We start from the raw sequence: 57671 nt of genomic DNA on the forward strand, positions 1-57671 counted from the left end.
CATTTAATGACTCTTAATAATCAGTATGTAATAGTTTAATTATAACCATTATTCAATATTTATTAGACATTATTTAAATATGGTTATTCTGATGAATCAATAATATATAAAGTAAATTTGCTTTTTCATTTTTCTTAGACTACTGACCTCTATCAATGCAATAATCATTAAAAGCATAAAACCAATCATAAATAATGCTGTAACTGCTATGTTACCCAACAATAATGACAGTATTAAGCATATAAATGAAAGTATTAAAGAAAAAGTTCTCATAATCATATCTATCCTTGTTATACAAAAAAGAGGAAGGTTAAACTACTCTATAAACCACTTATCACTATAAACAGCTGTTGATGATATTTTTTCCTTTTTTTTCTGACTCGACACTGAATCAACAATAAATCCTAAAACAATGGAAAAGTAACCAAGTAGTGAGAAAGAAATCAATAAAATATCCTCTATTTCAACGGCTAGATATATACTAAAAAACGATATCAATAAGCCTATATACTTCGTCATCCTCTTTCTCCTCTCATTCAATACATTCTTCAATGTGAAATTTGCCTAAAATCTTGCAACTGATCATTTTTCCAAGGTTATCAAAACACTCACAATCAGACAGTACATCAGTCATTTTCACCGTAACAGCACGATACGAACGACTTTCCAATTTCTGTCTATTTTCATTTTGACATCCAAAAAGAAAGATGATGGAAATACTGCATATCACTTTCAATAACATCACTCTGTCCCGTGCTGTTGATTTGATTTAAATGATACGAATTGAATATGGAAGGATTGGGGATGAAATGTGCAAATAATGAGGAGAAACACAATAGCGTTATTGTGAGAAGAAAAAGATAGAAAAAGTCCTATTCAATAATGGCTAAATTAAGCGGCTATTGAATAGGACTCTCGTCCTGAATGCTTGCCTTTGCGTTGAAAGCTTCCTTTGCCCTTCTTCGATTTCACAATGCGAGTATGAAACAATTTACTTGTCACTGCGGCTTTTAACGCATTGTCGTTAATTATACCGCGGCCTAAATCGGTATCATGGTAACCGTTGCTTGGAGAAGCCTCTACCAGCTGTAATTTACGCTTTTTACTCATCGTGTATCCTCTATGATCTTGTTTATGGTTGACAACCTCGTTGTCAAACACAGCATTTTAACGCGTTCATGCTACTGTTGACTAGGGTTAGCTTGTTTGCTGTTGATAATGTGCCTTATAAAGCTTCAAGAAATGCAGGACAATTTCACGCGCTACATCAGTCTCACAGTTTGTAAGAAAGACAATCCCCGTCTGCGTTTCTGTATTAAATAACATTTCAGTTCGAATTCCCTTCACCCAACCACCATGATGAACAAAGCCTTTAATCTTCTTATAATCAAACGTACGCCACCCTAACCCATAATATACATTACTAAGCTGTTTACGATATCGGTATTGATTTGCGCGAATATGAGGCTTATGCATTACACCTAATGAAGATGGCCGAATGACTGTTGGATTATGGCCAAATTGCGCCAGCATCCATTTAGCAAGATCTTGCGCACTGGCATTCACACCTGCAGCGGCTGGTACTCGATAATAATAAGGTGCAGGCTTAACCGCCGCAAAACCCGCTTTCACTTTTACATGAGGTACAACACGGTTTTTCGTCGCTTTAAAAGCATCCAGCCCATATGAGGCATGATCCATTTCTAACGGGATGAATACGTTTTCTTTCACAAAAGTGGCGTAATCCATGCCAGAGGCAAGTGCCAACATTTCAGCGCTGAGATTATAAACAATATTTTGATAGCCGTAGCAATTGCCAGGGTCACAAACAAATTTAACGCGATCAAGCATCTGTAAAATGCGCGTATATTTCACATTATCTTCTAATAAGTCTGAATATGCTTGAGGTACCAACCCAGTAGTATGAGACAACAAATGGCGCAAAGTCACTTCACTGCCGAGTTCAGCATCGCTGAACTCTATGTTATCGAGATAAGGAATAACATGGGTATCCCATTCTAATATGCCTTTATTCACCAATATAGACACTGCAGCCGAGGCAAATGTTTTAGAAATAGACGCCAAAGGAAACACCGTGGCTGAATTGACTTTTTTTGCTCCTCCCGTCTTCGTAACGCCATACCCTCTTAATAAACGTACATTACCATCGATAATGACAGCTAAAGATGCTCCCGGTATGCCCTTTTTCACAGCATTTTTAACGTAAGTATCAAGGTTAAGTGCTATATCATCATTATCAGCCGCGGCACTCTGATTTGTAATCGTTATTAAAGCAGCGAACCACAGCACCTTACATAACTTGCTCACGATAAACACCTCACCATTCACCCACACTAAGCGTAGTTGCTGGTAATGCTTTCCCTTTTTCTCTCAATTGAGAATTTACGCGATTAATAGCAGGCTAATGACACTTCATTTCAGGATAATTTTGTATTATTTAGTCACCGTTCAAGAAAAAAATTACATTTTGAGCTATGATTATTTTGTTTTTAAATCATAAAAAATAGTGTATTTTTTATTTAGGAAGAAAAATTCGCTATTTAACTCAGCGTACAAGCGTTAGCTAAAAATATATGTACACATGTACGCTGAATGGCTTAGAAAATAAAAACAAACGTGTACACGTGTACGCTGAAAATAAGTTTATCTCTTAATGTAATGATAGAACAGTGTGTTTAATGAGCATTTTTAGCGCTTTTACACTAATCACCAATATTGAATAACATACTGATATTTAAAGGTATGATGTACCGTAGCTCGACTAAAAGCGAGATCTGGGACACATTTTCTCTTTTCTTATTTTAATTAATCATTACAATACATCGCCTTGTTCCAGTTATGAACAGTATTTATTAAGGTTTAGCCATGAAAGTTGTCGATTTTTTAATGCAAAAACGTGATGGTCTGTCATTGCATTCGTTTGAGCTAAAAGATTTACTCTCTCCATCTCTTCGTGAACATTGGCTTGATTTTGTTAATAAAGCGAATAAGTCGCAATTAGGCCTTTTGATTGCTGAAAAAAAATCGGCGTCTAATGATGATGTCGCTGAAATATCACCTGTTGATCATCCCTCTCCTAAAGCCGAGTCAGCACCAAAAGAAATGACAATTGTCATGAAACCTGAGGCTGAAGCTCTTTACCATGAACTAACAGCAACGCTTGGTGAAGTGATTCATACAGGCCAATGGTTAGCCGTTGATCAAGACCGTATTAATAGCTTTGCTGCTGTTACTGGTGATCACCAATGGATTCACACGGATCCTGAACGCGCTGCTGCTGAATCACCGTTTAAGACCACCATCGCTCACGGCTTTTTGACCTTATCACTGCTCTCGGTATTAACTGACAGCGTTGACCCAGAAAAGCAAAAATTTCCAACGGCTAAAATGATGGTCAATATGGGCCTGAATCAAGTCCGTTTTCCTTACCCTGTAAAAGCAGGAAACCGCGTACGTGCAACGACTAAAATTGAGTCTGTTACTCCAATCAAGCGCGGGTTAGAAATTGTGCAAGTTTTAACGGTTGAAATCGAAGGTGTACGCCGCCCTGGCTGTGTAGCAGAATCTGTGATCCGCTTGCACTTCTAGATATACCGTAGTTCACACCCTCATTTTAGAACCAAAGGCCATGCCTTTGGTTTTTTATTTGCATGCTAAAAAAATCCGCAAATACGTTACTCCCTATCCAATCGCCTTCTCGCAAATAAAAAGTGCTATCAATACTTTACACGAGCATATTTTTACTATTAAATCCCACACAATAAAACAATATTCGAAACAAATGTAAAACAATAAATCATTCACCAGACTAATGCCTGAATGATTTTTAAAAATTACAAAGGGAAGTCAATGATTCGACTTGTTATAGCCATTACAGTCCTCGCCATAGTTTCGTTAACCGCATATTTGAAAATGCTCAATATTCAATCAGATGCAAGACGTGCAACATTACAGACAGTGGTAAGCAATATGCACACTATGTCATCAATAGTCTATACAAAATCACTGGTTAATAGCTCAGAGACGCGTTGTTACAGTATTAGCGAAGATGCAACTGTCGAGAACAGTTTCATTTTCATTGATGATATTTATACCTGCAATGGGTATCCAACCGCTCATATTGATAACGTAAAAAGGGCTTTTGATATTGATGATGACCTTTTCATCACCAATAGAGGGGATGACAGTAACGGCCGTACCGCCTCTATCTCATTTAATCAATCTGAATCACTCAACAATCAGTGTTTCGTCAGTTATACCGATGCTGTTAATACAGGCATGTACATTGTTAAATTTAAAGACAGTGGCTGCTAAAAACTTGCGCGCCTTGTTATGAGGCGCACATATTAGTCATCTTACAATTATGGCCATTAAGCAATGGCCTCTAACTTGGTAATAAATGATTCAGCATCTTGTTGGAAAAGTGGCAAGTGTTGAGCGATCTTTTCATCAGGCCAATCCCACCAAGCTAATGCACTAAGGCGATCCCCTATCGACTCATCATCAAATCGAAGTCTCAATACACGCGCAGGATTACCAACAACTATCGACCAAGGCGCGACATCTTTAGTCACGACACTACCCGCTCCAACGATAGAACCATTACCGACAGTTACACCCGGTAAGATAATAGCACCATGACCAATCCATACATCATGCCCAATTAATACTTTGTCTTCAGCCCGCCACGCGAAGTCATCGAGATCGGTAGGGTTTTCTCCAAGTTTGTATTTTCCTGGGCGGTAAGTGAAGTGGTGCAATGTTGGACGCCACCAAGGGTGATTACTTGGGTTCACCCTTACGCTGGCAGCAATGGAAGTAAATTTACCAATCTCTGTAAACATCAAATTTGAATCATTTTGGATATAACTATAATCCCCTACTTCGACATTATTCAGAACACAGCGATCACTTATCTCGACCCAACGGCCAAGCTGGGTATTATGCATTTGACAGCTATCAGCCACCTTTGGCTCAGCGCTGAGTGTCGGTGATAACGGCTGAGATGTTGGCGTATCCATAATTGAATTCCTGTCCATCGGAAACTAAGAAGAAGGTGTGGTTAAAATATTGAGGGTTATCCATTGCCCAGCTTTCAAAGCTATGACCAATATGGATCAACCCCATTCTTGCCACATTGCATGAAGATTGAATCTGCTTAGCAAGAATAACGTCATTATGGTTTTGTGGCTGTTCGCCAACATCTCGGCTAACAGGAGGAAAACTACAATCAATCAGCACCAAATCAACTGGGTTTTCCAATAGCCATTGCTTAACCTTTTCAGGCAGATCGACAGTGTCGGTCAAATACGCTATTCGCTTCCCCTGCCATTCAAAGCAATACCCCATACAAGGTTTTGAATGGATCATCGGCAATGGTGTAATACAAATACCTTGCCAGTTGAAAGGCTCGAAGGCCACTTTCGGTAATTGAAAATCTAAAATTCCCGGATGTTTAAACAGATCATCACAGCCCGTAGGGTCATCAGGCCCATCAACAGGTATTGATACATTCACTCCCCATCGTAAATCAAACAGCGCATGAACATGATCCATATGATAATGAGTCAGTAGGATCCTATCGATTTCGCCTGCGGGAAAACGAGTGAGCAAATTATCGGCATTGGCATCTATCAATAATTGTTTGTTATTTACGCTCAATACTGCCGACGTTTTTCCACGGCGATACTGAGGTTCAACTTTAGCTCTATTACAGGCTTTACAACTGCAACCATAAACAGGTAACTGACGAGCGTTTCCTGTCCCTATCGCCGTTAATTTCATTTTTCCACTTCCTACACTTTCGTAATGGGTAACGTCAGACTTCCCTGATAGAAAGGCATTTAGCAAATTGCTTCATGGTACTTTCCAACGTGTCGCTATTATCAATAACAACCCCTTCTTCAGGGCATTGTCGGCGATATTGCTCAGCCCTTGCCATCCGCTTTACAATTTCACTGTCACTTTCTCGTCCTCGTTTATAAAGCCGTTGCTCTAGCACCGCAGGCTTTACATCAATCATGACAGGAATAAGTTTATCGCCATACAAAGTAATTGCTGTATCAAGGTAGGCGCGCGAACCATTGACAATCACATCGACACCTTGCGACAGCCATATATCAATTTCTTTTCCCACACCGTAGCTGTAACCATTTGCCTGCCAATCCATAGCAAAAAAGCCTTGCGATTTACGTTGAAGAAACTCGGCAGCAGAAAGCTCAACATGGTTCTCGCCACCCGCTTCTGCAGCGCGTGTAATATAGCGATGAGCAACCATCATTTTACCTGGCCACAATTCACGTGCTGCTTGTAATACGCTATCTTTCCCTGCACCGGATGCACCAATTACATAAAATAGCCTTGCGCTTTTATTTCGCACTCTCACCCTCCCTATTTTGTCATCACAAGTGATACTGAATCTAAAACACCTGACGGCCTTCACGCCAAACACGGGTCACATAAGTATGATCATGCAAGTGATGCGCCAACACTAAATCTGCGCGTTTTCCTTCGGCAATCACACCGCGATCATTAAGCTGCAGCGCTTGAGCTGGATTCAATGTTGCTAATTTGGTGGCTGCAGCTAAATCAAGGCTATTACGATCATCTTCCGCTAATTTGAAAATAGCATCGAGTAAGCTACTCGGGTAATAGTCTGACGATAAAATGTCTAACACACCCTGTGCGGCAAGTTCATGAGCAGCCACGTTTCCAGAATGAGATCCACCTCGAACCACGTTTGGTGCGCCCATCAAAACTTGCAAACCGAGTTCATGAGATGCTTGCGCAGCTGCTACCGTTGTTGGAAATTCCGCGATAACCATACCAAGGTCATGCGACTCTTTTACATGTTCAAATGTTGCATCATCGTGGCTTGCCATTGGAATACTACGCTCACGACACTGGCGAGTAATTTCAGCACGGTTAATGGCTGACCAACGCTCAGAACGCGCTCTTTGCTCAGCCTCGAACTGATGCATTTTCTCGTCACTGAACTTATACTTTCCTTGATAATATTCACGGTATTTCTGAACATTGACGAACTGACGCTGCCCTGGCGCATGATCCATCAAGGATACTAAATGAACGGCAGGCACATCCCTATAACGTTCAAACATATCGACTGTGGTTTCATGTGGGACTTCACAGCGTAGATGTAAAAAATGTTCTGCGCGATTAACACCACGTTTTTCACTTTCGACAACCGTATTAATTAAATGATCGAGGTTATCTTGTCGTTTTCCGCCTTCTCGGTAGTCACCCAAAGCAACGGCATCCAACACTGTGGTAATACCCGAACCAATCAACTGCGCATCGTGAGCACTCATAGCAGAAAAAGGTGGCCAATCCACTTTAGGACGAGGCGTGAAATACTTTTCTAAATTATCAGTATGAAGCTCAATTAACCCCGGCATCAACCAACCCGCTTCACCATTATAAGCTTGGGGTAATTGACTTGGTGTATCTGACATTGCTTTGATAACACCGTTTTCCAACTCAACAGAGCCATTGACGACTTGATCTTCAAGTACTAGGTGTACATTGGTAATAATCATTGTTTTCCCTTTCTCAGACTATTAAGCAACCTGACTCGTCGCCGTTTCTTGCTGTGTTACTGCAACTGATGGTGCAGTCGTTGTCGATTCCATATCATAAAGACGATCTGCCACTTGGCTTCTGACCTCTTCATCATGGAAGATACCCACAATCGCGGCACCACGGGCTTTGGCTTCTTCAATTAAACTCACAACGACAGCACTATTTGTTGCGTCGAGTGAGGCTGTTGGCTCATCAAGTAGCAATACGGGATAATCAACAATGAAGCCTCTAGCAATATTCACACGTTGCTGTTCACCACCAGAGAAAGTTGCTGGAGCAAGATGCCATAAGTGCTCAGGTACATTCAGACGTGATAATAACGTTGCTGCCTTTTGTTCTGCCTCTTGACGACAGCCACCGATTTCTAGCATCGGTTGCATCACAACCTCTAGCGCACTGATACGAGGAATAACCCGCAAGAACTGGCTAACCCAGCCAACAGTATCGCGGCGAACATTCAAAATAGCGCGAGGTGTTGCTGTAGCAAGGTCGACCCATTCACCATGATGACTGATCGTTATCGACCCTTCATCAATGACATAGTTGGCATACAACGCTCTTAGCAACGTCGATTTACCTGATCCGGAATGACCGTGAAGTACGACACACTCTCCTTGATTAACCGTTAATTCTGCGCCTGTTAAAACAGGAAGCTCAATACCGTTTTGGTTATGCAGAATAAAGGTCTTAGTGACATTTTTTACATTTATCATTGGCTTATTCATGTCTAATACTTCCCTTAATTCTGTAATACCGACGAAACCAGTAGCTGGGTATATGGATGTTGTGGGTCATCAAGCACTTGGTCTGTTAACCCTGTTTCAACGACTTTACTTTGCTTCATTACCATCAAACGGTGAGCAAGCAAGCGGGCAACGGCTAAATCATGCGTTACGATCACCACAGCTAATTCTAAGTCGGTAACTAACCGGCGTAATAAATCCAGTAATTTGGCTTGTACCGACACATCAAGCCCGCCAGTAGGTTCATCCATAAAGATTAATTTGGGATGGGTAACCAAGTTACGAGCAATTTGTAAACGCTGCTGCATGCCTCCCGAAAACGTTGTTGGCATATCATCAATACGTTCAGCTGGAATTTCTACATCACCTAACCATTGCTCCGCCTTCTGACGAATTTCTCCGTAATGGCTTTCACCAACCGCCATCAAACGCTCACCAATGTTCCCCCCAGCCGATACTCGACCTCTAAGGCCATCCATTGGATGCTGATGCACCACGCCCCACTCTGTACGTAATAGATGGCGTCGTTGACTTTCTGCCATGGCATACAAATCTTCAATTTGGCTGATTTGTGAAACGGCATTTCCTCGTAAATACAAAACCTCACCATCATCCGGCGCTAAACGCCCTGAGATGGCCTGCAATAATGTACTTTTACCTGAACCAGACTCACCAACAATCCCAAGTACTTCACCGGGATACAAGTCAAATGACACCGATGAGAAACCTTTCCCCGGCGCATAGAGCTTAGTGAGGTCTTTGACTGAAAGAAGCGGCTGTTCCTGATTATTCACTGTTTTTATTCCATCATTCATTACGTCTTACCCTATTGCGCCTGCGCTGATTGTTGCTGTGTTTGTTGTTCATTATTTTGACGACAATAATCAGTATCAGAGCACACAAAAACACGATTACCTTCATCATCAATAACCACTTCATCAAGGAAGGTGTCTGTTGCACTACAAATACTGCACGGCTCATCCCATTGCTGAATTTCAAATGGGTAATCATCAAAGTCCAAGCTTTGCACTTTGGTGTAAGGCGGAATGGCGTAAATACGTTTTTCACGTCCAGCACCAAACAACTGCAGTGCGGCCATTTGATCCATTTTCGGGTTATCGAACTTCGGGATCGGGGACGGATCCATAATGTAACGGTCATTAACTTTTACGGGGTAAGCATAAGCTGTTGCGATATGACCAAAGCGCGCGATGTCTTCATACAATTTGACGTGCATGATCCCGTACTCTTGAAGCGCATGCATTTTTCGCGTTTCTGTTTCTCGTGGCTCAATAAATCGTAACGGCTCCGGAATTGGCACTTGATAAACTAAGATTTGATCTTTTTGTAATGTAATTTCTGGAATACGGTGGCGGGTTTGAATAATCGATGCTTCTGTTGTGGTTTCTGTCGTCTTCACATCTGCTACCGTCTTAAAAAACGACCGAATTGATACCGCGTTTGTGGTGTCATCAGCCCCTTGGTCAATCACTTTTAAAGTATCGTCTTGCCCTACTATCGCTGCAGTTAATTGAACACCGCCAGTTCCCCAGCCGTAAGGCATTGGCATCTCACGCCCACCAAACGGTACTTGATAGCCTGGTATTGACACTGCTTTCAAGAGTGCACGGCGGATCATGCGCTTCGTTTGCTCATCAAGATAACCATAGTTATATCCATGATTGGTTGAGTTTTGCGTTTTTTGAGACGTTGTATTACTTACCTGAGACATTTATTTCCCCTCACTATCTGACTTCTGTGCCATCATCTCGTCGTGCTCTTTATGCATTTTTCGCAATAGTTCCAGCTCTGCTTGGAAATCAACGTAATGCGGCAACTTCAGATGGGAAACAAAACCTGCGGCTTCAACGTTATCGGCATGGGCAAGGACAAATTCTTCATCTTGCGCAGGGCCATCAACAGGTTCACCATACTCTGCACCTTGTAGCGCCCTATCAACCAGTGCCATTGACATGGCTTTGCGCTCGGTAAAACCAAAAGTCAGGCCATAGCCTCTTGTCAGCTTTGCTTTTTCTTGCTTACTGCCGATAAATCCATTAATCATCTGGCACTCAGTCAGTTCGATATCACCAATATCGATATCAAAGCCTAACTCTTCCGGACACAGTGACAGCGTCACCTTTCCTGAGCGCATTTCACCCGCAAATGGGTGATTTCGGCCATAACCACGCTGAGTTGAATAGCCAAGTGCGAGTAAGTAACCTTCATCACCACGGGCTAACTGCTGTAAGCGAGCCGAGCGATCACACGGGTAGTTAACTGGCTCCATCGTAATATCTTCTGGTAACTGACCGTCGTCGTTTTCTGTCACCATCAAATCAAGCTTTTCTAAAATACCCAGCACTTGTGGACAGGGCTCTTGTTCGGTTTGAATACGCTCTGGAGCAGGATATTCACCTTCAGCGAGCAAGCTGAAATCAAGTAAGCGATGCGTGTAATCATATGTCGGCCCCAATAACTGCCCGCCAGGCAGATCTTTATATGTGGCAGAGATCCGTCGCTCTATTTTCATCGCAGAGGTATCAACAGGCATCAACACAGCCAAACGTGGCAATGTTGTGCGATAAGCTCGTAGCAAGAAGATGGCTTCAACTAAATCCCCAGCGGCTTGTTTAATTGCCAACGCTGCCAACTCTTTATCGTAGATCCCGCCTTCGGTCATCACCCTATCAACTGAACCTGTCAGCTGCTCACTAATCTGGCTAACCTGCAACTCAGGTACTTCTGGATTACCACGACGTTTATGTGCCTGAAGTTGGTGTGCGGCACTGATTGCTTTTTCACCGCCTTTTACTGCTACATACATGATGAAACCTCCACCGATGTTGAACGTGGAATAGCAACGACTTGTTGCCCTGACACAAAGATAAAATCTAAGCCTAGTGGGAACTGTTTGCCCTGCTCACAAAGACGGTCTACTAATGAGGTCGGTAAATCACCAAGTTTGACTGTTGTTTGGGTTTGAATACCTGGTCCACTTAATACAAAGCTTGCACCTGCTTCAACACTGTCAGTTTCAATAATCACAGTCGTACTACGATCTGGATATTCTTCATCACCTTCGTTAAAAGACAGTGAATCAAGGTTCAATGTAGCCAGATCTTGTTTGGCAATAACGGCAAAATTGGCTTTATTCGGCGCAGCATTGGTGACTGCACCACTATGAAAATGGATATTCTCAGTTGCCGAAGCGTCTTGACTCAGCGATGTTGATAGCCAAAGCGGCGTACTATTATCCGCCATAGCAAGCAGTACTTGGCTTGTCGCAGACATCATCGAACCAAAGCCGTGACAACGGTCAAGTGTTACCACTACACCAGGTTCTGACATTGCAGTTAGCAATCGACGAAAGCAAGCTTGGCTGTCGTGAACGGCATCTGTAAAAGCCGAGGTAATATTACTCATGTATTTCTCCGTTAATCCTTTTCGGCTTTTAGTCTTCGCCACGCACCATGGTGAAAAAGTCAACCTTACTACTTGCAACTTGTTGTTGAACCAGTATTTCTTGTTCTTTTTTGTCTGCAGCCAATGGTGTGATCACCTGATTAATAATGACTTCTCGGTACTGATTGGTTTGCAGCAAAGMATCGATAACAGCGGCAAGTTCAGCATGTTGTTTATTCCGTCCTTGCAGGTAGCTATAACCCAATTCACCACTGGTTATTTGCACAACTGCTCTTGTTATCGTGACATCACCAATATTGAACTGACGACCTGTTCCTCCCATTTTGGCCCTCACTTGCGCAAGACCAATTTCAGCTGGGCGAATAGTCTGATATTCAAGCGGAAGTGCCTGTATTGCATTCAATGCTTTCCAATGTTGTTCCAGTGTTTCAAAGCTTGCTTTCGCTAGCACTGACATCCAGTGTTTTCTCTGGTCAGTCGTATCCATTTAGTGCTCCATGACTAATTCAATGACATCAGAACGGGTATTTGAGCTGGAATATTCAGCAATGACCTCAGTTCCTTTAATGACATTCGTGGTTCGTATTTTCAGTAATGGTATGTTGGAATTAATTTGTAGTAGTCGACAATATTCCGTACTTGGCATTTGCGCTCTAAGCCGCGTACTTTTTCTGATTAAATCCACACCCAATTCTTTTTTTAAAAACTGATGCAGTGACCCTGATTTAAAATGCTTTAATATTGGCCACCACGTATATTCAGGTAAATAATGGTCAATGACGGTACGTGGCACACCATCTATTTTCCGGAACGTGCGAATATGAATAATCTTCTTCTCTTGTTCGCAATTTAATTTTTTTGCTAACGACTCACTAGCTAGCATAGTGCGAGATTTCAATACCTCACATCGAGGCAGTGAGCCTTGTTCTAACAGGTTTCCAGTAAAGTGGGCGCCAGCATGAAGGTGATAATCCGCTGGCTGACTAACTACCATATTCCCCTTACCTTGATGTCGCATTACTAAACCAGCAAATACCAATTCATCAATCGCACGCCTTACGGTGTGGCGATTAACCGAAAAGAGTTCTGCCAATTTAGACTCTGATGGTAAATAATCACCGTGAGAGTATTTATTGCGAACGTCATCCTCCAGTTTTTTGGCAATTTCTAAATACACTCGCATGAATCATCCCTGTTTTATTTCCCATTCACTTATCTAGACATGTAAACGTAAAATTTTTATTTATTCATTAATCTTCTATGAAGGTTAAATGAATTTCTTACGAATAATTTGGGAAACAAAATCAATAATGCTGACAGTAACAATCACAATAAACATAATGGCTGCCGTTTGTTGCATCTGGAAGCCAGATATAGATTGCCAAAGCAATACGCCAATGCCACCAGCACCGACCATACCAACAACCGTTGCTGAGCGAATGTTTGATTCTAACCGATAGAGCGAATATGAAATCCACAGTGGCAATACTTGCGGAATAACGCCGTATAAGATTACTTCAAAAGAATTAGCGCCTGTTGCTTTAATCCCTTCTATCGGGCCTGGCTCAACCGCTTCTACTGCTTCGGCAAACAGCTTTGCCAATACACCAGTAGTGTGTATAAACAATGCCATTACACCAGCAAATGGCCCTAACCCCACCACTACAACGAACAACATGGCAAACACCATTTCATTAATGGCACGTAGTGCATCCATTAAACGGCGAACGGGAAATGTCACCCATGTAGGCATTAAGTTTTCAGCACTCAATATACCAAACGGTATCGCCAGCAAAATTGACAGTAGTGTGCCCCAAATACCAATCTGAATCGTCACTAGCATTTCTGATAGGTATAACTCGAGATCAGTAAAGTCCGGCGGAAAGAAGTCATTGAGCAATTGAACCATATTTTCAGGGTGCTCAAGAAACATCATCGGTGCCATTTCAGCACCACGCCAAGCCCACATCAATACACTTAGCACTATAACTGCTATCACTGCATTTTTAATTGATAGCTTAGATTGTGGCATCATTAGTTGAGTTTGCATTTATTTGTCCTTTTCCGCAGTAAGAGCCATGTTTGTTATAAACGGCTCTCCCTGCTTAAATTCCTAATTAACCTTCAAGTGCTTGGATTTCTTTTTCAAGTTCCGCTAGTTCAGCTTCATATTTAGCAATACGTTTCGCTTTTTCGCTGTCACTTAAACGCGGGTTATCTTGGGTTTCAACCAATGATTTATAAGCTTCCATTTGGCGGATTGGCAGCAGTTGGTTATTATCTGCAGCGGAGAAGCCTGACCAAGAAAGTAGCTTAAGGTTTTCTAACTGGTCTTTATTATCTTTACCGTAAGACAAGAAAAACTGGCGAGTTTTCTCTTTTAAGTCCGGAGATATATCTTTCCGCCATGTCATTACATCAGAAGGTATCAACGCTGACTGCCAAACCACCTTCAGCTTATTAAACAAATCAGGTGTGCTGCTTTCTAAACGCATCAAATTCATCGTGTGATTCGTCGCAACATCCACGCGCTTGTTCGCTACAGCAACTGCATTTGCTGCATGGCCCGCCGCTATGGTGCGTTTGAAGTCATGCGCTGAAATATGATTCTGAGCTAACGCATAGTAATTGGGAACGAGGAAGCCTGACGTTGAGTTTGGCTCACCATTACCAAACGTTAGATCCTTACGATTATCAATAACATCTTGCAGTGTATTGATCTTATCGTTCTCGCTATTGACGAGTAGAACACTGTAATAACCTTCAAGGCCATCTATATCGATATAGCGAGCAAATATTTCTGCATTAGCCCGATCAACAGCTTCCATTGCCGATTTATTACCAAAGTAAGCGAAATCAACCTTTTTGAAGCGCATCCCTTGGATGATCCCTGCATAATCTGGGGCAAAATATGCTTTAACTGGAATACCAAGTTCTTTGCTTAAATCATTCAACATTGGCTCCCAGCGCTGCTTTAAACTTTGTTGAGCATCCGTTGTAATAATGCCAAAGTTAATCTCTTCAAGTGCTTCTGCAAATGTCGTCATCGGAGCCATAATGCTTGCTGTAATCACCAACGAGCGGCCTAAGTTTTTAATCGTGCGTAGCATGATTATTCCTCTATTATTCCGTTAGATTAATATGAAGGTGCCAATTCGGTAACGGGTAGCAAAGTGTCTGTTTCTGGCTTTTTCGCTGCATAGAGCGCATTCAATTTTTGTTCACTCAAATCAGTCGAGGCACCTTGATAAAACACCTCACCATCGCGTAGTGCGATGATCTGTTCGCAATACTTCAAGGCATGTTCGACTTGGTGCAAGGTAACAATTACCGGAATGCCTTCTTTTTTATTGATGTCTTCAAGCAGCTCCATCACGATACGTGACGACTCAGGATCTAATGAAGCAATTGGCTCATCCGCGAATATGATCTTAGCTTCCTGCATCAGCGCCCTAGCGATAGCCACACGTTGCTGCTGACCACCTGATAAAGTAGAAACTCGCTGGTAGGCGAACTGCTCCATACCAACCCGCTTCAAGGCTTGAAGTGCCCGCTTTTTTTGTTCGGTCGTATAAGTACCTGTTAATGTACGCCACTTTGGGGTAGTACTTAGCGCTCCAACGAGGACATTGGTCATCACACTCAAGCGATTAACTAAGTTAAATTGCTGAAATATGTAACCTGATTGGGCGCGGCATTGCCTGATCTGCTTACTGGCTTTTCCCTGACCTTGAACAGTCTCACCTAATACTTTTATCTCTGAAGCCGTCGTTTTATCCGCGATAATAAGACCACTTAAATGACGTAATAATGTCGATTTTCCAGAGCCAGAAGGCCCTAAAAGTGCAGTCATCGAGCGATCATTTATCGTAAGATTAATATCTTTCAGCGCTTGCTTAGACCCGAAAGTCTTACTCACATTACGTATTGTTATGATGGTATCCATGTCCGTCATCTCATGTCTGATTCGAGATACACAGTGCAGGTTTTATATGACTGTTTTATTGATAAGACATGTCAGAATCATGACTAACATTACAGCTAATCAACTTGTTGAGTGGTCTACCTTATTGTTTATAAAGTAGATAAGTCGTGATATGAAATGTAATGAGGGAACTTGTCTAGATAAGAGGTTAAAAAAAGGTTCATTGTTTAAGCCCTCTCTAATTATTCCAAATTATTAAAGAGGGACTTCTTGTATTCAGTTATAAATAACTAACCACACTTAGTTATAGGTAGGGAGAATATTTTAGCCATTCATTGACTTCATTAACCTTAATGAATTCAACGTTACTAATATTGTTCCACCCGCATCAGACAATACTGCCCCCATTAACCCTGTGATGCCGAAAAGCGTCGTGGCAAGGAAAAAGGTATTGATACCCAGTGCAATGACAATATTTTGCCTAGTGATAGACGCAGTATTTTTTGATAACTGAATCATCATTGGCAGCTTTGTCAGCTGTTCATGCGTAATCGCAGCATCTGCCGTTTCCAGAGCAATATCGCTACCACGGCCCATCGCGATTCCCAATTCAGCTGTTTTCAACGCAGGTGCATCATTAATACCATCACCGATCATTGCAACCGCACCCTGGGTTTCATCTTGCAGCTGAATAATCGATGTCACCTTATCTTCAGGCAAAAGCTCAGCTTTATAATCAATCCCTAATTCATTCGCAATTGATGCAGCGGCTCGACGATTATCTCCCGTAAGCATGACGCTCGAGATCCCCATTCTCTTTAATTCATCGATTGCTTGCTTCGCATCGTCCCTTAGCGTATCAGCGATCCCGATCAACCCTAGGACATTCTGATCTTCTAATACAACAACGACCGTATTCCCTTTTGATTCGAGCTCTTGCACCGTACTTTCACAATCGCTATTTGAAAGTACACCCTCAGCAACATAACGCGGGGCCAAGATTTGTATCTTTCTACCCTCAACATCACCAATAACACCTCGCCCATTAATGACCTGAATGTTATTCGCTTCTACACGCTCTACCCCATTATCCTGTGAATACTCGATAATGGCTTTTGCCAAGGGGTGGCTAGAGCCCTGCTCTACAGATGTAGCAAGCTTCAACAGGGTCGGCAGTGTTTCACCATAGGGTAAAACCGCTGTCACTTTCGGCTTACCTTCAGTTAAAGTGCCGGTTTTATCAAAAGCGAGCTTAGTGATATCTTTTAATTGCTCAAGCGATGCTCCACCTTTAATTAACGCACCAAACCTTGATGCTGAAGTCAGTGCCGATGTGACTGCCGCAGGTATTGAAACAACCAAAGCACAAGGGCATGCAATCAGTAGTAATGCCAACGCTTTATATACCCAAGGCATCCACTCTGCACCGAATAACATTGGTGGAATAACCATTACAAGAGCAGCAAGTGCCATTACCAAAGGTGTGTACCAAGCACTAAAGGCATCAACCATCCGTGCGATTGGTGCTCTACGTTCTTCAGCTTCTTCGATAAGGGTGATTATTCGGTCAATCGCATTATTACCCGCTTCTGACTCAACGGTTAACCTTACTGGCTGATCTTCAACTAAACTACCAGCAAGGATTTTTTCTCCTTTGTTTCTGGTAATGGGAATAGACTCACCCGTTAACGCACTTTCATCAAAAATGCCTAACTGACTCTCAAGTATGCCATCAACAGGAAGTCGGCTCCCCGGTAGCACTTCAATGGTATCGCCCGGATTCAGGAAATCTGCTTGTACTTCTAATCGTTCGCCATTCTCGACCTTTAATGCCGTATCTGGTGTCAGGTTCATTAAGCTTTTAATGCCGGCTTTTGCTTTTTGACTCGCGAACCCTTCCAACATTTCGCCAATGGAAAATAATAGAAGCACTAATCCAGCTTCAACGGTTTCACCTAAGATCAAAGCACCAATAGCTGCAACAGTCATTAGCGTTTCTATGCCGAACCATGTGCCATTTTTCATTTGCATAAAAGATTTATAGGCAAAAGGAACAACACCGACCACGGTTGCAATATAGAACCCTATTTCACCAAAGCCCGAGTCAATGGCCGTTAGTATGGTGGCGATCGTCATTAATGAAGCTAAGAGAGAAAAAGTGGTATAGTTTTTCCAAAACGGCAGTTCTTCATCCGAGTCATTCGTTTTTAATCGAAACCCAAGTTGATTCACCGTTTGCTCTATCAGGTCGGGATCGGCATCTTCATCTAAAATAGCAATGAGCCGCTCGGTAGCAAAAGTAACTCGGACTTGCCTAACGGGTTTCATTGATTGCAGTGCTTTTTCTATTTTGGCAGCACACGCCGCACAATCCATTCCTGTAACACTATAGCGATAGCTCTTATTGCCTTTAATAGAAACTGCATTCGATCTGGTTACGGCTGCAGAACTACAGCACGACTTGCTTGCACATTCACTCATTTGCTCACTCCTTTAAAAAACTAAAGCAAGCATAACCCTTGAGTTAACTCCAAGGTCAAGAGTGTATTATTAAAAAATTAAAATTCACCAAATCGCTGGCAAAAAAAAGGCTGGGATATCCCAGCCAAAGTCACACACTATTTATTCATATGTTGCCGTATAGGATTATGTTTCCATGTTAACACGGGGTCTATCTGACTAATTTCAAACGACAGAGCACAAATGACCGCCCCAGTTTGATTAATAGGCTCTAACCACGCTTCTAACAGCTGGCATATATCGTCGCCAGCATGCTTTAACTGCTCTTGCGTACGACCAGAACCTACCCGGAAATTAACATGGATATACGCATATAACGGGTTACCATTTGTCACTCTAAAATGATTAACCGCAGTAGCTCGACTACGGCAGCCCGTTATAGGAAAGAACTCTGATTGCTCGATAAACCCATGCAACGAATGGAACAGTTCATCAAAACTCACATGCTTTTCAAGGTTTGGTGAATAATCAATAATAAAATGTGGCATCCTTTTCCTTCCTAATTTCTTTTCCCTAGCAAATCACTTCGGGCATTAAACCCTATGCCTTCTGATGCATTATGAATACAACAATTGTGGCAAGAACAGTGATATTTCAGCAATTACCATAACAAGTAATAAACGCACAATATCAGCACACCAAAACGGTGTTACACCACGAAATATTTCACTGGTTCTAATATTCTTTAATACTGCTTTCAATACAAAGACGTTCATACCGACAGGCGGAGTAATTAGACTAATTTCAGTGACAATCACGACAACAATACCAAACCACACTAGATCAAAGCCTAGGCTTGCTACCAAAGGAAAGAATACTGGTACCGTCAACATCAGCATCGACAAGGACTCAAATACCATTCCCAAAACAATGTACACCGCAATGATCATTAGAATAACCATCGTCGGCGAAACATCGTACGCCGAAACAAGATTCAATAGGTCGTCAGGCAAACCTGCACGATTGATAAAGTTTGAAAATATAAGTGCCCCAATTAACACGCCAAATAACATGCCGGTTGTTCTAGACGAATCACTCAACACGTCAAATAGCACACGCCAGTTTAAAGATTTACGTAAAATCGCGATAACAAATGCACCACCAGCGCCAATTCCAGCCGCTTCAGTTGGTGTAAAGATGCCACCATAAACGCCGCCCATCACTAAAATAAACAGACCAACAATGCCACGTACTTTCTTAATTTCTTGCCAGCGCTCAGACCAGCTCATTAACTCACCGCGAGGACCTGCACTTGGGTTACGCCAGACTACGTATTGCACAGCAGCCAAATAAAGCAACACACCTAACAAGCCCGGAATGAGCCCCGCTGCAAATAATTCTCGAATGCTCGTTTCTGTTAATAGGCCATATAAAACCAAAATAACACTTGGCGGGATCAGTATTCCCAGCGTACCACCAGCCGCAATTGATGCGGCAGCAAGGGAATCAGAATAACCAAATTTACGCATGGGCGGCATCGCGACTTTGGCCATCGTAGCCGATGTTGCTAAGCTTGAGCCACATATGGCAGAGAAGCCGCCACAAGCCAGAATGGTTGCCATAGACAAACCACCGCGCCGATGACCCAGCAATGCATATGATGCAGTATATAGTTCTTGCGATAACCCTGAACGTGTAATCAAATTACCCATTAAAATAAACAGCGGGATGACAGACAAGTTGTAATCTTGCGCAGTATCGATAACCCGTCTCGATGCCATGGTTAATACACTTTTCCAACGAAACTCATTGAACGTCGAAAAATCAAGTCCTTGCAGGTAGGCAAAACCAAAGAACCCTACTACCCCCATCGCTAATGCTATTGGCATTCGCATAACAAGGATAAAAACCAGCATAATGGCAAAACCAATGAGTGCAACTTCCATGTTTTATCCCTCCACCGTTTGTGTTTGTTCTTTTTGATTAGATGTCCACAAGCGGATAATGCCCCAAGTCAATACACCGGCTGCAGTTACCCAGCTCATAATCGCAATGTACTGAACAATGATTCCAACTGAGAAACCTAAATATTCTGTGGTTTCATTTCGTTTAATTGAGCGAGCAGCAAGTTCCCAGATACGTACCGCTAAGAAATAAAATGAAGCGCTGATAATAATGGCTGAAAATGTGCCTAGTAGGCGAATAACCACAGGCTTCATGAAGCGGTCAAGAATATCGACAACAACATGACCGCCACTCCAGGTTATTTTCGGCATCTGTGAAAACACCACTAATGCGATACCAATCTCTGTAATTTCACTTGCTCCCTGAATGGGGCTATCGAAAAAGTAACGACCGATAACATCAAAACAGGTTACTAGCATGAGCATCATTAACGCTGTACCCGCTAGGCACTCAAGCAGAAACGAAACAATGCGGAGTGGCCCCGGCTCATCATAATTTTGATTTAACCATTCAGAGAACGTCATAATTACAACTCGCTCTGGTAAGATTCTGCAATTTGACGGTATTCGGTCAATGCCGCTTTTGCATCAAAGCCTTTATCATCAGCACGTTCGACCCACTCATCACTTACACCAGCAATACGAGATGAAATATCTTTTGCCATGATGCTATCAGCTGTCAGTTTGACATAATCAACATTTCGTTCTTCTGCCGCAGCCAAGCCGACACTATCGGCCTTACTCCACACCCTACCAATCATGGCTGACAATTTTTCACCAGAGACTGATGCAATGGCATCGCGGTCTTTTTTACTGATTTCATACATGAAGTCTTCATTCATAAATACCGAGAAACTACCGCGAAATAAACCACCGGGGTAATCGATAACTTGTGTTGTGACTTCATTCAAACGTAGGGCTTTCTGATCAAGTAACGCAATGAATACGCCATCAACTACGCCTTGCTGCAACATTTCATAAATTTTAGGTGCCGGTGCATTTACATTGGTAACGTTCAATTCTTCACCCACAGCGGCTGCGATACCACCTGGCGCCCGAATTTTTAGCCCTTTCAAATCGTCAATGGTGTTAACCGACTCGCGCAAATGCAACACGCTTGGGCCATTGGTAAAGAGTGCTAGCAGCTCTAGCCCATCATGCTCTTCAGCTTCTGCAAGGTATTTTTCATTCACTCGCCAGTAAGCAACCGAGCTTGCTTCAGCATCTGCATTAATGGCTGGCTGCTCTGCTAATTCTGTACTTACAAAGCGCCCAGGCACATACCCATGTAATGACCAGCCAGCATCAACCACACCGTCTTCCACTAAGTCGAAGTAGCTTTTAGGGTGGCCCAAATCATATTCCAGCTTAACGACAACTCGACCCTCGGTTGCTTCTTCAACCCACTTAGCCCATGTTGGCAGGGCTTCTGCGTTCATTGGGTGTGTTGGAGGTAACCATGTTGCAACACGTAGCGTTGTTGCGGCAGATGCAGAAAGAGAGACACAAATTGCTGACAACGTCATGAAAAATGCTAATAAAATCCGTTTCATATTGACCTCTTGTTATTAATTAAATGTAAGGTACAGATACTTCTTGTTATGTTATTCCCAACAGCTCAGCGACTACGCATTCTGCTCAGCTGTCGGTCCAGTCTTTGGTTTTAATAGATGCTGAATTTATTTGGTAATAGTTTTAATCAGTGGTGATTAATCGGTTACGGTTCTATACGCCCCACTTTGGAATATGGTGCTCACCGAGTGATACGCAGATATTCTTAGGTTCAGTAAATACTTCAAAACTGTACAAGCCGCCTTCACGGCCTGTCCCCGACCCTTTCACACCACCAAACGGTGTACGTAAATCGCGTACATTTTGACTATTTACAAACACCATGCCGGCTTCAATTTGACGTGAGATACGATGTACACGAGCACTATTATTTGTCCAAAGGTACGAAGCCAAACCATATTCGTTGTCATTGGCCATGTTAATAACATCAGCTTCATCATTGAATGGAATAATCACAGCAACAGGACCAAAAATTTCTTCACGGGCGATACGCATATCGTTTGTGACGTCTCGGAAAACTGTCGGGGCAACAAAGTGACCATTTTTCAGGTGTTCGGGTAGGTAATCTGGTTTTTCTGGGCCACCAGCCAGCAATGTTGCACCTTCTTCAATACCCGTACGGATATAGCCTGTAACTTTGTCAAAGTGTTGCTGTGAAATTAGCGAGCCTACCTTGGTATCCATATCCATCGGGTCACCACAACGGATATTTTTAGCGCGATGTGCAAACTCTTCACAGAACTTGTCATAAATAGATGATTGAACAAAAATACGAGAGCCCGCAGTACAACGTTCACCATTGATAGAAAAAATACCAAACAAGGCGGCATCCATGGCGCGTTCCCATTCACAATCATCGAAGATCATAACTGGCGACTTACCACCTAGCTCCATTGAAAACTTCTTCAAGCCTGCTTTTTCAATAATGCGCTTGCCGGTTGATGTACCGCCAGTAAATGAAATCGCATTAACTTCTTCATTAGTAATAAGCGCTTCACCCGTTACAGCACCATAGCCGTGAACAACGTTAAACACGCCTTTAGGCACACCTGCTTGCTCCATGATGCGGGCAAGAAAATCAGTCGTCAGTGGCGATAGTTCAGACTGTTTCATTACTGCTGTATTGCCCAATGCTAAACAAGGTGCCGTTTTCCATGTCCCTGTCATAAACGGGACGTTCCAAGGTGAAATTAGTGCGCAAACGCCTGTTGGCTGATATAGCGTGTAGTTAAGCATTTGGTCATCAACTGGATAGGTATGGCCATTCATTTGCTTTGATGTTTCACTGAAAAAGTAAAAATTATCAGCAGCACGAGGGACAAGTGCTTTACGCGTTTGGAATAATGGTAAACCGGTATCTTTCGTTTCTAGTGCAGAGAGCTCTTCTACATTTTCAGCGATCAAGTCACCAATACGGTCAATGATTTTAGCTCGCTCTTTGGTTGGCATATTTGCCCAAGCTGGAAAAGCTGCACGTGCCGCCTCGCAGGCTTGAGCAACTTGCTCTGGCGTTGCCTGCGCAACGTCTGCTAGCACTTCACCTGTTGCAGGGTTAACCGTGGTAAAAGTCGTTGGGCTAGAAACCCATTCGCCATTAATGTAATTTTTAATCATGTTCCATCACCTTCTATGAATATTACAACCGCTAATTCCGTTTACTTTTTCAACTGGTAAAACATCTTTTCGTTTACCACGGTATTCTCTAGCTTGCCGACTTTTTCAATTTCAATTTCTACCAAATCACCCTCATTCAGTTCAGCCAGTGCACAGGGCGTCCCCATAGCAATCATGTCGCCAGCTCTTAGTGTCATGAAACTACTGATCCACGTAATGGCATCCGCAACGCTATGTTTATAATCTGCAGTGCTACCTATTGAAATGACCTCATCATTAATACGTGTTGTAACAACAAGTTCATCGGGATTTCCCACTTCATCTGCCGACACGATCCACGGGCCAATTGGTCCAGTACCATCAAAACTTTTGGCTTTAACCGGTGGACGGTAATACTTATTGACGTAATCTTGGGCTGTTACGCCATTAAGTATTGTGTAGCCTTCAACATGGCCTAGCGCATCAGCTTTAGTCACACGATAGGCTGGCTTACCGATAACGACGACCAATTCAGCTTGTGGCGTCAGCCACTTAATTTGGTCTGGACGTTGAATAACATCTTTATGACCAATCAATGTATTGGGTAACTTGTAATACAGCACAGGATTTTCTGGCAGTTCCATCTCAACCTCATCGGCATGACGCGCTGTATTAACGGCCAAACCTACAAGGCTTCCCTGTGCGGGCGGAAGCCAAGACACTCGCTGAACATCAATCGCCGCACCTGCCTCATCAACCCAATTGATGCCATCTTTACTTAATATTGTTTTTCTTTGACCTTGATATTCAACATGTGCTTTTTTCATCATATTCCCTCAATGCTGCCTTTCCATTCTAGGATATTCGTCATCATCCAGAGTGGATAGTTAATGTATTAATTAATATGTTAACTATTGTTACCCACAATTTTACATATCGTCAACCTTTGAATTTGATTTTTTCACCATCCACTGTGAATACAAGGACTAAAATTAAATTAAATTGTTAATCAAAAGATAAATTTAGAGATAATTCTGATAAAAACATAGCTACACAAACGCTTGACAACTAGACCTTCAAACAACATAGTTAATGTATTAACTAATTAGCTCAGGGATAGAGAGGACTCAATGTTAACCGAAGAAGTCATTCAGCAAGCGGCAAATCAATTGCATAATGCCGAGCAACATAGAGAGCAAATCAAGCAACTTTCTTTAAGCCATCCGACAATCACCATTGATGATGCCTATAGGATTCAAAAGTGCTGGGTCGAAAAAAAGATTGCTGAAGGAAGAAACGTGATTGGGCATAAAATAGGCCTAACATCAAAAGCCATGCAGTACTCTTCACAAATCGACGAACCGGATTACGGCACGCTACTTGACGATATGTTGTTTGAAGATGGCGCGAAAATTCCAACAGATCGCTTCATTGTGCCAAGGGTTGAAGTTGAACTGGCTTTCATTTTGAAAAAACCACTGAAAGGACCAAACGTAACCATTTTCGATGTATTAAATGCCACCGATTACATTACCCCTGCGATTGAAATTATCGATGCCCGGAGTCAATCCATCGATCCTGAAAGCGGTCGACCGCGTAAAGTGTTCGACACTATTTCTGACAATGCAGCCAATGCAGGCTTAATTCTTGGCGGCCGTGTCATTAAACCAACAGAGGTCGATTTACGCTGGGTATCAGCCCTTCTCTATCGCAATGGCGTTATAGAGGAATCGGGGGTTGCTGCCGCTGTGTTAAACAACCCAGCAAATGGTATTGCATGGTTAGCCAATAAACTTGCCCCCTTCGACGTAACGTTAGAGCCAGGACAAATCATTCTTGCAGGCTCTTTCACCCGCCCAGTACCGGCTCGTGCTGGAGATACATTTTCTGTTGACTATGGCCCGATGGGTTCAATTACTTGTCAATTTGTTTAATTTCAATATCTCTGGGAAAAGAACATGCAATTACCACCAAATACATTTAAACAAGCATTAGCAAAGCAAGAACCTCAAATAGGTATGTGGCTAGGTCTTGCTAATAGTTATAGTGCAGAGCTACTCGCAGGTGCAGGCTATGACTGGCTTTTAATTGATGGCGAACATGCCCCAAATGACATCAACAGTATGCTAGGCCAGCTTCAAGCCATTGCACCTTACCCATCAGAAGCTGTTATTCGTCCGGTATGGAAAGATATCGTGCTGGTAAAACAAATTCTTGATATTGGCGCACGTACCATATTGATCCCGATGATAGAAACCTCGGAAGAAGCCAAACTAATGGTTTCAGCCACTCGCTATCCACCGAATGGCATTCGTGGTGTGGGTAGCGCGCTAGCTCGTGCCTCGCGCTGGAATAGAGATAGTAATTATCTGCATACTGCTGACGACGAAATCTGTGTTTTACTGCAAATTGAAACCAAAGAAGGACTGGATAATCTTGATGAAATTTTAGCTGTTGACGGTGTTGATGGTATTTTTATTGGTCCGGCAGATTTATCAGCAGCACTCGGTCACCTTGGCAATCCAGGACACCCTGAAGTACAAGCTATTATCGAAAACTCCATCATAAAGATATCTGAAGCAGGTAAAGCAGCCGGGATCCTAAGTGCGAGCCAGCCCCTTGCACACCGCTACCTCGAACTTGGTGCTAGCTTTGTCGCTGTAGGTGTTGATACAACTCTACTCGCCCGTGGAGCAGAACAATTAGTTAAGCAGTTTAAACCACAAACAAGCGATAATAGCGCCAAAGAATTAGAACAACCTTCTGTATATTAAACATAAAGGATCAATTTATTTAATATTCGCTGCCAATTTTAAATATACGCACCCTTTACTTTTAATACGACTAAAACGTATGCGGCAACAGTAATGCCGCTTTCGTTACACATTTTGGTCAGGAAAAACTATGTCATGTTTATTTACTGATAAATCAATAACCAAGCACCTTAAGGTGGCCTTAAAACTATTTACGTTATTACTGATCGCTATTAGGTAAGAATAATCATTTAAATCTATTGAACTCATATCAAATCAGGTATTCTCTGTGGTTAAATTACAAAAAAGAGTGGAGCTAATTCTACCGATGAGAAAGTTTGAAGACTCTCTTCCGCTACAGCTGCTTAGAGCGCGTGATAATGTAATGAACTTTTTTCGCCCGATGCTTCAAGAGCATGACATTACCGAGCACCAATGGCGGATTCTTCGATTACTTAACGAACACCGCTACTTAGAGCCAAAGCAAATCAGCGAACAGTGCTGTATTCTCGCACCAAGCCTAACGGGTATTCTCTCTCGTTTAGAATCTAGCGGTCATATTGCAAGGCAGAAATCGGAACAAGACCAACGTCGAACACTTATTTGCCTTACGCCAAAATCAAGAAAGTTTGTCAATGAGCTTACCCCAAAAGTTGATGCTCGTTATCAAGAGTTGTGCGAACACTACTCGCCTGAACTGATTGATAAGCTGTCGGAGTTACTTCACGAGATCAACATGAACAGTAAGTAGCCCTAAACTACCCTGCAACTACCTGTTATTGCCCGCCTTGCTGTCAGTGCGGGTAATAACTACAAATAAACACATTCACTATGCACACTGAATAAAGCCAATCCCTCGCCAAGCCACGTTTCAAAAAAAACTGAAATACCTAAGCAACAATTCCAATTTATAAACAAAATGCCTCGCAAATATAACATTAGAACAAATAAAAAATTGCGTCAAAAAACAAGTTGCAACAAAGCAATATTCAGCAAATTAATTCAAATAATGACAGAAATAACTAACATACAAGAGTTACATCCAGAAAATCACAAGATATCAGGATAAACCGCCATAACGAGTACCAATCATGACTTTTGCTTAGGTTGTATATTAAGTCTGACTTGAATTGATCGCGAATCTGCTAAATCGCTCTCATTTAATACATTAAATAAATGAACATTGACAAGGCAACGATCGGTAGTAGTTCAAGAATACCAGTATGTTTATCAATGGAATAAAACCATGTTAAAGACAACATTCATAACGACATCGATTGGTCTTTGTTTGGCGACTAGCAGCCTAGCGATGAATATCCAACCTGATCCTGAAAATCCAGGGGGGTATCTTGTTGCTCGTGCTGATATTACCGCAGCAGAGAGCGCTAAAACCACTGATCCTATGTATGGTATTTGGGCCAACGCATTAAGTACTGCGCCAAACACCATTGTAGATGCAATTCGGCCAGGCCTTGCATCTAACCCTTTAAACGTTGCTCGTGCAGAACGTGTATTCCCAGAAACTGAGTGGAACTATCTCACTCAAATGGCAGCACCAGAATACACCTACACCCGCTTTTTACAGGCTATTGGTAAGTTCCCTGCATTCTGTGGTGAATACAATGACGGCCGTGATGCAGATGCGATTTGTAAACGCTCTATCGTTACAGCCTTTGCGCACTTTGCGCAAGAAACCGGTGGCCACATTGCGGTTGATAATACGTGGGATAACCCGCTAGGGCTTGAGGAATGGCAACAAGCACTTGTCCATGTTCGTGAGATGGGATGGTCTGAAGGTCAACCTGGGTACACAACGGGATGTGGCCAAAATGACTGGCAAAACCAACGCTGGCCATGCTCTCCAGGGCAAGGTTATTTTGGCCGAGGCGCCAAACAGCTGTCCTATCACTTTAATTACGGCGCGTTTTCAGAAGTTATGTTTGATGGTGACGCCACTGTTTTATTGAATAATCCTGGCCTTGTAGCAGATTCATGGCTAAACCTAGCATCTGCGGTGTGGTTCTTTCTTACCCCACAAGCACCAAAACCAGCAATGTTGCACGTTATAGACCGCACATGGGTACCGTCACAGCTTGAAAAGGACGCCGGTATTGGGTATGGCTTCGGAACAACAATTAATATCATTAATGGTGGTATTGAATGTGGCGCGCAGAATGCCGATAAGGGCCAACCTGTTAACCGAATTCGTTACTGGCAAGGCCTCTCTAACTTTTATCAAATTCCTATTGAATCTGATGAAAAAGATACTTGTTGGCAACAATTACCTTATGGCAGTTTAAATCTGTCTGGTGCGACAGATGTCTTATTCACTAACTGGGATGGTGATTGGAGCTACCATGCAGACCGTCCAGGTGGCGTATCATTTGAATGTAAACTAGTCGGCTATCAAACCGCGTATTCTGCACTTGTCCCCGGTGATTACGAAAAGTGTGTGACTAACCTCTATGGATCTCATGCCAATTGGCCTACGGTTCGCGCAGTAGATAACCTTGACCCAACCGATCCCGTCCCACCACCAGGTGGCGGAGCCTACCCTGCATGGGAGGCTGGAGCTGTTTATGTTGCGGGAGATAAAGTCACTCACCTGAACGTTGATTACGTCGCAAGTTGGTGGACACAAGGTAATGATCCTTCAAAAGGTGGCCCTTGGGCAACGATTGCAGGTGACCCTATTCAGCCGGATCCCCCTGTCACCGAACCTCCCGTTGAACCTGAACCACCAGTCACTGAGCCTCCTGTCACTGAACCGCCAGTCGGTAATGTGACCCAGTGGGTCGCAGGCCAAACACAAGTTGCAAATGGCGATAAAGTCACCAATGGTGGTAAGTGTTTCATTGCCCAAAATAGTCCTGGCGTATGGGAAACCCCAACGTCATCAAATTGGTTCTGGAACGAAGTTACTTGCCAATAAGAAGTTAGCCCCAGTCTGTGACTGGGGCTGTTTTTATACGTATAAACCAACATTTCAACATCGATTTCAAGCGCCTCCCTAGCAAACCTTTCATAGTACCCATCCAGACTCCAACACTAACCAGCCAATATTTTACAACAAAAAACCAACAAATAAGCATCAAACCCATTGACGTTAGTTAATATATTAACTAAATTAAAACTACTTAATACATTAACTACATAAAGACTATAAAGAGTACCCATTATGAAACATGGACGCGTAGAAATTGATGGTGTGATAGAACAAGTGACATGCGGTGATGATTATTCTGTTACCACCAAGGATGGCCGTATTTACCAAGAAAACGAGGTGCGTTGGCTTGCCCCTGAACATGGCGTATTAGCCGGTCTTGCCCTTAATTATGCCGATCATGCAGCCGAGCTAGACTTCGATAAACCAGAAAGCCCGATTATCTTCATTAAATCGCCAACAAGCGTTAATGCACATAATGAAAAAGCATATCGTCCAGATAATGTTAACTATATGCATTATGAGTCTGAGCTTGTTATTGTTATCGGTAAAACAGCCAGTAAAGTCAGCGTTGAGGATGCAATGGACTATGTCGGCGGCTATACCGTTTGTAATGAATTAACCGTTCGTGACTACCTAGAAAATTTCTCTCGTCCACCTGTAAAAGTGAAAAGTGTTAACAGCTTTGGCCCGCTTGGTCCTTGGGTTGTTGACCGCGATGATATTAAAGACCCACATAACCTCGCGGTAAAAACATGGGTAAATGGCGAACTCCGCCAAGAAGGGAACACTAAAGATTTAATCTTCAATGTGCCAGAGCTGGTTGCTTATATGAGTGACTTTATGACACTGCAACCAGGCGATATGATCGCAACAGGCACACCAAAAGGACTTTCAGATGTTAAAGCTGGCGACGAGATTATTGTTGAAGTAGAACAAGTCGGCAAACTGCGTACTTGGCTTGTCTCTGAGTCTGAATATTTTGCTGAAAAAGAAGCTTGCTAATCAACTATAACAACTAAGGAAGGTAAATTATTATGGGAACTCTTGCCCTAGCAGCCAAAGTAACACATGTCCCTTCAATGCTGATCTCAGAGCGTCCAGGACCTCATCACGGTTGCCGAGATGCCGCCATTGCTGGTCATCACGAAATCAGCCAAATGGCGGAAGCACTTGGCGTCGACACCTTGATTGTATTTGATACTCACTGGTTGGTGAACGCAGGCTACCATATTAATGCAAATAGCCACCACCAGGGGATATATACCAGTCATGAATTCCCCCACTTTATTCAAAATCTTGAGTATGAATATGAAGGGAATAGTGAATTAGCCCACGCCATTGCAGAAATAGGTCAAAGTAAAGGCTTAAACTCTATGTCACATGAAGTGGAGTCGTTAACGTTAGAATACGGCACATTAGTACCCATGCGATATATGAACAGTGAAAGGAAATTCAAGGTGGTTTCTATCGCCGCTTGGTGCAGTGTCCATAACCTAGAAGACTCTATGCTGCTTGGCGAAGCCGTGAAAGAGGCAATTGATAACTATGATGGCAAAGTAGCCGTTATTGCATCTGGCTCTTTATCACATCAGATTTGGAATAACCGTCAAGTGGCTGATGGCATGTTCACTATCTCCAGTGAGTTCAACCGCCAAGCAGATCTTGCCTTTCTGAAGTTACTTGAAGAAGGTGATATTAAAACCGCTCTCGATATGATGCCAGAGTACGCTAAATATTGTAGTGGCGAAGGCGGCATGCATGATACCGCAATGCTACTTGGCGTATTAGGCGGGCGAAACTATCAAGGTAAAGCGCAGGTACTTACACCGTATTTCCCGAGTTCCGGTACTGGCCAGTGCAACCTACTATTTAGCCTCTAGCACTTCTTCTTCGCTTAGATCACCTAAACCGAACTCACCACAATAATGAGCTGGCTGCCCTTTTCTCAGGGTAGCCTTCTTCTTCGTCAGTATGAAAACATACAGCTTCAAATTCAAAGGTATCAAATATGGAAATCAGATCACCTGAATTAAAACAATCTGGCCTTTTTATAAATGGAAAATGGCTTGAATCAGAAAAACAATATCGCGTACTCAACCCAGCTAGCCGCCAAACTATCGCATTTGTCCATAGTGCAGGGTTTAACCAAACAGTTGATGCTATTGAATCAGCCGAAATAGCCTTTAAAACATGGAAGAAACATACAGCCAAAGAACGCGCTACCATTGTTCAGCGTTGGGGCGAGCTTATGCTTACGCACAAAGAAGCTCTAGCTGAACTGCTGACTCAAGAGCAAGGTAAACCCATCGCCGAAGCCCGCATCGAGGTCGAATACGCCGCCAGTTTTCTTGAATGGTTTGCCGAAGAAGCAAAGCGGGCCTATGGCGATATTATCCCCAGCTTTAAACCCAATGCCCGAGTTATGGTAACCAAAGAGCCCATTGGTGTCGTCGGTGCCATTACCCCTTGGAACTTCCCATTGGCCATGATCACTCGTAAAGCGGGACCTGCCATAGCTGCAGGTTGTACCGTGGTACTAAAGCCATCAGAAGAAACCCCACTCTCTGCTAATGCCCTTGCCGTGTTAGCGGAAAAAGCCGGTATTCCAGCAGGTGTACTCAATATCGTATCAGGTGATGCGCCAGAAATTGGCCGCGCGTTAATGGAATCAAACTCAGTAAGAAAGATATCATTTACAGGCTCGACTGCAGTTGGCAAACTCCTAGCACGCCAAGCCAGCAATACGTTAAAAAAATTGAGTTTAGAGTTGGGCGGCAACGCACCTTTTATTGTATTTGAAGACGCTGACATCGACCAAGCCGTTAAAGGTGCCATAAACAGTAAGTTCCGCAATACAGGGCAAACCTGTATTTCCGTTAACCGCTTTTATATCCATAACGATGTCTACGATGAATTCACCCGTAAACTGGCCAACGCAGTCAGCCAGTTGAGTGTCGGCAATGGACTTGATGAAAGTAGTAAACTTGGTCCGCTGATTAATGAACAGTCGCTGGCAAAGTCACACCAACACGTTACTGACGCCATAAGCAAAGGTGCAACAGTGCTAACGGGGGGGAAGCCCCACCCGCTTGGCCTTAATTTTTATGAGCCTACAGTATTAAGTGATGCCACTGAAAGTATGCTGATTGCTGTTGAGGAAACCTTTGGCCCTGTTGCTGCTTGCTTTAGATTCAGCAACGAAGAAGACGTTTTAATCCGCGCGAACGAGACCAATACTGGGTTAGCCGGTTATTTCTATTCACGTGATTACAGCCGAATATGGCGTGTATCTGAAGCGCTAGAAGTCGGTATGGTGGGCATTAACGACGGCAGCATTTCCACCGAATCTATTCCATTTGGTGGAGTGAAAGAATCAGGCCTTGGCCGTGAAGGCTCGAAATACGGAATTGAGGATTATTTAGAGATTAAATATTCGTTGTTTGGGGGGATCGACTACTCGCCCCCACTTTAATATTACGATAACGGCTATTTAAGCAGCCTGGTGAAGTTCGATCAGGCTGTTTTCAATTCAAACATCACAATACTGTCGATAAACGGTTATCTATCGGGTTACCATTATGTTTTTCAACATGCAAATTCATCCAGAAAATTCAACTTAACGTCTGTTGATAATAACATCACCATATAGTTCAATGACATTTTTACGCGTTGGATCACCTAAATATTCATATTGAATTCGATAACTAAATTCAGTCACTAACTCACATTCAAAAGGATACGAATGTTCAAATTCAGCACCAACCGTGAATTCATTATTAATATAGACTCCGCCCAACTCAAAAAATAATGCATAGTAAACATATTGAGAATTATCACACTCAATTGAGTTTATCCAGAACCTATCATTAAAGCTTTGCCACTCACCCCACATTTGACTTTCATCATCAAACCGTCGAACTCTACCATCTTCCAGTGAGACCGGTAATTTATTCATGAATGAAATATAGTTGCTCGTACTTGCATTAGGAGGACTAACCGAGATACTGCTCAACTTTACAGGCTCATTACCAATTTGAGGAACTAAATCACCAGCTTCAAGCAGATTCCCACTATAAGGCTGTCGTGAATAAAAAAAGCCATACGAGTCGCCTGGAATATAAATAGGATCACGAACTTCAACAGGGTTTATCTGTTGTAAATCTTGAAAAGAACTCGTCAACGACACTTCCCCAGCCGCCACACCTGTGACACTACTGCTACTAACTGACAACACCGATTCATCAGACGATTGGAGCTCCGTATTGTCTGTTACTAACACTTCATCGCCATTTTCATATTGGGCAATAGTATTAACAAGGAACGCTTGGCCAACATAAACCACTTCAGGCAATTGAGACTCAATACTAGCAATCAGGTTTTCAATATACTCCAACACGATTACTTTGCTCTGACTGCCGTAATTGACAATCAAATCTGCGGTACCACCTATCAAGCTTGAAATAAGAAACACAGCATTGCCTGATTCATCGGTCTGCAGAAATTGGTTATTGAAACGCAGGTTGTCATCCATTGAATAAGCAAATACCGATTGTCCTTCAAGTGAACTGTCATCGACCACATCCGAGACTGTTGCAGTTACCTCGTGCTCTTGAATGCCAGCAAAGATATTTTGTGGCTTTAGGGTCACATCTAAACGTCCTTCCGGTACGCAGGTAAGGTTTCCTACTGCGGCTCCCATTGCAGGCTCATCTTCACCCGTCGACAAATTCACTCGATTATACCCTCCACCGGAAGCATCAGATGTCCAATAAGCGTAATTCGTCGGCCAATTTTCTTTTTCTTTCACCTCTCCTTCCAGCTCTTGATACACCGTTTTAAGCTGTTCGGTATTAGGTAGGTTCATGCCAGTGAGAGAACATACTGTTTGTGCAGTTTGCTGATCAAACAAAGCAATATAGACTTCCTCAGTCTCGGTTTCCTCTTCCTCATTGCTTGCTTTCATTAGCTCAGGTTCGGCTATTTGGTGAAAGATATTGTAGGCATCGGCACTGTCTTTATCCCACGGCGCACTATAAAACGCACCATTTGCCAATGTAATATCATCCCATGGACGAGGTGGTCCAGTAACACCAATGCTAATAACACCTACCGCCCAGCCACCTCGGTGATCGGTTATATAATAAGTGACATAAAACACACCAATACTGTCAGCACGAAAAGTAAAACGGGTATTGTATATATCGCTTGGATCACTTATTTTTACTGTTGCATCAAGGGTATAGACATCGGTGAGTTGAAGGTTATCTTCATCATCAGGGTCATCAATATATGGCGAAACATCAATGACAATCTCTTCGCCCATCGGTACCCCTTCAGGGCCTTTAATGCTCTCGGCGGTAGGCATGTTATTGCCCATTGCTGAAACGGCAACATCAATGTACCCCGCTTTTACATCGCTACCATCAGCACTGATGAGAGAATAAATTAACCGTGTCACCCCTTGGTCTTCTGCTTCATACTGAAATGTTGCACTACTAGTAGCAATATTAATGACAGTGCCTGTCCCCATCACTAACACATCAACATCTAGCAAATAGCCTTCAGGGTAGGTATACCCCGGCGCTTGCTCTTCAGTCAGGTTTTTTAAATCAACCGCTAAGGTATCACCCTCTGTCGCCATTAACGCAACGGGTACTAAGTTTGCCGACTGGCTACTTGAACTCACGACAACATAGCTATCAGCATTTGCAGACTTACTATGGGCAGCGTTGGCAGCATGGTTGGTTACAGTATATTCGTAATAGCAGCTTTCAGGTGTTGATGTGCTTACTGTAAAACTCAACCCCTGCTTATCGAGTTCTGAAACCCCACATTCGCCTGATACTGCACGTACAGACTCGAGTGTGACAGGTAACCCCTGCGGATCAGCGACATCACCTTTGAGTGATACTGTATTAGTCTCACCATCTACCTGAAGCTGGGTAAAATTATTCTCAACCCATGGGGCGCTTACAGTATCAACTGACTGATTACCTGTACCATTTTCTGCACTGCTATCACCGCCACAACCGCTGAGTAACAAAACAAGCTGAAGTGACAGGGTTATGAATAAATTCGTATTTTTCATCTATAGCGACCATCTTTTATTATCACGATTTACCAACCACTGCTAACGTTCATTGATGCCAATAAACGTCGCGTCTATCCGTATTTCAACTCGGCGGTTTTTCGCCCGGCCTTCAAAAGTAGAATTGTCAGCAATTGGATGACGGGTCCCCATACCCAGAGCGACTATCTGATTCGGCTCGATCCCATGCTGAATTAGATACTCTTTAACGACATCAGCACGTTGCTGAGTTAGCCGATCATTCAGTCTTTGCGAACCCGTACTATCTGCATGACCCGTTATAATCACTGAAACCTTATTGGCAGTTGAGAACTTTTCCACCAGCTCATCAAGTGTACCGATTGATTTAAGCGCACTTGTTCCACTACCAAATGACACGGTCTTAGTTATTACTTCCGTCCGGGTTTCTGGCTCTGGCGGGACAACAGGTTCAACTGTCGGGGTCAACACTACTTCGTCCTCTGGTGGGTTAAGCAACCAAGAAAAACCCAGATAGTATTCATTGCGATTATCAAAATCATCGTCGAAATGAAAGCGATAACCAGCCTGAAGACTTACTGACTCAGTCACTTCAAAGTCCAAGCCATAATCGGTATACATATCGGCCTCAAGAGCACCGATACCTAAGCTCATGCTCAATTCATCAGTAATGGTAAATGGCTTTGCTACGCCATAATCCAACTTTGTATCTAAATCACCATCAGGGTTATCAGCTTCATCAAAAGGCAGGTAACCACCTAAATGCCAATCTAGTGACCAAAGATTTGTTGATATCGCCAAACCAAAAGCCGGATTATTTGTGGCATATATGCGGTTTTCTAAAAACCAAGGCTGTGCCTCCTGCTCTGCAGCCATTAAAGGGAATACCCTGAACAATAAAGCCATCAGCACAGCGGCCAAAATTCCTTTCCGTTTCATTTACAGAGCCTCCTCAAAATACACTGTGAATTGGCCTCGATATTGACCTGTTTCTATTTCACTAGGCCCAACATCATCATAATGAGCACGAAGATCGAACTGGAACTCATCCAATCCGTTATTACCAACGACGGTTTCGCCATCAGCAAGCTGTAACACACCGTTAGTGACAATAGGGCTCTCATCACAAGCAGTACAAGAAATGCTGTACGGCAGCTTTTGTTGCGGATCTGATTCCAGACTCATCTGATAAGGCACATCATCAAAACTTAACTGCACCCCTTGGGTAAAATAACCTTTAGCCGTAACACGGAAAGACGTACTCCCCGAAACTGTATTATCTATCGTGTTATAGATAGGGAGCATATCCCCATTGCCTTCTACCGTCAGACTTTCTAACCTCGCGGCTTCATAACGAATTCTCACGATAACGGGCACGAGTAATGACTGACGGTATGTCCAAGTACCCGTCGGCGATTTAAAGTAATAGGCAGGTCGCACATTCACTGTTCCAGTGTATTGACCGCTACCGACCCCTTTACTGCGAAATGCTTGAGCTATTTGCTGGCTATCCGCTTCCAAAACTGGTCGGGCAAACTGAAATGGGGTGTACATTACTGACGAGGAAGATGTTTGGTAGCTTTCACTCGCAATACAACTATGACCGATAGCCCTTGCTGTTGTCGCTGTTTGTTCAACCGGAGGCGTACATAAGCCTGGCCCTGAAAACGTGGGGTTACCCCGATGTGGAAATTTATCAGCTGCCTGCCCTAAACCATAATCGAGGCCCACTACTTTAATTGGCACCGTCACTAATTCACCAATGCTGTTTTGTAAATCCACTTCAGTTGCAGGCTGAGTCATGAACGTGCCAGGTATCCATTCACTGGTTGGCTGCAATCCATTCACTGGTTGCCAATTACTCAAGGTCAAATAACTGCCACTGACTTGACCGTTTTGCCAGCGTAATGTTTCACCTTCAAGGGTGCCATTTAGCGTTGCCGCCTGAACCGAAGCCGATAACACTAAGCTTTCAACCAGCAACCCACTCACCTTAAAGAGTAAATTCATCCTCATACCTCTGATTATGATTCGCGACGGTCACCTGGACATTGCTACCTTGCAGCCCTTCGGGTAATTTGAATTCGAGGTAGCGCCCTGAAAGCACGTGATATACTGCTCGGCATGATTTTCGTGCACTGAATTCATTACAATTATCAAATTCAACTTTTAGATAGGTGTTGCCTGTATTGCTCACTTTCACAGTTTGAGAGGCTTCTTCATAATCCCATTCATAACTTACGTTCTGTTCTGCTGCAGGTATTACGTAATATGGCGCCATCCCAAACGCAATGGCGACTTCTTGTCCTTCAATTTTTTCAGGCGCACTAACCGGTGAAAAACGAATTTGATAAACCAAGTCTTCGCTACGATTACAATTACTTGAGCATAAATATTTCACGGCAACATCTCTCACTTCGCCCGGTAACAGGCGGAGCTTTGATGGATTAACGGCCAAATCCCAAATCATGAAATTATCACGGGTCAGTGGGATTTTATTTATTCCACCTTCTTCTATTTGTATTTGCAGTACTTCCCCTTTCACATATATCGTTTCTCGGTTGGTATTTGATAAAGTGAAAACGCCATGACCATTTTCATTACTGGTTTGAAATAACGTATCTAGTTGGAAGGTAGGAGCAGCATTTACTGACCAAGCGCTAAATATTAACGTGATAAACAATGTCCATAGACTTAGCGTATTGATAGCATTTTGATTCATGACTTTATTTTCTCTCAAATAATTAACGGGATACAAATGTCGGGGTATTGAGTGTTTCCTCAAGGGCATACTGACCCAATGCCGAAATAGTTTGGCGATGAACATTCGCTAGTCGTTCTGTCGTTTCAATAAATAAAAAAATACGCTTTCCGACCTGATGGCGAATAAATGTTAGCGGCTCCCCTTGTAGGGATTTCTCATAAGTTTCAATAACACTGGTATCATTAAATTCACCGACATAGTAGAAATACCCACCGCCTTCCCCTCGAGATAAGCGAAGACCACCTTCTTCCTCATCAAAGACAGGCATACAAAAATTCTGGCCTAAGTTTTGGGTGGAAAAAGTATCGGGCGATGGAATAAGGCAGCGTTGAGCACTGGTTCGAAGCTCAAACGGTAATCCAGCACTCACTCGAAACTTAAATACGCCTTCCGTTAACACTTCAACACCAACACACCCTTCACCACGGCATTCAACCATATCAACAGGGTTACCTTCGATATCATTGAAAATCGAGATGTACGATTTAATTTCTCGCATATCGACATTAAGGCGGACCATAGTGCCTGGATAACTACTTGCAGCGGTACCAGATTCACCTCGGTTATGGTAATCACTCGCCGCTTCATCAAGTGTTACTTGGTATTCCTGATAACGTGCTAAAGGATATATCACTTCATCGCTATCCAAGAGCAAACGTCCAGCGCTATCACCATTACCTTTTAGGTTAGCGACGGTCAGAAAGTCACTCTGCCCTTTATCAATACTTGCAGCACTTCCTGCACCTACGTTTTCAACCAATAAATAAGATTCAGCGCGCTTTCGGGTTTGGTAGATACCGTCTAACGTGACGACCGAACTGGCGTTTATATTGGCAGATACATTAAAGCTGTCATCATCACCATAAGTAAAAGCGCTACCCGATAAGTAGTCGTTGCCATAATAGCCAGAAGCTGAGGCATCAACACTCAGATCATCATCTCCCCCATCAAAGCCATCATAAATACTCCCAACTTCAAGGCTGACCGATGCATCAGGTGAAATGGTGTAAGAATTTCCCGCAGCAATGCGGTGACTTTGGCTGTTTTCATCAAGGTTTAGACTATAAGAGGCATAAGCACTTCGGCTTAACGGCAAAGAAACCGACAGTGCAAATGCAAATTCATCACTTTCCATGCCCAAAGTATCTTCATCATCTGAATAGGTGACGCTGACATCAACGGTTGAGTTCTGCCATGCACTGAAGGTATAGCCTGCAGTTAACGATTCATATCGGCTGAGGATCTCATCGTCATTATCAAGCATGATGCTATCTAGCCCCTCACTTTCGAAATAGGAATAACTGATGTATGCCCTGCCAGCTCCAACAGGATGGGCATACCCCGCAGTCAACTGACTGTTCGATCCGTACCCAAATAAATAATTAGAAAACGTCATTTCTTGTGGCGTATCGGTACGGTCAGTGAAACGACTGGCATTAAACCTTACTCCCAAAAATGTAAGTGTTGATTGCAGGTAGTAACTTTCATCACTAAAGTGGCCATAGAGGCCTTCCCAAGCAAAATCAGCAATTGGCTGATAGGTAAAAGCCAGCTTGGCGAAATAGTCCTGCGCTGTATTAAATACGCCGAATCCCAGTTTCAGATCTTGTGTTAATTGAGTAGCTGCGCGGGCTTCAGTAAACGCTTCATACTGATAGTCTTCTATTTGGTTTGCCACAAATTCGTTACTCACGACTTCTTGGTCATATAGTTTGCCGACCGCAAAGAAATAATCCCACTCACCGCTAGCCATTTGTGAACTCGTAGTGTTATATATTTTATGTACTTGTTCATATAGCACCCGCTCGCCAGCCCTAACTTCAAATGTCAGAGTAGATATCCCATTAGGTAAATCATCATAAGAAACAAAGTTTTGACCTGCTGACACATTTTGCTCAAATACAGGTGTGCCGTCTTCACGACGAACAAAAAGTCGTCCTGCTTGAGTAATAGAAAAATAGATCCGAGGCCGTTGTGTTGAATTTTTAAATTTCAGCTCTCGCGTAGTGCCAGCGGAAGCCTCTAATACACTGAGATCTTCTTCAGTATCCAGAAAAGCCGTGCCATTCCATACTCTGGGTACATTCTCTGATGTAAAACCAAACTTAATTCGATGTTCACCGGTTAAGTAATTCGCGGCTAATTCATCAAGGTAAACATAAGCACCTTCGCTATTATCTTCATCGGTTGTGGCATTTAGATCTGCACGAATATAACCACCGTAGAGCCCTAGAAAAGCTTCATTTTGGTAATACAACTGCGGGCTACCTTCTGAGCCACCATCAGCACTTAGCCTATGGTGCATAACTAACGCATTTTCTCCCGTTTTATCGTCGATATAACGCTCTTGGCTTTGTACCGTGGCCATACCAGAATCAGGTACGATTACTCGTAATGTCTTTTGTTCTCTAACCACGACATACTGCACTGTATTCCACCCACTTTCCGCGATCTGACAAGTGGCACGTCGTCCCTTACAATGTACCGAATCATTCACCCCACGAACCAAATCTGACACAATTTGTTGCGATAGTTTGGCGTTTACATACTGACGCTCAAAAAACTCAGCCAGTGCCACTTTATCCTCTACGATTACTGTTACTGAACCTAGCCCCATCATCGCAGGTAAGGTTACCGATGCTTCATCATTTATAATAATGCGAGCATTGACCCTCTCCAGTTCAAACAGGTCATCGAATCCTTCTGGCACCTGAGCAAATAATAAAGACGGCATAACACATACCACTAGCCACCTTTTCATAACGCCAACTCAGCCTCAATTTTAATCGAACCATTACAGTCAAACGCCTCCTCCGTAATTTGGTGACTACGAAGCGTTAGCGAATTACGCCCCATACGCCGGCCGCCCTCGTCAATTTCACCTAATACTTGTAGCGATGACGAATCTCCCTCATCAATTTTTGTCCCGTCGATCAACACGTCCATCACATTAGACAACACGGTATCCGTGCCATTATTACCAACACGGCGACACTCAGACTGATTTTGGGTTAGCGTCAATTTATATGTAAAAGTGGCACTTTCTTCTGCTGGAATTTCGGTCTTAACTAGCAACTCGCTATGAGCGTCATAAAAACGATTTTGTGACTTATCGAATAACAATAAGAATGACGATGGAGTCGCAGTTAATGATAGTGAATAAGGATATAGCAATGCTTTATTGATATAAGTTGATACTGGTAATATTTCAGTAAATTGAGCAGCCAATAATACTTGAGAAGCGAACCCGCAAGCTATCGTGAATATCAATACTTTTAATTGCATCGCCATTACTCTGCATACAGCATATAAAATCTAAAGAGTGGGCAACAAAGTTACACTGTTACCTTGTTGCCAATTTATCTATTGTGAATTACGAAGCTGGTGGAATTGGTAACCCTGCGTCACCTTCTGCGAACAAGGTCGCGCGGACAGATATCGCATCATTCGGTGTTACGGTACCTGTAGGCGGCTGAGTATAAGAAACTGATACCAACATGTCTGGGCTGCCCGCTGCAGTATTCACCTGATCATCTAAAGTGACATCCTGCCCATTAAGTTGAAATTGCAGGTTGTCTGCGTCATAACCACCACTGCCATCAACACCATTGTGTGACACGGCTGCGTTGCGAACCCACCAATTAATCGCATCGGGGTACTGAGTATCTGGATCCAACACCTGCTCGCCATTATCGTCTTTCAATGCAAATGCACGTACAATAATAGGTGTTGATGTAAACGTACCATCGGAATTACCTGTCAGCTTCCCCGCTTGAATTGAATCGCCATTAGGACTACCTAGCGCAATGTCTGAACCAACAAATCCACCGTCAATAGTACCAGACCAAGATATCGTTTGTTCAGCAGCTCCATCTGACGCAATAGCCGGAAGAGCTAAAGTCGAACTAACAATAGCAGCAACAGCAATGGTCAACACTTGCTTTTTCATGTTATTTTTTCCTTTTTTTTTACATAATGTAGTCGGCCATTCCGACAACAATAAATGGGCTTAACGTTCATTCGGTTATTCAAATTGTAAAGTGCTCGACAAAATACAAATTAAATTTGTCAACAGCTCATCACGTTCGATATATAACGAATCTTTGTAAGTGCAACTTGATGCTCCTAACGCTAAAAATAAAGAACGAGAAGGAGGGTCAGGCACCTTGGCAAATACATGCAAGACTTCTGAGTTATAATCTAGCCGCTCTGCTAAATAGCGAAGTAAGCTCATCAGGCTCTTACGATCACGGTATGCAATATGTAATACTCTTAATACGTTTTTATCGTATACATAAGAGATGTACGCCATCGGTATTTCGTTTAAAACCAATACCGCAACCTTTGCTTGTGATAATAAAAGCATTTCTCCCGAACCCCACATCACCTGCGATTCAAGTTGCACGCGATAACGATAAGCAATAGAGTTTTTATCGCTTATATCCGTTATCCAAGTTGCGTTAGCATTTTCTACTGGCAAATTAAATTGACCAAACTGACGTAAACAAAGTCGTTGTAAGTTATTAACAACGGTTTTACGCATAGGTAAATTAGCTTTTAATAATCGCCCCATAACCCCTTCTCCTAAGGCGTCAAGAATTTGCACCATCCGACGTAATGTCGGTGTTATTTGATCCTTCTCCCAACGAGAAAGGGTGACATTATCCACGCCAATCAATTTGGGAGAGGCCTCACTAAGCATCAAGGCAAACTCTTGCTGCGTTAGCCCCTCTTTAAGACGACGATTTCTGATAAAGTCGGAAAAAACAAACACATCGAACCTCATATCCATGAAAAACAATGCTTCATTTACTACTAATTATGTTCGTGAAATAAAAAGCTTTAAATACAAGACACTGAATTAATTATATTAATTAAAACACCAACTTCTGTTTCGAGGCTAATTTTGACGTTTTATGAATACCAATTCATTAGCATCCACACCTTATTCATTAGAACAACTGCCTAATTTCTAATTAAAGGCAAGAGTGTTGAAATACCTAAAAAGCACCTAAACAGCTGTTTTATAGAATAAACATATGTAGTTTAATGCTTGTTAATACCGTTTTTTGAGCACAAAAATTAATTTACGCTCACATTAACCAGATAAGTTATTGGGATGAGTATCACAATTATTTTGAGAGGAAAAAGACAAGCGCCTACAATATTAGGCTAAATTATCAAATTAGAAAGGTAAGTTAGACATTCGGTGGTCAATATAATCGAGAATTAAACATCAACTAAAACAAGAAAATTAAGGGAGAAGTATAGATACAGACAAAAAAATTTCGTCACTAGGAGTTCCTCCATCACTCGCACCTTTTTGTTACAGGCTTCATTTTTTTAATAAAATCAATGATATACTTATTACTCAACAATTTTAACTTATCGATCACAACCACACAATAGTTATACTTTCGACCATTAAGCTCTAAGCTGCCTCCTTCATCACCTTCCTTATACTCATCTGAATATTTAAAAGTTTCATATCCAAGCGCTTTATATACTTCAAGTGCATCAGGGTTAATAATTAATGCTGCTACCCGTTTAATACTCGGGTTGTCTGAAAAATACTTTAAGTCTTGAAGTATATTATCGATGGTAACCTCCATGCTTAAAGAAAACGTACTAGTAATAAAGTATACCAATTCTTTATTTTCAGAATATGGTGTTGCTTTCGTGAAATCTACCTTTTTCCTCTGATACTTATCAAACTCATTATCTTTAAAAAAGAACCCTAAACTGTGTCCCTGTAATTCACCATTATGCGAGGATATATACTTTCGACCATGAATTCGGTTCGTCATTTGATACAAATAAAAATCAACCAAATTTAGCAAACTAGTATCTGTTTTTGTGTGCATCGCTAAATTATGAATACCAGAAAGAATCTGATTATCATTTGCACTTCTCAGTAATGGGAAACACTCTATCGAACTTTCATTCTGATGTTGATGTACATAATTGGCCGTCGATATCATCGAGTGAAAAGACTGATAACGCTTCTGTAACACAGTTTGAACTATATTACTGTCAACTGAAACGTCTAACGACTTAAGAAATGGAAGTAATTCAATCTTTAATATTGATAATATTTTCAGAACTTTATAGACGCTAGGTTGCGTCTTGCCCATTTCCCAACGGCTTATCGATACCACATCAACACCGTGAAGCTCAATATCTGCTTGTTGAAGCCATAGTGCTAACCTTCCCTGTGTCCATTTAAGTTCTTTACGTCTCGCCTTTAGAATTTGAGGAAATAAATTCATTTATTAACTACCTGCCCACAATGCTATTAACTATTTACACAATAACTATAATTCACATTATTTGTAAACGTTCATCAGATATAGGAAAGCATTATCTCTTCTAAAAGTGCAGATTGTAGAGTAATTCCTGCTTTTATTCATATCAATTTAAAGCCGTGACGCTGACAGTAAATACGATATCGAGTTAAGCTTATTCCTATATAAACAAGTGGTTAGCATCAAAACACACGATATAAATATAATTACAACAATACTTTAGCATTCATGAATATGCCCAAAATTAACAGACTTAAGTTTTCTTAAACGGAAAATGATAATTTAACTGACATCAAGTGCAATTTACTCAGTCAATCATAAGTATGATTTGTATAACCATGCAACTTCAAGGTACTGTATTCAGAGAGAAGTTCTTGACTCTACACTAAATATGTAACTCGAAGTCGCTTGGGTAATATTAAGTTAACTAAGTTCAGGTATCAGTAACTTGCTCATCTCGCCCCATGACAGAAAAATCATCAATACTAAATACGTTTCTCCATCAATGCGCGATCCCAGAGGTCACCATTGGGGGCCTGAAAGCCTGTTTCTTCTAAGTACGTTTCAAAGCCTAATGATTCATAGCATCTCTTGGCTCTATGATTATGCTCGAACACCGCTAGGCTCACTTCAACGCAATCAAACTGGCTTTTCGCTTTAATGATGACATCTTCAAGCATGGTGGTTGCAAGCCCACGCCTTCGAAATGGCTCGGCAATGAACACTCGACATAGGCGGTACTGAGTGCTGGATACTTTGAATAGCTCAACAAAACCAATATTCTCACCCTCAATTTTGAATAAATAAGGTGTGATATCTGGTTGGGCGCAATGATTGGCTATTTGCTCAATAGTAAGAGGAAAATCGTATGCAGGACCACCCCATTGATAGTTTAGTTCCGCAGAGTCTATCCACTGAATCAGTTGCTCATAGTCTTTTTCTTTAAACTGCTCTAATACCATAAATTCCCTTTTTCTTGTTTTGCCGCAAATATCCATAAAGTGCGGCATACTCCCGAAGCTTACTTAACTATCTTTAACTCAAGTTACCCTATGATGACAAGTTCAATTCCATAAATAAGCTATTTGGATCAAGCTTATAGTCACCAAAAGGCTGACAGTATGAAAATCCGTACTTCTCATATAAATTACGGGCGGGTTTGAAGAAGTCCATAGAGCCGGTTTCAAGGCTTAACGTTTCATAACCTTGATTGTGAGCCTCACTGATTAGGTGCTCTAGCAATTTCGTTGCAACACCAAGCCCTCGACTACTTTCAGTCGTTCTCATAGACTTAATTTCAGCTTGCTTGGTATTCAATGTTTTTAATGCCACGCACCCCAACACCTCCCCATTATATCGAGCACTCCAAAAAGTGATTGAAGGAGACTTAAGTGCATCTAAATCCAAGGCATGAACACTCTCTGGCGGTGACGTAGCGTACATATCTGCAAGGTGCTCTTCCAGAAGTTGTATTACGCCCTTATCTTCAAGCTTATCTACCGCAATTTGCATGCTTCGCTACCCCCTTTATTTGCAACCGACATATTTCAGTATTTCAACAACCTGTGACGGTGTGGTAGCCCAAGCCTGAGCAGCAGCGTCCACCTCTTTTAATGGATGTACTAATGCTTCACTATGTAACGTGATATAAGGTTTACCCAATGCAGCGCAATAACCAGCATCAAATGCTGCATTCCATTGTTTATATTGATCACCGAAACGAACAACCGCTATATCGCATTTTTCTATCAGTGTTTTAGTTCTGATTGCATTTACTTTCGCTGATTTATGGTCTCGCCAAAAAGAATTGCTTTCTTCACCAAGCACGTCGCCTGCACTATCACTTGTATCATGATCGGTGACCGCAGAAGTAAACACGGCATTTACACCATTGTCCTTACAACCTTGAACAATTTGTTCTCTCCAATCAGTATGAATTTCACCAGACAAGTAAACATTTAATTCCATTTCAAGCTCCTTGTTTTTGTTACAAAGGTATTAACACTTCTATTTTTAACTCATTAAGTAAATGATTACTATAAAATCGCTATTTAATTAACGCTTCAGATTGAATTCGATATAAACAATGGCGCTCTAATGAATGACCCTTGGGTAGCTTGGGGTGATTAAAATCTTGATGAGTGTTATGCATACCAATTTTTTCCATAACCCGCTTTGAAGGCAAGTTTTGTAGAGCGGTGAATGCATATACCTCAGATAGATTAAGCGTATCGAAAGCAAACGCTAATGCGGCTTTCGCCGCCTCTGGAGCAAACCCGTTCCCCCAGCTTGAAGAACTCAAACGCCAGCCAATTTCAACGAGTGGTGCATTTGGAATGCCGCTCTCTTCCTCCTGAAAGTGCAAACCAACAAATCCGAGAAATAGGCCTGTGTTTTTTTGCTCCAACGCCCAAAAGCCCCAACCTTTATCCAAGATGAGACTTTGGAACCGTTCTGCTAATTCATTACTTTCGCGCGCTGAAAGTAATGAAGGAAAATACGTCATTACTTTAGGATCGCGGTTCATTTCAGCAAAAGGTGCAAGATCACTGTCACGCCACTGCCTCAATATAAGCCTATCTGTCTCGATCATGCTTTGCTCCGATTAAGCCTTGAGATGTTAACTGCTCGATGACCAAAATCGTTGCTAATGAACAAGAAGATACATCACCCATATCGAAATAGTTCAGCTCATCAATTTCCGCGTCTGGCTTCAAGTCACCGTTAAAGTCAGAATAGTAGCAAGTCAGTTGTACTGATACGTCACTCGCTTTACCATCAGCCTGAGCAGTGAATGACCCTGCATATTTAATCGTTCTTGGCTCTAAATCGACGGATAATTCTTCTTTGACTTCGCGGACAAGGGCTTGTTCATCGCTTTCGCCAACTTCACGCTTCCCTCCTGGGATATAAAAGAGTTCTTTGCCTTTAGAGCGAACCACTAGCAGTTTGCCATCGTGAATATGTAACCAAGCCAACTTATCAATGACCTTTCCCATTTACAGCACCAATATTTCTTTAGTTTCAATTGCTTAATATCATACGCTACTGCCTTTGATTATGCATTAGAAACAAAAAAGCCCTGCCATTAGACAGAGCTTTAACCATCAGCGTACCCTTTTGATAACTTGGGTCTAGCCTTATACCAACTTAGTTAGATGCAACTAAATAGAGCCGATTAACGTTAGGCGTCACATAAACCATCACTTTCAAACTGACTATACAGCCGCTCAACCACCAGCCAAGCATCATCACCTAGCGACTGTTTTATATAGTTTTCAACGTCGGCACGAATGGTATCGGCAATAAACGATGCTGCGAACATACCTTGATCTAGGCCGATGATTTTATTGGTCACTTCACCTTTATCGTTTACCGCATCAAACCAACCAGCCTCACTCACTATTGCAGGAAAGCGTGTCTCAATATCACTCAGCAATTCTACTGCATGATCCCGATTTATCATGGCATAGAGTGCTGTCGCATGTGGTGTACCAACAGGCTCTTGATAAGTATTTTGATTACGACAAAAATCTTCTGCCATACCATTTACGCCATACTCACTGTAGCGGCTCTCAATAGTTGATGATGATGACAAAAACGGAATACCGTATTCAGACGTATATTCCAATTGTACTGTCGCCATATCATCAAACATCTGGGGTACTGGCACCATTGACTTTTCATTGAACCAAATCGATGGCAACATGCCTTGAAAGTATGCGCCGTTCCACGTCAACATTGGGTGAATGATATCCCCTTGCTGAGTAACATATTCTCCTTGATATAACCCCATATTCGTAAATACGCCTTCTGGAATAGGCGCTACATCATCGTGCGTCAATACCGAAGCCCACAATGGTGCTAAGCGGCTTTCATTCGACTTTCTATCTATCCAATAACTAACATAATCGGGTTGACCATCGCCTGTATCTCGCCAAGCCGCACGTAATAACTCACGCGAGTTATTATCTCGGTCATATAAACCATACCACCCCTGCTTGGTCGCTTTAACCAAGGTGTCAGCGCGAGTTGCGATCTGTGCTAACATTGGATCTTCATGCTCCCAATAGGCCCCAGCAACAGCAGCTAACGAAGAGGTTAGATTCGCCGCATCCACTGCAGATGCAATCGAACGTCCACCGAGAGCTAACTCTCCCGCTTGGATCTGATACATCCAATAGAACAAACCATTCCATTTTGGCGCATTTTCGAGACGGGTAAGCGCATCGTTCAGACGCTGACGCGCAGGCTCTGATCCAGCACGCTCCATCTCCGTCAAAATATTTAAATAAAGGCCAATCGTTGTGCTATTCACAACAGGCCTAGGGACAATTTCACCATCATCCATGATACGAATAAAATCGAAAGGCATACCAGATTGTGGATCAACGCCTACGCCATCTTGAAAATACTGCAAGTTTGTATGCAGCTGCGCGGAGAAGTTATCGGGATAGTGTTGTTCTCCGAAAAATACCTCTGAAATAGGTGACATATTTATGGTCGTAGCCTCTTGAGTAGACACACATCCATAAAGCATAAAAGTACCCATCACGACTGCCAATAACTTATTGCTCTTAATCACAACTTCCTCACCAACTGTTGACCCGTATCACAGCTTCATTCACCGCCACAAGATAGAAACGTTTCATCAAAAACCCGTCTTAATTGGCGTTAATTTAAAAGCCATGTTAATGATTGACGGTAATACAACGGGAATAACTAAAATCACAACTGTCAGAATCTAGACACATAGTATTGAATAGTCTATAAATACTGCATTATCCCTGCATTTTTGGTACGTTAGTTAGAGAAAGGTCACAAGAATAGAAACGTTTATATTTGGTAACTAATACGTCCTTGAACATTGCAACACTCATTACTTCCTGTGTCTTCAAAGTCTGTTCTTTATGTATACAGTCAAAAGTCATATCATTCTGCATAACAACACTTTATTATTATTTTCATAAGCTTAATAAAGGTAAACATGAAGAATGAGTTGGGTTCTATTCACATTTTTTGCTGCTTTTTGCCAATCATGGCGTAACGCACTACAAAGTAAATTAAGCAAAAAACTTGATATCGCAGGCGTTACACTTGCGCGGTTTATTTGGGCAAGCCCATTGGCATTCGTTTACTTGTATGGTCTTTATGAATGGCAACCCGCCGACATACCCAACTTATCGGTGACATCAATCAGCTTTATTCTAAGTGCAGCCATTATGCAAATAGCTGCCACTGCACTCATGGTGGTACTGTTCAAACAGAAAAACTTTGCGATTGGTGCTGGCTTGGCAAAGTGTGAAGCTCCCGTCGCAGCATTATTTGGGGTTTTATTCTTTGGTACAACACTGACCTATTGGGGATGGCTTGGCGTCGGTATTGGTGCTATCGCGGTACTGATTTTAAGCTCACCGGGTAAACTTAATCACATTTCTTTGAAAACAGTCACTATTGGGCTAGCTTGCAGCAGTGCCTTCGCACTAACTTCACTATGGATAAGAGAAGCCAGTCTTAGTTTATCTCTACCCTTCCCTCATAGTGCCGCATGGGTGCTCTTTTTAGTTATTTTTATTCAAACACTCATATTAGTGTCGTACTTACTTATTCGAGACAGGCAAGCACTTCGGTTAATGTTTAAAGAGAGAAAGCTTGTATTGATGACCAGTATCACAAGCTTTTTAGGGTCATTGGGTTGGTTTAGTGCCATGTCGTTGCAAAGTGTGCCTTATGTAAAAACCCTCGGCCAAATTGAAATCTTTTTTATGATGTTAATTTCTGCTTTTTGGCTTAAAGAAAAAACGCAACTTAAAGACTTTTTTGCTTTGGCTCTTGTGGCTATCGCTGCAATTTTAGTGATGTTCCACTAACGACAGATAGCCATCAAATAACCCCGAGAAAAATGCACCTTCAGAAACAGCGTTAACTAACGAAAATGGGGTGGTTTGTGATTCAATATTTTGTGAATATTCAATAATGCAATGTGGCACTCTTTTTCCTTAAAAACTAATAATATGGTGCTTTCTCTAGCTGAAATTATCATAAGGAAACTTAAAGGTATAAAACTACACTGTGTTTTGAATGCATGCTCACAAATATTAGTCCTTTTCCCCCACATGAATTATTAGAAAGCAACCTGACTAAACAGTCAGGTTGCTTTACCCATGAAAACTGTACTTTCTATGTATTCACTCGAATGAGCATTTCATCTTGCTTCGCTGGTGAAAGAACAATTGGGATAGCTTTCGATATCGGTGTATCACTCAAGTCCCCTTTCCCATCAATCGATACTAATGGATTCGTCTCAGGAAAATAGGCCGCAATATTACCTGCTGGAATGTCATAAGCCACAAGCTTGAAACCAAAGACTTTGCGCTCAATTTTATCTGGCCAGAGTGACTCAACATCCACTAAGTCACCCGCTTGTAAACCTAATGCGTCAATATCTCTTTGGTTCACTAACAATACTTTGCGTTCACCTGAAATACCGCGATAGCGATCTTCAAAACCGTATATGGTCGTATTGTATTGATCGTGTGACCGCATTGTTTGTAAAACAAATACAGGGTCTTGGCTTAACTCACGTAAGTTCGCAGGTAACAAATGCACTGGTAGTTGATGAGAATAAAAGTTCGCTTTACTCGTTTGCGTATTCCACCTACGTTCACCAGCACTGTTGCCTAAATAAAAGCCCCCTGGTTGTTGAAGCTTTTCATTAAAGCCTTCAAAACCCGGTATCGCCTTAGCGATAAGATCACGTATTCGAGTATAGTCTTCAATTAAATATGACCAATCGACCACATCACTACCAACAGTCGCTGAGGCAATACCTGCAATAATCGCTGGCTCTGAGCGCATTTCAGCAATGTCACTCTCTACTACACCTGCCGAGGCATGTACCATGCTAAATGAATCTTCCACGGTCACGCTTTGTGGCCCAGCAAGCTGTATATCAATATCTGTTCGCCCTAAACACGGTAAAATAAGAGAATCTCGCCCGGTAATGAGGTGGCTACGATTCAACTTGGTCGCGATATTGACTGTTAATTCACAGCTACTTAATGCTTGTTGAGTTAACTCTGTGTCTGGGCTGGCAGCAGCGAAATTACCGCCGAGACCAATAAAAACCTTACTGTCCCCTGCTAACATAGCTTTAATCGCTTCAACGGCATTATGACCTGCTTCTCGAGGCGGTTCGAATTCGAATACATTGGCCAAATTATCAAGAAAAGCATCGGTCGGTTTTTCATCAATGCCCATAGTTCTGTCACCTTGTACATTACTATGCCCGCGCACTGGACAAAGTCCTGCACCCGGCTTGCCTACCTGACCAAACAAAAGCTGTAAGTTAACGATTTCCTGAATGGTATTAACCGAGTGTTTATGTTGAGTAATACCCATCGCCCAGGTTGTAATGACGTTTTTGGCTTGGCGGTAAATTGTTGCAGCGTCACGTATTTCTGATTCTGATAAGCCAGACTGTTCGACAATATCACTCCAGTCAGTTGCGTTAACCATCGCAAGGTAGTCATTTAATCCTTCGGTATGGCAGGCAATAAAATCACGGTCAAAAATCCCTTTACATCCCGCCGCCAGTTCTTGTTGATCAAACTCATGTAGGGCTTTTACCATACCGCGAACAACAGCCATATCCCCGCCCAACTTAGGCGTGTAGTAAGACTGGCTAATTTCAGTCCCTTTGCCTGAAAGCATTTCTTGGGGCGATTGTGGATTCGTAAAACGCTCTAGGCCTCGCTCTTTTAGCGTGTTAAAACTAACAACAGCAGCTCCCCGGCGTGAAGCCTGCCGCAGAGTGTCTAGCATTCGAGGGTGGTTGGTACCGGGGTTTTGCCCAAAAACAAAAATGGCATCAGCAAATTCAAAATCATCAATTGTAATGGTCCCTTTTCCAGTACCTATCGCTTGTTTTAGTGCTACTCCACTCGCTTCATGACACATGTTGGAGCAATCTGGAAAGTTATTTGTCCCAAACTGACGAACAAACAACTGATATAAAAATGCCGCTTCATTGCTAGCACGGCCTGATGTATAAAACTCAGCTTGATGCGGGCTTTCTAGTGCATTTAAGTGCTTAGCGATAAGTGTAAAAGCTTGTTCCCATGTCACTTCTTCATAGCAGTCAGTCTCACAATTGTATTTTACAGGATGACTGAGTCGGCCTTGGTATTCCAGAAAGTAATCACTTTGCTTCATCAACCACGAAACGGGGTGTTCCTTGAAAAAATCAGGGGTTACACGACGGCTAGTCGCTTCCCAGTTAACTGCTTTTGCACCATTTTCACAAAACTTAAAATGCCCCTTTTCGTCATTCTCGCCCCATGCACAACCAGGACAATCAAAGCCGTGATCTTGGTTAGTTTTAAGCAAGTTTCGAATATTACGACTTACATTTTCGCTTTTGACCAAATGCTTTGTGGTGCTAAGCAGCGCTCCCCATCCACCTGCTGAACCTGAATATTGTTTAACTGTCATTACTCTTCCCTGTTGTTCATTTTATTTTTTGCAGGCGTAATCGAAACGCACCGTGGTATACATTAAATCGGCCGTGTTGGCTGAAGCCAATCAAGGTAAGGTTAAACCGTTTGGCGAGATTCAGTGCTAGGCTTGAAGGTGCACCCACCGCAACCAATACAGGTACACCAGCAACAAGTACCTTCTGCACCAATTCAAAACTTATACGGCTACTCAGCATAATGACTTTTCCATTCTGGCAAAGTTCAGGTCGCTTTGAACGTTTACCTAATAGCTTATCAAGCGCATTATGACGACCTATATCCTCACTACTTTCAAGTAGTTCCCCGTTTTGATTGAATAGCCCACAACCATGTACTCCACCCGTAATACTAAAAAGGTGTTGCTGAGAACGTAGTGCTTTGGATAGCGATGTAATTGCTTGTACAGATAACCAATGTGGCTGTTCATCTAATGATGGGATATTGCGAAGCTCAAGCGATTGCATGGATGACTTACCGCACACACCACAGCTTGAGAACGAGGTTGTTTCACGGCTAATACTTGACCAATCAATTCTTATTCCTGCATCAAGACGAACAGTGATTTCATTCGGCTGAATCTCATCGTCGTCTAGCTGATCATTTATCCCTACCACATCTGTAGCATGCTGAATGATCCCCTCTGATAATAACAAGCCAATAACTAGGTGCTGATCATCACCAGGCGTTCTCATCGTGACAAGATATACACGCTCTTTTGGTATACCATCTAAATCAGTGTATATCAGGCTAATTTGTAGCGGCTCTTCAATAATGACAGAGTCGATAGACAAAGTAACATCTCGACCTTGTACTTGCTGCCTTGAACAAGCCATAACACTGCTAGCATGCTCATAAATTTTAATTGACGCTAGATGATTAAATTCTTCATGATGAGGCCGTATAGCCTGATTATACCGGATTCCTGTATCATCCTGATCACTTTCCCTGCTTGGCATATGGCCACACCACTCCGCACTGGTATTTATAATTAAAGAGGTTGGCCCTCTCAATTGGCATTATTTACTACACATTAACAAAACAATTTTGCAACATCTAGCGTGATTTCTATTTGTTCTAGACTTCGCATCATGGGTCACACTTTTGGTATGCCATAATACAATGAGTTCAAAGGAGGGAGATAAAAGCGTGTGAGAGAGGTAAAAACGCCTGAAAGACACTAGGCGTTTAACGCTAAATTTCAGTCAACTATCTATCGACAATTAGATTAAAAATTATCAAAGGTAAGTATTAAGTTGAGCGAGAGTCGCATCGGCACTTTCGTAGTTGATTGGAACCTCTATATAGCGATGACCTTTTTCAACAATTAGAGAAGGGAAGCTATTACCGCCAATCGACCGTGCGAATGCTAACTCCTCAAGTAACAAGTCCTGTGTGCGATTAGATAAAAATTCAGCCTTGAACATGGCACTATCTAATCCAAGATCTTCCGCTAAGCTAATCAAGATAGCATCATGGCTGGGGTTTTTAGCTTCTAGGTAATAGGCTTTTTGTATTGCCTCTAGCATTATTAACTCCGCGCCTTGAGAGCGTGCCGCGATAATGGCACGACACGATGGATACGTTGAGCGACGTGGTGTATTTTTAGTCCAAAAGTCATGATTAAACGGAGTGCCAAGGTACTGTTCAATTTTCTTCCAGTAAGACGCTATTTGTACCTGCATAGCTTCTGGCATAGGTGTATCAGAATCAGGCGCTAACCCACCCAGCACGTATACGACCTCGACGTGATCAGACAACGCCTCTCTTATTTTGTCCCAAGTCGGTTTATAACCCCAGCACCAAGAACACATTGGATCGTATACATAGTAGAGTTTTATTTTTGCAGCTGACATATTTCAAATCCGTGAATAATTTTCATCCAAACTACCAAACATACCCAAGTGACTTCAAGGTGCAGGACTCAGAGGATATCAGCCTAACACCAATGCTATTCAATACCGAACAACGCTGTACTTAGAGACCAAAGTTTAAGCAAAAAAGCGTCTTATAATAGCTGCCCAGGCAGCTTGGTTTTTCATCATCTAAACCCAAAACGGTTGTAATACCAACAACTTGAACTGACTGTGGCAGAATTCACGTTCAATTTGAAAATTAAACTATACAAATACGATATAGCTGTTATTATCTCTCTCGCTCTGTTGTTCAGAGAGTTATTAAATGCAACATAAAGTACAAGTTAAACTTATGGTTACATCCACGTTATCGTTTTTGTATCTCAGTGTTTCCCTTATATTTAGCGTAACATTCGATAATTCAACTGCTTAGCAGCTTGCATTTTAGCGATTTTTTAATTAATGAATTTATAAGGGACATAACATGTCTAACTCAAGCACTGGTATCGTAAAGTGGTTCAACGAAGAGAAAGGTTTCGGTTTTATCACTCAAGATAACGGCGGCGCTGACGTATTTGTTCACTTCCGTGCAATCGCATCTGAAGGCTTCAAAACTCTAGCTGAAGGTCAGAAAGTTTCTTTCGACCTAGAGCAAGGCCAAAAAGGCCCACAAGCAGCTAACGTTGTTGCTTTATAATTAGAAGTTTTATCTTCTAAAGAAAATGCTGGCTAAGGCCGGCATTTTTTATGCCTATCGTTTTATCCAAAGTAGCCTCTTCAAAGTAAATGCTTCCTGTTGAGCAATCACTATAAGCTGTCGTCGCCGTTTTATTTATAAATAGTTGGGCTCAATAAATTTACTGAACCCATATCATACGTAATGCCAACCCCGTTATCGTTAAATACCGAGGCCATTAACGCCACAGTCGTTTGTTATACCCTAGCCTTTATTTGGCTACTGAATATTGGCTACTGAAACAAGTTAAGGCCGAACGCTCGTTTAACGCTGCCAAGCACCTGATTTGATTCATCTTGTGACTTTTCGCTACCAGCTCGAAGAATTCCAATTAATTGTGCTTTATCTGAAATGAATGTTTCTCTACGCTCTCTAATTGGCTTTAAAAGCTCCTGCAAACATTCCTCAAGAATTTTTTTGGTTGTTCCATCGCCCAAACCTCCTTTTTGATACCTCGCCTTTAGCTCTTCAACATAATCAGAATCAGGATGAAATGCGTCTAGATATGTGAAAACAATATTCCCCTCAATTTGTCCTGGGTCTTCAACTGCTAAGTGATTAGGATCGGTATACATTGATTTGACCGCCGTTGATATATCCTTCTCGCTAGAGCTCAGAAGGATACAGTTCCCCATTGATTTAGACATTTTACTTTTGCCATCCGGACTTGGTAAGCGAGGAACTTTGCTTAATAACGGTCGACATTCAACTAAAATATCTTCTTGAGCGATATTATTTAGCTTTCTCACGATTTCGTTTGTTTGCTCAATCATCGGTAATTGATCATCTCCAACGGGGATGATTGTGGCTCGGAATGCTGTAATATCAGCGGCTTGGCTAATCGGATACGTTAAGAACCCCGTTGGAATTGAGCCTCCAAATGACTTACCTGCGATTTCATTTTTAACGGTTGGGTTTCTCTGTAATCTAGCAACAGACACTAAATTTGAGTAATACATTGTCAATTCAGATAAGGCGGGAATTGCGGACTGCAAACAAATGGTTGTTTTTCGAGGATCAATGCCAACGGCTAAATAATCAGCAACAACATTCAAAATATTTGAAGATACTTTATGTGGATTATGACCGTTATCAGTTAAACCTTGTAAATCGGCAACCAAGATAGTTTGTTCATAGTCGTTCTGTAACACTACTCTTTGCTGAAGAGAGCCAACAAAGTGCCCAAGATGCAACTGCCCTGTTGCTCGGTCACCGGTTAATACTTTTTCTTTTTTAGTGGTATGTCTTTGATTATGCATAATATGACTCCTAACTGTACCATCGGAGACATAAAATGCGTTATTCATAAGCAGTCTTCCGACGGCTTTGAATAAATGTGATTCAGCGCCGCTCTATGAAATAGAGCGCCACCATGAAACTGAGATTAAATTAAACGTTTGATTTATTTGCATGTATTAAACCTACCACTCTCCAAACAACGATTCAAGCTGCGTTTATCTTATTCATATAAACACAAAACCACCGAGAGTATGCGTTAGCTTTATGGTTAAGTTTCAAACTAACTACTTAGCCGAATGATTAAGTTGCAACAAATCCCACTTATTACCGTATAAGTCTTGAAATACCACTACAGTTCCATAGGCTTCTACTCGTGGTTCTTCGTTGAATACCACATCATTCGCTTTCATGTGATTGTAGTCACGCCAAAAGTCATTAGTTTGTAGAAATAAGAACACACGCCCACCAGTTTGATTACCAACTGATTTTAGCTGCTCATCGTTGCTTGCCTGAGCCAGTAGTAAATTTGTACCATTTGAATTAGGTGGAGATACTTGTACCCAACGTTTCCCACCACCAAGATCTGTGTCTTCAATGAGCTTGAATTGTAGTTTCTGGGTATAAAATGCAATGGCATCATCGTAATTTTCGACAACCAAAGCAATGTTACCGATTTGCTGCTGAATAGGATTAGTCATAGTTAGCGCTACCGTTTCTTAATTTCAACAAGCGATGCTTTCTTTACGTACTTGGCTGTCACCAATATTTCACCTGCACCATCCACTTTACAGTCTAATTGATGATCCTTGCCTTCAATAATGCGCTTAATTACTGCTTTTGTACCAATTTTTAGGTTAAGGGAGCTACCTTTAACTTTCAGATCTTTTACTAATGTGACTTTATCACCCTGCTCCAACAGTTTTCCATTGATGTCTTTTACCGTAAATTGGTTCTCAGCTTCTTCCAACGGATTCCATTCGTGACCGCACTCTGGGCAGATTAGATTATTTTGATCTTGGTAAACAAATTCAGATTTACAGTTTAAGCAAGGAGGTAAGGACATCGATTATTACTTCTTTAAGTTAGTCTGACGCATATAGTAATGGGTCTTTTCTAAGTTGGCGAGCGCATTGTTAGTGCATTGAAACTAAATGATTACACTTCGCCCTGTAGGAAGATGCTCGAGAT

The 57671-nt window shown here is 42.2% G+C and carries 57 protein-coding genes and 1 pseudogene (1 of these 58 running past the window's edge); 11 read left to right on the forward strand and 47 right to left on the reverse strand.

Annotated elements, in window-relative coordinates:
• Positions 1 to 315: 315 nt before the first annotated feature.
• The 3 genes and pseudogenes from L4D78_RS22360 to L4D78_RS22370 form a co-directional block, all read right to left on the reverse strand.
• Positions 316 to 519, reverse strand: coding sequence for a hypothetical protein (locus L4D78_RS22360; protein WP_428468970.1), 204 nt, complete (start codon positions 517 to 519; stop codon positions 316 to 318).
• Positions 520 to 903: 384 nt separating this feature from the next.
• Positions 904 to 1110 (reverse strand): annotated as a pseudogene (locus tag L4D78_RS22365) (alternative ribosome-rescue factor A); the annotation flags it as partial.
• Between the two features lie 87 nt (positions 1111 to 1197).
• A complete protein-coding gene (locus L4D78_RS22370) occupies positions 1198 to 2328 on the reverse strand; it encodes a serine hydrolase domain-containing protein (protein ID WP_428468971.1) in 1131 nt (376 codons plus the stop codon).
• Between the two features lie 558 nt (positions 2329 to 2886).
• On the opposite strand from L4D78_RS22370, the gene L4D78_RS22375 reads away from it, so the two are divergent.
• A complete protein-coding gene (locus L4D78_RS22375) occupies positions 2887 to 3609 on the forward strand; it encodes a MaoC family dehydratase (RefSeq protein ID WP_428468972.1) in 723 nt (240 codons plus the stop codon).
• 261 nt (positions 3610 to 3870) lie between these two features.
• Positions 3871 to 4335: a prepilin-type N-terminal cleavage/methylation domain-containing protein gene (locus tag L4D78_RS22380; protein WP_428468973.1), complete on the forward strand. Its 465-nt coding sequence runs from the start codon at positions 3871 to 3873 to the stop codon at positions 4333 to 4335.
• A 56-nt stretch (positions 4336 to 4391) separates the two neighbouring features.
• On the opposite strand, the gene L4D78_RS22385 is transcribed toward L4D78_RS22380, so the two are convergent.
• The 21 genes from L4D78_RS22385 to L4D78_RS22485 all read right to left on the reverse strand — a co-directional run bounded on the left by L4D78_RS22385 (position 4392) and on the right by L4D78_RS22485 (position 24133).
• Positions 4392 to 5042, reverse strand: a complete 651-nt coding sequence (locus L4D78_RS22385; RefSeq protein WP_428468974.1) for a DapH/DapD/GlmU-related protein — start codon at positions 5040 to 5042, stop codon at positions 4392 to 4394.
• The gene (gene phnP / locus L4D78_RS22390; protein WP_428468975.1) at positions 4996 to 5805 is read right to left on the reverse strand and encodes a phosphonate metabolism protein PhnP; all 810 of its coding nucleotides are present in this window, start codon (positions 5803 to 5805) and stop codon (positions 4996 to 4998) included. Before phnP ends, L4D78_RS22385 begins: the two co-directional genes overlap by 47 nt.
• Positions 5806 to 5839: 34 nt before the next feature.
• A complete protein-coding gene (gene phnN, locus L4D78_RS22395) occupies positions 5840 to 6400 on the reverse strand; it encodes a ribose 1,5-bisphosphokinase (RefSeq protein ID WP_428468976.1) in 561 nt (186 codons plus the stop codon).
• Positions 6401 to 6440: 40 nt separating this feature from the next.
• The gene (phnM, locus tag L4D78_RS22400) at positions 6441 to 7577 is read right to left on the reverse strand and encodes an alpha-D-ribose 1-methylphosphonate 5-triphosphate diphosphatase (RefSeq protein WP_428468977.1); all 1137 of its coding nucleotides are present in this window, start codon (positions 7575 to 7577) and stop codon (positions 6441 to 6443) included.
• A 21-nt stretch (positions 7578 to 7598) separates the two neighbouring features.
• Positions 7599 to 8345 (reverse strand): phosphonate C-P lyase system protein PhnL, encoded by a 747-nt coding sequence (gene phnL / locus L4D78_RS22405; RefSeq protein WP_428468978.1) that lies wholly within the window; start codon positions 8343 to 8345, stop codon positions 7599 to 7601.
• A 14-nt stretch (positions 8346 to 8359) separates the two neighbouring features.
• Positions 8360 to 9178 (reverse strand): phosphonate C-P lyase system protein PhnK, encoded by an 819-nt coding sequence (gene phnK, locus L4D78_RS22410; protein ID WP_428468979.1) that lies wholly within the window; start codon positions 9176 to 9178, stop codon positions 8360 to 8362.
• Between the two features lie 11 nt (positions 9179 to 9189).
• Complete coding sequence (locus L4D78_RS22415) at positions 9190 to 10095, reverse strand: alpha-D-ribose 1-methylphosphonate 5-phosphate C-P-lyase PhnJ (RefSeq protein ID WP_428468980.1); 906 nt, start codon at positions 10093 to 10095, stop codon at positions 9190 to 9192.
• Complete coding sequence (locus tag L4D78_RS22420; RefSeq protein WP_428468981.1) at positions 10096 to 11190, reverse strand: carbon-phosphorus lyase complex subunit; 1095 nt, start codon at positions 11188 to 11190, stop codon at positions 10096 to 10098.
• Positions 11181 to 11789, reverse strand: a complete 609-nt coding sequence (gene phnH, locus L4D78_RS22425; RefSeq protein ID WP_428468982.1) for a phosphonate C-P lyase system protein PhnH — start codon at positions 11787 to 11789, stop codon at positions 11181 to 11183. Before phnH ends, L4D78_RS22420 begins: the two co-directional genes overlap by 10 nt.
• Positions 11790 to 11817: 28 nt before the next feature.
• Entirely contained in the window at positions 11818 to 12276 is a 459-nt protein-coding gene (gene phnG / locus L4D78_RS22430; RefSeq protein WP_428468983.1) for a phosphonate C-P lyase system protein PhnG, read from the reverse strand.
• Positions 12277 to 12972 carry a phosphonate metabolism transcriptional regulator PhnF gene (gene phnF, locus L4D78_RS22435; RefSeq protein ID WP_428468984.1) on the reverse strand — a complete coding sequence of 232 codons (696 nt, stop codon included), beginning with the start codon at positions 12970 to 12972 and terminating at the stop codon, positions 12277 to 12279.
• Positions 12973 to 13056: 84 nt separating this feature from the next.
• A complete protein-coding gene (phnE, locus tag L4D78_RS22440) occupies positions 13057 to 13839 on the reverse strand; it encodes a phosphonate ABC transporter, permease protein PhnE (RefSeq protein WP_428468985.1) in 783 nt (260 codons plus the stop codon).
• A 67-nt stretch (positions 13840 to 13906) separates the two neighbouring features.
• Positions 13907 to 14899 (reverse strand): phosphonate ABC transporter substrate-binding protein, encoded by a 993-nt coding sequence (phnD, locus tag L4D78_RS22445; RefSeq protein ID WP_428468986.1) that lies wholly within the window; start codon positions 14897 to 14899, stop codon positions 13907 to 13909.
• Between the two features lie 26 nt (positions 14900 to 14925).
• Positions 14926 to 15735 (reverse strand): phosphonate ABC transporter ATP-binding protein, encoded by an 810-nt coding sequence (gene phnC / locus L4D78_RS22450; protein WP_428468987.1) that lies wholly within the window; start codon positions 15733 to 15735, stop codon positions 14926 to 14928.
• Positions 15736 to 16038: 303 nt separating this feature from the next.
• Complete coding sequence (locus tag L4D78_RS22455) at positions 16039 to 18195, reverse strand: heavy metal translocating P-type ATPase (protein WP_428468988.1); 2157 nt, start codon at positions 18193 to 18195, stop codon at positions 16039 to 16041.
• Between the two features lie 137 nt (positions 18196 to 18332).
• A complete protein-coding gene (locus L4D78_RS22460) occupies positions 18333 to 18722 on the reverse strand; it encodes a hypothetical protein (protein WP_428468989.1) in 390 nt (129 codons plus the stop codon).
• A gap of 69 nt (positions 18723 to 18791) precedes the next feature.
• Positions 18792 to 20120 (reverse strand): TRAP transporter large permease, encoded by a 1329-nt coding sequence (locus tag L4D78_RS22465; RefSeq protein WP_428459799.1) that lies wholly within the window; start codon positions 20118 to 20120, stop codon positions 18792 to 18794.
• Between the two features lie 3 nt (positions 20121 to 20123).
• On the reverse strand, positions 20124 to 20663 hold the full coding sequence (locus L4D78_RS22470; protein WP_428468990.1) for a TRAP transporter small permease: 540 nt from the start codon (positions 20661 to 20663) through the stop codon (positions 20124 to 20126).
• Positions 20664 to 20665: 2 nt separating this feature from the next.
• The gene (locus L4D78_RS22475; RefSeq protein WP_428468991.1) at positions 20666 to 21691 is read right to left on the reverse strand and encodes a TRAP transporter substrate-binding protein; all 1026 of its coding nucleotides are present in this window, start codon (positions 21689 to 21691) and stop codon (positions 20666 to 20668) included.
• A gap of 172 nt (positions 21692 to 21863) precedes the next feature.
• Positions 21864 to 23324: a 5-carboxymethyl-2-hydroxymuconate semialdehyde dehydrogenase gene (gene hpaE / locus L4D78_RS22480; protein ID WP_428468992.1), complete on the reverse strand. Its 1461-nt coding sequence runs from the start codon at positions 23322 to 23324 to the stop codon at positions 21864 to 21866.
• 41 nt (positions 23325 to 23365) lie between these two features.
• Positions 23366 to 24133 (reverse strand): fumarylacetoacetate hydrolase family protein, encoded by a 768-nt coding sequence (locus L4D78_RS22485; protein WP_428468993.1) that lies wholly within the window; start codon positions 24131 to 24133, stop codon positions 23366 to 23368.
• 300 nt (positions 24134 to 24433) lie between these two features.
• Between L4D78_RS22485 and hpaH the strand changes: the two genes are divergently transcribed.
• From hpaH to L4D78_RS22520, 7 genes are all read left to right on the forward strand, one after another.
• On the forward strand, positions 24434 to 25237 hold the full coding sequence (hpaH, locus tag L4D78_RS22490) for a 2-oxo-hept-4-ene-1,7-dioate hydratase (RefSeq protein ID WP_428468994.1): 804 nt from the start codon (positions 24434 to 24436) through the stop codon (positions 25235 to 25237).
• Between the two features lie 24 nt (positions 25238 to 25261).
• Positions 25262 to 26077: a 4-hydroxy-2-oxoheptanedioate aldolase gene (hpaI, locus tag L4D78_RS22495; protein ID WP_428468995.1), complete on the forward strand. Its 816-nt coding sequence runs from the start codon at positions 25262 to 25264 to the stop codon at positions 26075 to 26077.
• 307 nt (positions 26078 to 26384) lie between these two features.
• Positions 26385 to 26807 carry a homoprotocatechuate degradation operon regulator HpaR gene (gene hpaR / locus L4D78_RS22500; RefSeq protein WP_428468996.1) on the forward strand — a complete coding sequence of 141 codons (423 nt, stop codon included), beginning with the start codon at positions 26385 to 26387 and terminating at the stop codon, positions 26805 to 26807.
• A gap of 495 nt (positions 26808 to 27302) precedes the next feature.
• A complete protein-coding gene (locus tag L4D78_RS22505; RefSeq protein ID WP_428468997.1) occupies positions 27303 to 28988 on the forward strand; it encodes a chitinase in 1686 nt (561 codons plus the stop codon).
• Positions 28989 to 29234: 246 nt separating this feature from the next.
• Positions 29235 to 30005 (forward strand): fumarylacetoacetate hydrolase family protein, encoded by a 771-nt coding sequence (locus tag L4D78_RS22510; protein WP_428468998.1) that lies wholly within the window; start codon positions 29235 to 29237, stop codon positions 30003 to 30005.
• Between the two features lie 32 nt (positions 30006 to 30037).
• Entirely contained in the window at positions 30038 to 30883 is an 846-nt protein-coding gene (gene hpaD, locus L4D78_RS22515) for a 3,4-dihydroxyphenylacetate 2,3-dioxygenase (RefSeq protein ID WP_428468999.1), read from the forward strand.
• Between the two features lie 128 nt (positions 30884 to 31011).
• Positions 31012 to 32475 carry an NAD-dependent succinate-semialdehyde dehydrogenase gene (locus L4D78_RS22520; protein ID WP_428469000.1) on the forward strand — a complete coding sequence of 488 codons (1464 nt, stop codon included), beginning with the start codon at positions 31012 to 31014 and terminating at the stop codon, positions 32473 to 32475.
• 144 nt (positions 32476 to 32619) lie between these two features.
• Here the strand turns inward: L4D78_RS22520 and L4D78_RS22525 are convergent, their stop codons facing one another.
• The 15 genes from L4D78_RS22525 to L4D78_RS22595 all read right to left on the reverse strand — a co-directional run bounded on the left by L4D78_RS22525 (position 32620) and on the right by L4D78_RS22595 (position 48724).
• Positions 32620 to 35091 (reverse strand): adhesion domain-containing protein, encoded by a 2472-nt coding sequence (locus L4D78_RS22525; protein ID WP_428469001.1) that lies wholly within the window; start codon positions 35089 to 35091, stop codon positions 32620 to 32622.
• Positions 35092 to 35133: 42 nt separating this feature from the next.
• The gene (locus L4D78_RS22530; protein WP_428469002.1) at positions 35134 to 36009 is read right to left on the reverse strand and encodes an OmpA family protein; all 876 of its coding nucleotides are present in this window, start codon (positions 36007 to 36009) and stop codon (positions 35134 to 35136) included.
• Complete coding sequence (locus tag L4D78_RS22535; protein WP_428459785.1) at positions 36010 to 37080, reverse strand: hypothetical protein; 1071 nt, start codon at positions 37078 to 37080, stop codon at positions 36010 to 36012.
• Positions 37064 to 37792 carry a hypothetical protein gene (locus L4D78_RS22540; protein ID WP_428469003.1) on the reverse strand — a complete coding sequence of 243 codons (729 nt, stop codon included), beginning with the start codon at positions 37790 to 37792 and terminating at the stop codon, positions 37064 to 37066. The genes L4D78_RS22535 and L4D78_RS22540 overlap by 17 nt, the downstream gene beginning before the upstream one ends.
• Before the next feature lie 22 nt (positions 37793 to 37814).
• The gene (locus L4D78_RS22545) at positions 37815 to 40568 is read right to left on the reverse strand and encodes a CS1-pili formation C-terminal domain-containing protein (RefSeq protein ID WP_428469004.1); all 2754 of its coding nucleotides are present in this window, start codon (positions 40566 to 40568) and stop codon (positions 37815 to 37817) included.
• 23 nt (positions 40569 to 40591) lie between these two features.
• Positions 40592 to 41125, reverse strand: a complete 534-nt coding sequence (locus tag L4D78_RS22550) for a hypothetical protein (RefSeq protein ID WP_428469005.1) — start codon at positions 41123 to 41125, stop codon at positions 40592 to 40594.
• Positions 41126 to 41207: 82 nt separating this feature from the next.
• The gene (locus L4D78_RS22555; protein WP_428469006.1) at positions 41208 to 41783 is read right to left on the reverse strand and encodes a hypothetical protein; all 576 of its coding nucleotides are present in this window, start codon (positions 41781 to 41783) and stop codon (positions 41208 to 41210) included.
• Between the two features lie 75 nt (positions 41784 to 41858).
• Positions 41859 to 42608 carry a helix-turn-helix domain-containing protein gene (locus L4D78_RS22560; RefSeq protein ID WP_428469007.1) on the reverse strand — a complete coding sequence of 250 codons (750 nt, stop codon included), beginning with the start codon at positions 42606 to 42608 and terminating at the stop codon, positions 41859 to 41861.
• Positions 42609 to 43143: 535 nt separating this feature from the next.
• The gene (locus L4D78_RS22565) at positions 43144 to 44103 is read right to left on the reverse strand and encodes a helix-turn-helix domain-containing protein (protein ID WP_428469008.1); all 960 of its coding nucleotides are present in this window, start codon (positions 44101 to 44103) and stop codon (positions 43144 to 43146) included.
• A 521-nt stretch (positions 44104 to 44624) separates the two neighbouring features.
• The gene (locus L4D78_RS22570) at positions 44625 to 45101 is read right to left on the reverse strand and encodes a GNAT family N-acetyltransferase (protein ID WP_428469009.1); all 477 of its coding nucleotides are present in this window, start codon (positions 45099 to 45101) and stop codon (positions 44625 to 44627) included.
• A gap of 88 nt (positions 45102 to 45189) precedes the next feature.
• Entirely contained in the window at positions 45190 to 45651 is a 462-nt protein-coding gene (locus L4D78_RS22575; RefSeq protein ID WP_428469010.1) for a GNAT family N-acetyltransferase, read from the reverse strand.
• A gap of 15 nt (positions 45652 to 45666) precedes the next feature.
• Positions 45667 to 46107, reverse strand: a complete 441-nt coding sequence (locus tag L4D78_RS22580) for a YtoQ family protein (RefSeq protein ID WP_428469011.1) — start codon at positions 46105 to 46107, stop codon at positions 45667 to 45669.
• 79 nt (positions 46108 to 46186) lie between these two features.
• The gene (locus L4D78_RS22585) at positions 46187 to 46732 is read right to left on the reverse strand and encodes a GNAT family N-acetyltransferase (RefSeq protein WP_428469012.1); all 546 of its coding nucleotides are present in this window, start codon (positions 46730 to 46732) and stop codon (positions 46187 to 46189) included.
• Positions 46716 to 47138, reverse strand: coding sequence for an NUDIX hydrolase (locus L4D78_RS22590; RefSeq protein WP_428469013.1), 423 nt, complete (start codon positions 47136 to 47138; stop codon positions 46716 to 46718). The genes L4D78_RS22585 and L4D78_RS22590 overlap by 17 nt, the downstream gene beginning before the upstream one ends.
• Positions 47139 to 47323: 185 nt before the next feature.
• Positions 47324 to 48724 (reverse strand): hypothetical protein, encoded by a 1401-nt coding sequence (locus L4D78_RS22595; protein ID WP_428469014.1) that lies wholly within the window; start codon positions 48722 to 48724, stop codon positions 47324 to 47326.
• A 409-nt stretch (positions 48725 to 49133) separates the two neighbouring features.
• Between L4D78_RS22595 and L4D78_RS22600 the strand changes: the two genes are divergently transcribed.
• The gene (locus L4D78_RS22600; protein WP_428469015.1) at positions 49134 to 50009 is read left to right on the forward strand and encodes a multidrug transporter; all 876 of its coding nucleotides are present in this window, start codon (positions 49134 to 49136) and stop codon (positions 50007 to 50009) included.
• Here the strand turns inward: L4D78_RS22600 and L4D78_RS22605 are convergent.
• From L4D78_RS22605 to L4D78_RS22620, 4 genes are all read right to left on the reverse strand, one after another.
• On the reverse strand, positions 49992 to 50129 hold the full coding sequence (locus L4D78_RS22605; RefSeq protein ID WP_428469016.1) for a hypothetical protein: 138 nt from the start codon (positions 50127 to 50129) through the stop codon (positions 49992 to 49994). The genes L4D78_RS22600 and L4D78_RS22605 overlap by 18 nt on opposite strands.
• Positions 50130 to 50319: 190 nt before the next feature.
• Positions 50320 to 52632: an FdhF/YdeP family oxidoreductase gene (locus L4D78_RS22610; protein ID WP_428469017.1), complete on the reverse strand. Its 2313-nt coding sequence runs from the start codon at positions 52630 to 52632 to the stop codon at positions 50320 to 50322.
• A gap of 16 nt (positions 52633 to 52648) precedes the next feature.
• Positions 52649 to 53611, reverse strand: coding sequence for a formate dehydrogenase accessory sulfurtransferase FdhD (gene fdhD / locus L4D78_RS22615; protein WP_428469018.1), 963 nt, complete (start codon positions 53609 to 53611; stop codon positions 52649 to 52651).
• A gap of 279 nt (positions 53612 to 53890) precedes the next feature.
• Positions 53891 to 54508 carry a DsbA family protein gene (locus tag L4D78_RS22620; RefSeq protein WP_428469019.1) on the reverse strand — a complete coding sequence of 206 codons (618 nt, stop codon included), beginning with the start codon at positions 54506 to 54508 and terminating at the stop codon, positions 53891 to 53893.
• Between the two features lie 484 nt (positions 54509 to 54992).
• Between L4D78_RS22620 and cspE the strand changes: the two genes are divergently transcribed.
• On the forward strand, positions 54993 to 55205 hold the full coding sequence (cspE, locus tag L4D78_RS22625; protein ID WP_428458199.1) for a transcription antiterminator/RNA stability regulator CspE: 213 nt from the start codon (positions 54993 to 54995) through the stop codon (positions 55203 to 55205).
• Positions 55206 to 55477: 272 nt separating this feature from the next.
• Here cspE and trpS read toward each other — a convergent pair whose 3' ends face one another.
• The 4 genes from trpS to L4D78_RS22645 form a co-directional block, all read right to left on the reverse strand.
• Positions 55478 to 56503 (reverse strand): tryptophan--tRNA ligase, encoded by a 1026-nt coding sequence (gene trpS, locus L4D78_RS22630; RefSeq protein WP_428469020.1) that lies wholly within the window; start codon positions 56501 to 56503, stop codon positions 55478 to 55480.
• 264 nt (positions 56504 to 56767) lie between these two features.
• Entirely contained in the window at positions 56768 to 57181 is a 414-nt protein-coding gene (locus tag L4D78_RS22635) for a VOC family protein (RefSeq protein WP_428469021.1), read from the reverse strand.
• Between the two features lie 8 nt (positions 57182 to 57189).
• Positions 57190 to 57546 carry a zinc ribbon domain-containing protein YjdM gene (locus L4D78_RS22640; RefSeq protein ID WP_428469022.1) on the reverse strand — a complete coding sequence of 119 codons (357 nt, stop codon included), beginning with the start codon at positions 57544 to 57546 and terminating at the stop codon, positions 57190 to 57192.
• Positions 57547 to 57630: 84 nt separating this feature from the next.
• Positions 57631 to 57671, reverse strand: partial view of an MBL fold metallo-hydrolase gene (locus L4D78_RS22645; protein ID WP_428469023.1) — the 3' end only. 805 nt of this gene lie beyond the right edge of the window; 41 of the gene's 846 nt are visible here — the last part of the coding sequence; the start codon falls outside the window, past its right edge — the gene reads right to left on this strand; its stop codon occupies positions 57631 to 57633.

Origin of the sequence: Photobacterium minamisatsumaniensis (assembly GCF_050336695.1) — a bacterium.
GTDB classification, from domain to species: domain Bacteria; phylum Pseudomonadota; class Gammaproteobacteria; order Enterobacterales; family Vibrionaceae; genus Photobacterium; species Photobacterium minamisatsumaniensis.

What these genes read in the sequence shown, in the direction of transcription:
- L4D78_RS22535 (WP_428459785.1), bottom strand. Translation starts at nt 37,080, where the DNA reads ATGAATTTACTCTTTAAGGTGAGTGGGTTGCTGGTTGAAAGCTTAGTG.
- phnD (WP_428468986.1), bottom strand. Translation starts at nt 14,899, where the DNA reads ATGCTACGCACGATTAAAAACTTAGGCCGCTCGTTGGTGATTACAGCA.
- L4D78_RS22455 (WP_428468988.1), bottom strand. Translation starts at nt 18,195, where the DNA reads ATGAGTGAATGTGCAAGCAAGTCGTGCTGTAGTTCTGCAGCCGTAACC.
- phnH (WP_428468982.1), bottom strand. Translation starts at nt 11,789, where the DNA reads ATGAGTAATATTACCTCGGCTTTTACAGATGCCGTTCACGACAGCCAA.
- trpS (WP_428469020.1), bottom strand. Translation starts at nt 56,503, where the DNA reads ATGCATAATCAAAGACATACCACTAAAAAAGAAAAAGTATTAACCGGT.
- L4D78_RS22380 (WP_428468973.1), top strand. Translation starts at nt 3,871, where the DNA reads ATGATTCGACTTGTTATAGCCATTACAGTCCTCGCCATAGTTTCGTTA.
- L4D78_RS22545 (WP_428469004.1), bottom strand. Translation starts at nt 40,568, where the DNA reads ATGCCGTCTTTATTATTTGCTCAGGTGCCAGAAGGATTCGATGACCTG.
- L4D78_RS22460 (WP_428468989.1), bottom strand. Translation starts at nt 18,722, where the DNA reads ATGCCACATTTTATTATTGATTATTCACCAAACCTTGAAAAGCATGTG.
- L4D78_RS22360 (WP_428468970.1), bottom strand. Translation starts at nt 519, where the DNA reads ATGACGAAGTATATAGGCTTATTGATATCGTTTTTTAGTATATATCTA.
- L4D78_RS22385 (WP_428468974.1), bottom strand. Translation starts at nt 5,042, where the DNA reads ATGGATACGCCAACATCTCAGCCGTTATCACCGACACTCAGCGCTGAG.
- phnP (WP_428468975.1), bottom strand. Translation starts at nt 5,805, where the DNA reads ATGAAATTAACGGCGATAGGGACAGGAAACGCTCGTCAGTTACCTGTT.
- L4D78_RS22635 (WP_428469021.1), bottom strand. Translation starts at nt 57,181, where the DNA reads ATGACTAATCCTATTCAGCAGCAAATCGGTAACATTGCTTTGGTTGTC.
- L4D78_RS22600 (WP_428469015.1), top strand. Translation starts at nt 49,134, where the DNA reads ATGAGTTGGGTTCTATTCACATTTTTTGCTGCTTTTTGCCAATCATGG.
- L4D78_RS22470 (WP_428468990.1), bottom strand. Translation starts at nt 20,663, where the DNA reads ATGACGTTCTCTGAATGGTTAAATCAAAATTATGATGAGCCGGGGCCA.
- fdhD (WP_428469018.1), bottom strand. Translation starts at nt 53,611, where the DNA reads ATGCCAAGCAGGGAAAGTGATCAGGATGATACAGGAATCCGGTATAAT.
- L4D78_RS22520 (WP_428469000.1), top strand. Translation starts at nt 31,012, where the DNA reads ATGGAAATCAGATCACCTGAATTAAAACAATCTGGCCTTTTTATAAAT.
- cspE (WP_428458199.1), top strand. Translation starts at nt 54,993, where the DNA reads ATGTCTAACTCAAGCACTGGTATCGTAAAGTGGTTCAACGAAGAGAAA.
- L4D78_RS22485 (WP_428468993.1), bottom strand. Translation starts at nt 24,133, where the DNA reads ATGATGAAAAAAGCACATGTTGAATATCAAGGTCAAAGAAAAACAATA.
- hpaH (WP_428468994.1), top strand. Translation starts at nt 24,434, where the DNA reads ATGTTAACCGAAGAAGTCATTCAGCAAGCGGCAAATCAATTGCATAAT.
- L4D78_RS22510 (WP_428468998.1), top strand. Translation starts at nt 29,235, where the DNA reads ATGAAACATGGACGCGTAGAAATTGATGGTGTGATAGAACAAGTGACA.
- hpaR (WP_428468996.1), top strand. Translation starts at nt 26,385, where the DNA reads ATGAGAAAGTTTGAAGACTCTCTTCCGCTACAGCTGCTTAGAGCGCGT.
- phnF (WP_428468984.1), bottom strand. Translation starts at nt 12,972, where the DNA reads ATGCGAGTGTATTTAGAAATTGCCAAAAAACTGGAGGATGACGTTCGC.
- L4D78_RS22415 (WP_428468980.1), bottom strand. Translation starts at nt 10,095, where the DNA reads ATGTCTCAGGTAAGTAATACAACGTCTCAAAAAACGCAAAACTCAACC.
- phnL (WP_428468978.1), bottom strand. Translation starts at nt 8,345, where the DNA reads ATGAATAAGCCAATGATAAATGTAAAAAATGTCACTAAGACCTTTATT.
- L4D78_RS22565 (WP_428469008.1), bottom strand. Translation starts at nt 44,103, where the DNA reads ATGAATTTATTTCCTCAAATTCTAAAGGCGAGACGTAAAGAACTTAAA.
- phnM (WP_428468977.1), bottom strand. Translation starts at nt 7,577, where the DNA reads ATGATTATTACCAATGTACACCTAGTACTTGAAGATCAAGTCGTCAAT.
- phnK (WP_428468979.1), bottom strand. Translation starts at nt 9,178, where the DNA reads ATGAATGATGGAATAAAAACAGTGAATAATCAGGAACAGCCGCTTCTT.
- L4D78_RS22475 (WP_428468991.1), bottom strand. Translation starts at nt 21,691, where the DNA reads ATGAAACGGATTTTATTAGCATTTTTCATGACGTTGTCAGCAATTTGT.
- phnE (WP_428468985.1), bottom strand. Translation starts at nt 13,839, where the DNA reads ATGCAAACTCAACTAATGATGCCACAATCTAAGCTATCAATTAAAAAT.
- L4D78_RS22590 (WP_428469013.1), bottom strand. Translation starts at nt 47,138, where the DNA reads ATGGGAAAGGTCATTGATAAGTTGGCTTGGTTACATATTCACGATGGC.
- L4D78_RS22620 (WP_428469019.1), bottom strand. Translation starts at nt 54,508, where the DNA reads ATGTCAGCTGCAAAAATAAAACTCTACTATGTATACGATCCAATGTGT.
- L4D78_RS22610 (WP_428469017.1), bottom strand. Translation starts at nt 52,632, where the DNA reads ATGACAGTTAAACAATATTCAGGTTCAGCAGGTGGATGGGGAGCGCTG.
- L4D78_RS22525 (WP_428469001.1), bottom strand. Translation starts at nt 35,091, where the DNA reads ATGAAAAATACGAATTTATTCATAACCCTGTCACTTCAGCTTGTTTTG.
- hpaD (WP_428468999.1), top strand. Translation starts at nt 30,038, where the DNA reads ATGGGAACTCTTGCCCTAGCAGCCAAAGTAACACATGTCCCTTCAATG.
- L4D78_RS22420 (WP_428468981.1), bottom strand. Translation starts at nt 11,190, where the DNA reads ATGTATGTAGCAGTAAAAGGCGGTGAAAAAGCAATCAGTGCCGCACAC.
- L4D78_RS22465 (WP_428459799.1), bottom strand. Translation starts at nt 20,120, where the DNA reads ATGGAAGTTGCACTCATTGGTTTTGCCATTATGCTGGTTTTTATCCTT.
- hpaE (WP_428468992.1), bottom strand. Translation starts at nt 23,324, where the DNA reads ATGATTAAAAATTACATTAATGGCGAATGGGTTTCTAGCCCAACGACT.
- L4D78_RS22640 (WP_428469022.1), bottom strand. Translation starts at nt 57,546, where the DNA reads ATGTCCTTACCTCCTTGCTTAAACTGTAAATCTGAATTTGTTTACCAA.
- L4D78_RS22375 (WP_428468972.1), top strand. Translation starts at nt 2,887, where the DNA reads ATGAAAGTTGTCGATTTTTTAATGCAAAAACGTGATGGTCTGTCATTG.
- L4D78_RS22570 (WP_428469009.1), bottom strand. Translation starts at nt 45,101, where the DNA reads ATGGTATTAGAGCAGTTTAAAGAAAAAGACTATGAGCAACTGATTCAG.
- L4D78_RS22555 (WP_428469006.1), bottom strand. Translation starts at nt 41,783, where the DNA reads ATGAAAAAGCAAGTGTTGACCATTGCTGTTGCTGCTATTGTTAGTTCG.
- L4D78_RS22580 (WP_428469011.1), bottom strand. Translation starts at nt 46,107, where the DNA reads ATGGAATTAAATGTTTACTTGTCTGGTGAAATTCATACTGATTGGAGA.
- phnC (WP_428468987.1), bottom strand. Translation starts at nt 15,735, where the DNA reads ATGGATACCATCATAACAATACGTAATGTGAGTAAGACTTTCGGGTCT.
- L4D78_RS22530 (WP_428469002.1), bottom strand. Translation starts at nt 36,009, where the DNA reads ATGAAACGGAAAGGAATTTTGGCCGCTGTGCTGATGGCTTTATTGTTC.
- L4D78_RS22505 (WP_428468997.1), top strand. Translation starts at nt 27,303, where the DNA reads ATGTTAAAGACAACATTCATAACGACATCGATTGGTCTTTGTTTGGCG.
- L4D78_RS22575 (WP_428469010.1), bottom strand. Translation starts at nt 45,651, where the DNA reads ATGCAAATTGCGGTAGATAAGCTTGAAGATAAGGGCGTAATACAACTT.
- L4D78_RS22550 (WP_428469005.1), bottom strand. Translation starts at nt 41,125, where the DNA reads ATGGCGATGCAATTAAAAGTATTGATATTCACGATAGCTTGCGGGTTC.
- L4D78_RS22585 (WP_428469012.1), bottom strand. Translation starts at nt 46,732, where the DNA reads ATGATCGAGACAGATAGGCTTATATTGAGGCAGTGGCGTGACAGTGAT.
- L4D78_RS22540 (WP_428469003.1), bottom strand. Translation starts at nt 37,792, where the DNA reads ATGAATCAAAATGCTATCAATACGCTAAGTCTATGGACATTGTTTATC.
- hpaI (WP_428468995.1), top strand. Translation starts at nt 25,262, where the DNA reads ATGCAATTACCACCAAATACATTTAAACAAGCATTAGCAAAGCAAGAA.